This window comes from Verrucomicrobiia bacterium, from assembly GCA_036405135.1.
GTDB lineage: Bacteria > Verrucomicrobiota > Verrucomicrobiia > Limisphaerales > JAEYXS01 > JAEYXS01.
The window spans coordinates 57672-115342 of sequence record DASWYF010000047.1 but is presented as its reverse complement, the minus strand read 5'-3'; the positions used below and the strand labels follow the sequence as shown (position 1 = coordinate 115342).

Annotated in this window: 47 protein-coding genes (2 of these 47 cut by a window edge); 13 read left to right on the top strand and 34 right to left on the bottom strand. The window is 56.5% G+C overall.

All coding sequences use genetic code 11. The features are described 5' to 3' along the window. Positions 1-2058, top strand: partial view of a 3-hydroxyacyl-CoA dehydrogenase NAD-binding domain-containing protein gene (locus tag VGH19_21495; protein HEY1173954.1) — the 3' portion only. 204 nt of this gene lie to the left of the window's left edge; the window shows 2058 of its 2262 coding nt (coding positions 205-2262); the start codon falls outside the window, past its left edge; it ends in the stop codon at positions 2056-2058. Then, complete coding sequence (locus VGH19_21490) at positions 2055-3965, top strand: acyl-CoA dehydrogenase family protein (protein ID HEY1173953.1); 1911 nt, start codon at positions 2055-2057, stop codon at positions 3963-3965. The genes VGH19_21495 and VGH19_21490 overlap by 4 nt, the downstream gene beginning before the upstream one ends. A 162-nt stretch (positions 3966-4127) precedes the next feature. On the opposite strand, the gene VGH19_21485 is transcribed toward VGH19_21490, so the two are convergent. Beyond that, the gene (locus tag VGH19_21485; protein ID HEY1173952.1) at positions 4128-5096 is read right to left on the bottom strand and encodes a hypothetical protein; all 969 of its coding nucleotides are present in this window, start codon (positions 5094-5096) and stop codon (positions 4128-4130) included. A 305-nt stretch (positions 5097-5401) separates the two neighbouring features. Here VGH19_21485 and VGH19_21480 point away from each other — a divergent pair, with 305 nt between their 5' ends. The 3 genes from VGH19_21480 to rsfS are packed head-to-tail and all read left to right on the top strand — an operon-like array spanning position 5402 to position 8904. Beyond that, positions 5402-7798: a carbon starvation CstA family protein gene (locus VGH19_21480; GenBank protein HEY1173951.1), complete on the top strand. Its 2397-nt coding sequence runs from the start codon at positions 5402-5404 to the stop codon at positions 7796-7798. A 19-nt stretch (positions 7799-7817) separates the two neighbouring features. Then, complete coding sequence (gene nadD, locus VGH19_21475) at positions 7818-8393, top strand: nicotinate-nucleotide adenylyltransferase (GenBank protein ID HEY1173950.1); 576 nt, start codon at positions 7818-7820, stop codon at positions 8391-8393. Positions 8394-8421: 28 nt separating this feature from the next. After that, the gene (rsfS, locus tag VGH19_21470) at positions 8422-8904 is read left to right on the top strand and encodes a ribosome silencing factor (protein HEY1173949.1); all 483 of its coding nucleotides are present in this window, start codon (positions 8422-8424) and stop codon (positions 8902-8904) included. Positions 8905-9116: 212 nt separating this feature from the next. Here the strand turns inward: rsfS and VGH19_21465 are convergent, their stop codons facing one another. From VGH19_21465 to VGH19_21435, 7 genes are all read right to left on the bottom strand, one after another. Further along, entirely contained in the window at positions 9117-11147 is a 2031-nt protein-coding gene (locus tag VGH19_21465; protein ID HEY1173948.1) for a response regulator, read from the bottom strand. A 71-nt stretch (positions 11148-11218) separates the two neighbouring features. Further along, positions 11219-12841 (bottom strand): CheR family methyltransferase, encoded by a 1623-nt coding sequence (locus VGH19_21460; protein ID HEY1173947.1) that lies wholly within the window; start codon positions 12839-12841, stop codon positions 11219-11221. Between the two features lie 192 nt (positions 12842-13033). Further along, positions 13034-13636 carry a bifunctional nicotinamidase/pyrazinamidase gene (pncA, locus tag VGH19_21455; GenBank protein HEY1173946.1) on the bottom strand — a complete coding sequence of 201 codons (603 nt, stop codon included), beginning with the start codon at positions 13634-13636 and terminating at the stop codon, positions 13034-13036. Beyond that, entirely contained in the window at positions 13633-14382 is a 750-nt protein-coding gene (locus VGH19_21450) for an NUDIX domain-containing protein (GenBank protein HEY1173945.1), read from the bottom strand. Before VGH19_21450 ends, pncA begins: the two co-directional genes overlap by 4 nt. 136 nt (positions 14383-14518) lie before the next feature. Then, positions 14519-16003, bottom strand: a complete 1485-nt coding sequence (locus VGH19_21445) for a nicotinate phosphoribosyltransferase (GenBank protein ID HEY1173944.1) — start codon at positions 16001-16003, stop codon at positions 14519-14521. 179 nt (positions 16004-16182) lie between these two features. Beyond that, a complete protein-coding gene (locus VGH19_21440; protein HEY1173943.1) occupies positions 16183-19200 on the bottom strand; it encodes a hypothetical protein in 3018 nt (1005 codons plus the stop codon). Positions 19201-19213: 13 nt separating this feature from the next. Then, positions 19214-19591, bottom strand: a complete 378-nt coding sequence (locus tag VGH19_21435) for a hypothetical protein (protein ID HEY1173942.1) — start codon at positions 19589-19591, stop codon at positions 19214-19216. 134 nt (positions 19592-19725) lie between these two features. On the opposite strand from VGH19_21435, the gene VGH19_21430 reads away from it, so the two are divergent. Next, entirely contained in the window at positions 19726-20958 is a 1233-nt protein-coding gene (locus VGH19_21430; protein HEY1173941.1) for a PQQ-binding-like beta-propeller repeat protein, read from the top strand. Between the two features lie 469 nt (positions 20959-21427). On the opposite strand, the gene VGH19_21425 is transcribed toward VGH19_21430, so the two are convergent. Then, positions 21428-22453: a sigma-70 family RNA polymerase sigma factor gene (locus VGH19_21425; protein HEY1173940.1), complete on the bottom strand. Its 1026-nt coding sequence runs from the start codon at positions 22451-22453 to the stop codon at positions 21428-21430. Between the two features lie 260 nt (positions 22454-22713). Here VGH19_21425 and VGH19_21420 point away from each other — a divergent pair, with 260 nt between their 5' ends. Both VGH19_21420 and VGH19_21415 read left to right on the top strand, forming a co-directional pair. After that, positions 22714-23688 (top strand): MerR family transcriptional regulator, encoded by a 975-nt coding sequence (locus VGH19_21420; protein ID HEY1173939.1) that lies wholly within the window; start codon positions 22714-22716, stop codon positions 23686-23688. Between the two features lie 137 nt (positions 23689-23825). Further along, positions 23826-24299 (top strand): SRPBCC family protein, encoded by a 474-nt coding sequence (locus VGH19_21415; GenBank protein ID HEY1173938.1) that lies wholly within the window; start codon positions 23826-23828, stop codon positions 24297-24299. Here the strand turns inward: VGH19_21415 and VGH19_21410 are convergent. The 5 genes from VGH19_21410 to VGH19_21390 all read right to left on the bottom strand — a co-directional run bounded on the left by VGH19_21410 (position 24259) and on the right by VGH19_21390 (position 29720). Continuing rightward, positions 24259-25620 carry a hypothetical protein gene (locus VGH19_21410; protein ID HEY1173937.1) on the bottom strand — a complete coding sequence of 454 codons (1362 nt, stop codon included), beginning with the start codon at positions 25618-25620 and terminating at the stop codon, positions 24259-24261. The genes VGH19_21415 and VGH19_21410 overlap by 41 nt on opposite strands. Positions 25621-25682: 62 nt before the next feature. After that, positions 25683-26849, bottom strand: coding sequence for an NAD(P)/FAD-dependent oxidoreductase (locus tag VGH19_21405; protein HEY1173936.1), 1167 nt, complete (start codon positions 26847-26849; stop codon positions 25683-25685). Positions 26850-26924: 75 nt separating this feature from the next. Then, positions 26925-28304, bottom strand: coding sequence for an MBL fold metallo-hydrolase (locus tag VGH19_21400; protein HEY1173935.1), 1380 nt, complete (start codon positions 28302-28304; stop codon positions 26925-26927). Positions 28305-28331: 27 nt separating this feature from the next. Beyond that, complete coding sequence (locus VGH19_21395) at positions 28332-29069, bottom strand: sulfite exporter TauE/SafE family protein (GenBank protein ID HEY1173934.1); 738 nt, start codon at positions 29067-29069, stop codon at positions 28332-28334. Positions 29070-29156: 87 nt separating this feature from the next. Then, positions 29157-29720, bottom strand: a complete 564-nt coding sequence (locus tag VGH19_21390; GenBank protein HEY1173933.1) for a rhodanese-like domain-containing protein — start codon at positions 29718-29720, stop codon at positions 29157-29159. A gap of 71 nt (positions 29721-29791) precedes the next feature. On the opposite strand from VGH19_21390, the gene VGH19_21385 reads away from it, so the two are divergent. Genes VGH19_21385 through VGH19_21375 form a run of 3 tightly spaced genes read left to right on the top strand, consistent with a single transcriptional unit; the run spans position 29792 to position 31546 of the window. Continuing rightward, the gene (locus VGH19_21385; protein ID HEY1173932.1) at positions 29792-30136 is read left to right on the top strand and encodes a metalloregulator ArsR/SmtB family transcription factor; all 345 of its coding nucleotides are present in this window, start codon (positions 29792-29794) and stop codon (positions 30134-30136) included. Positions 30137-30178: 42 nt separating this feature from the next. Then, positions 30179-30364 (top strand): hypothetical protein, encoded by a 186-nt coding sequence (locus VGH19_21380; GenBank protein ID HEY1173931.1) that lies wholly within the window; start codon positions 30179-30181, stop codon positions 30362-30364. Between the two features lie 3 nt (positions 30365-30367). Continuing rightward, positions 30368-31546: a HEAT repeat domain-containing protein gene (locus VGH19_21375; protein ID HEY1173930.1), complete on the top strand. Its 1179-nt coding sequence runs from the start codon at positions 30368-30370 to the stop codon at positions 31544-31546. 7 nt (positions 31547-31553) lie between these two features. On the opposite strand, the gene VGH19_21370 is transcribed toward VGH19_21375, so the two are convergent. From VGH19_21370 to VGH19_21355, 4 genes are all read right to left on the bottom strand, one after another. Beyond that, positions 31554-32348: a metallophosphoesterase gene (locus tag VGH19_21370; protein HEY1173929.1), complete on the bottom strand. Its 795-nt coding sequence runs from the start codon at positions 32346-32348 to the stop codon at positions 31554-31556. Between the two features lie 53 nt (positions 32349-32401). Then, positions 32402-34801, bottom strand: coding sequence for a family 16 glycoside hydrolase (locus tag VGH19_21365; protein HEY1173928.1), 2400 nt, complete (start codon positions 34799-34801; stop codon positions 32402-32404). A gap of 296 nt (positions 34802-35097) precedes the next feature. Further along, positions 35098-36948, bottom strand: coding sequence for a translational GTPase TypA (gene typA, locus VGH19_21360; GenBank protein HEY1173927.1), 1851 nt, complete (start codon positions 36946-36948; stop codon positions 35098-35100). A gap of 116 nt (positions 36949-37064) precedes the next feature. Further along, on the bottom strand, positions 37065-37925 hold the full coding sequence (locus VGH19_21355; protein ID HEY1173926.1) for a DUF5666 domain-containing protein: 861 nt from the start codon (positions 37923-37925) through the stop codon (positions 37065-37067). 246 nt (positions 37926-38171) lie between these two features. Here VGH19_21355 and VGH19_21350 point away from each other — a divergent pair, with 246 nt between their 5' ends. Further along, a complete protein-coding gene (locus tag VGH19_21350) occupies positions 38172-38432 on the top strand; it encodes a hypothetical protein (GenBank protein ID HEY1173925.1) in 261 nt (86 codons plus the stop codon). Between the two features lie 6 nt (positions 38433-38438). Here the strand turns inward: VGH19_21350 and pgl are convergent, their stop codons facing one another. The 16 genes from pgl to VGH19_21270 form a co-directional block, all read right to left on the bottom strand. After that, positions 38439-39152 carry a 6-phosphogluconolactonase gene (pgl, locus tag VGH19_21345; GenBank protein HEY1173924.1) on the bottom strand — a complete coding sequence of 238 codons (714 nt, stop codon included), beginning with the start codon at positions 39150-39152 and terminating at the stop codon, positions 38439-38441. A 9-nt stretch (positions 39153-39161) separates the two neighbouring features. Then, entirely contained in the window at positions 39162-40802 is a 1641-nt protein-coding gene (gene zwf, locus VGH19_21340) for a glucose-6-phosphate dehydrogenase (protein ID HEY1173923.1), read from the bottom strand. A 736-nt stretch (positions 40803-41538) separates the two neighbouring features. Further along, positions 41539-42390, bottom strand: a complete 852-nt coding sequence (gene mutM / locus VGH19_21335; protein HEY1173922.1) for a bifunctional DNA-formamidopyrimidine glycosylase/DNA-(apurinic or apyrimidinic site) lyase — start codon at positions 42388-42390, stop codon at positions 41539-41541. 315 nt (positions 42391-42705) lie between these two features. After that, positions 42706-43845 carry a glycosyltransferase family 4 protein gene (locus VGH19_21330; protein ID HEY1173921.1) on the bottom strand — a complete coding sequence of 380 codons (1140 nt, stop codon included), beginning with the start codon at positions 43843-43845 and terminating at the stop codon, positions 42706-42708. A 3-nt stretch (positions 43846-43848) separates the two neighbouring features. Beyond that, positions 43849-44982, bottom strand: coding sequence for a glycosyltransferase family 4 protein (locus VGH19_21325; protein HEY1173920.1), 1134 nt, complete (start codon positions 44980-44982; stop codon positions 43849-43851). Further along, positions 44979-45884: a glycosyltransferase family 2 protein gene (locus tag VGH19_21320; GenBank protein ID HEY1173919.1), complete on the bottom strand. Its 906-nt coding sequence runs from the start codon at positions 45882-45884 to the stop codon at positions 44979-44981. The genes VGH19_21325 and VGH19_21320 overlap by 4 nt, the downstream gene beginning before the upstream one ends. Next, positions 45885-46412 carry a methyltransferase domain-containing protein gene (locus VGH19_21315; GenBank protein HEY1173918.1) on the bottom strand — a complete coding sequence of 176 codons (528 nt, stop codon included), beginning with the start codon at positions 46410-46412 and terminating at the stop codon, positions 45885-45887. A gap of 10 nt (positions 46413-46422) precedes the next feature. After that, positions 46423-47544: a glycosyltransferase family 4 protein gene (locus VGH19_21310; protein HEY1173917.1), complete on the bottom strand. Its 1122-nt coding sequence runs from the start codon at positions 47542-47544 to the stop codon at positions 46423-46425. After that, positions 47541-48476, bottom strand: a complete 936-nt coding sequence (locus VGH19_21305) for a glycosyltransferase family 2 protein (protein ID HEY1173916.1) — start codon at positions 48474-48476, stop codon at positions 47541-47543. Before VGH19_21305 ends, VGH19_21310 begins: the two co-directional genes overlap by 4 nt. A gap of 12 nt (positions 48477-48488) precedes the next feature. After that, the gene (locus VGH19_21300; protein ID HEY1173915.1) at positions 48489-49532 is read right to left on the bottom strand and encodes a glycosyltransferase; all 1044 of its coding nucleotides are present in this window, start codon (positions 49530-49532) and stop codon (positions 48489-48491) included. A 20-nt stretch (positions 49533-49552) separates the two neighbouring features. After that, positions 49553-50512 (bottom strand): glycosyltransferase, encoded by a 960-nt coding sequence (locus VGH19_21295; protein ID HEY1173914.1) that lies wholly within the window; start codon positions 50510-50512, stop codon positions 49553-49555. Positions 50513-50543: 31 nt separating this feature from the next. Further along, a complete protein-coding gene (locus tag VGH19_21290; GenBank protein ID HEY1173913.1) occupies positions 50544-51575 on the bottom strand; it encodes a hypothetical protein in 1032 nt (343 codons plus the stop codon). After that, entirely contained in the window at positions 51568-52269 is a 702-nt protein-coding gene (locus VGH19_21285; protein HEY1173912.1) for a hypothetical protein, read from the bottom strand. Before VGH19_21285 ends, VGH19_21290 begins: the two co-directional genes overlap by 8 nt. A 13-nt stretch (positions 52270-52282) precedes the next feature. Continuing rightward, positions 52283-54115, bottom strand: coding sequence for an ABC transporter ATP-binding protein (locus tag VGH19_21280; protein ID HEY1173911.1), 1833 nt, complete (start codon positions 54113-54115; stop codon positions 52283-52285). Between the two features lie 8 nt (positions 54116-54123). Further along, positions 54124-55098: a glycosyltransferase family 2 protein gene (locus tag VGH19_21275; GenBank protein HEY1173910.1), complete on the bottom strand. Its 975-nt coding sequence runs from the start codon at positions 55096-55098 to the stop codon at positions 54124-54126. Beyond that, positions 55095-56240 carry a glycosyltransferase family 4 protein gene (locus tag VGH19_21270; GenBank protein ID HEY1173909.1) on the bottom strand — a complete coding sequence of 382 codons (1146 nt, stop codon included), beginning with the start codon at positions 56238-56240 and terminating at the stop codon, positions 55095-55097. Before VGH19_21270 ends, VGH19_21275 begins: the two co-directional genes overlap by 4 nt. 276 nt (positions 56241-56516) lie before the next feature. Between VGH19_21270 and VGH19_21265 the strand changes: the two genes are divergently transcribed. Next, positions 56517-57671: the 5' portion of an MFS transporter gene (locus VGH19_21265; GenBank protein HEY1173908.1), read on the top strand. 78 nt of this gene lie beyond the right edge of the window; the window shows 1155 of its 1233 coding nt (coding positions 1-1155); it begins with the start codon at positions 56517-56519; its stop codon lies off the right edge, out of view.

The following is a 57671-nucleotide window of genomic DNA, read 5'->3' as shown; positions in this document are numbered from 1 at the left end:
ATCGGCATCATCGGAAGTGATGCTCGTGTGAAGGGGCTCGTGCTGCGCAGTGCCAAGGAATCTATTTTTATCGCGGGCGCAGATTTACACGCGCTGTCCGCTTCGCTGGAATCGTCAGCCGAGCCGTCACCCGGTCTGGCGGAGTTCATCGAACTCGGGCAGCGCGTCTTCACTCATCTGGCCGCACTGAAAGTGCCGACCGTGGCAGCTATCCACGGTGCCTGTGTCGGTGGTGGCATGGAGCTGGCACTGGCTTGCGATTACCGCATCGCCTCACCGGACAAGGTGACGAAGCTGGGCTTTCCCGAAACACAGCTTGGGATACTACCGGCATGGGGTGGCTGCACGCGCTTGCCGAAACTTGTCGGTTTACCTACGGCGTTGGATCTCATCCTGAAAGGGAAAATGCTTCCGGCTCGTAAGGCACAGAAGGTCGGGCTGGTGGATGCCACGGCACCAAAGGAACGGTTGCTCGATCTGGCGCGGCAATGGTTACGGAAGGGTAAACGTCCGGCTTCTCGCAAGCTGAACGTATTGCTTACAAATAATTCGCCCGTGGCGCGGTTAACCTTGCCTTATGTGCGCACGAAGGTGATGAAGGAGACGTATGGCCACTATCCGGCAGCGCTCAAGGCGTTGGAAGTGACCTGTCTTGGTGTAGGTGCGAAAGAGGAAGAGTCATTGAAGCGTGAACGTGATGCGATTCTCGCGCTGGCAGGTACAGAAGCTTCGCGGAACTTGATGCGGCTTTTCTTCCTGCAAGAGCGGGCGAAGAAAATCCAAGCGGAAACGGGCTTCAGCCTGCGGCCGGTGGCGGGGAGGAAAGTTGCGAAGTCTTTCGATAATCTGCCGCTGATCAAGCGACCTGCGGTCATTGGTGCGGGTGTGATGGGGGCAGGCATCGCGCACTGGCTCAGTTCTCGCAAGCTGCCGGTGTTGATGCGTGATATCAATCCGGATGCGGTGGCGAGGGGCATGACGGCGATCCATAAAAATTATGATGAGGCTGTGAAGCGGCACATTCTCACGCGCACCGAAGCGCGTGCAGGCTATGACCGCATCTATCCCGGCACAGGTGATGTCTCCTTGCGGAACATGGACATCGTCATCGAAGCAGCAGTGGAGAAGATGGATCTGAAAAAGGAATTGTTCCGCAAGCTCGCGGCGCAAACAGGGCCGGAAACGATTCTGGCGACGAACACGTCGGCACTTTCCGTCTCGGAGATCGCCGACTCCACACCTTCACCGGATCGTGTGGTAGGCATCCATTTCTTCAATCCCGTGCATCGCATGCAGCTGGTGGAAGTGGTGGTCGGTCATCACACAGACCCGATGGTGCTGGAACGGGCGGTGCGATTTGTACAGCAGATCGGCAAGCTGCCTGTGGTGGTAAGCGACAGTCCGGGCTTCCTCGTGAACCGCATTTTGATGCCATATCTGATGGAAGCAGCCACGTTGTTCACTGCAGGGGCGCGAATTGAAGATATTGATGCGGCGATGTTGGAGTTCGGGATGCCGATGGGGCCATTGCGGCTGGTAGATGAAGTGGGACTGGACGTCGCACATCATGTAGCCGAGACGCTGACGCTGCATTTCAATGACCGGATGAACACACCTGCGGTGCTGAAAAGCATGTTAGGTGCGGGCTTGTTGGGGAAGAAGAGCGGTCAAGGCTTCTACCGGCATGAGCAGAAGAAACCGCTGCCGAACGAGGCGGTAAGGATGTATCAGCAACCAAGCTGGGCGGATAAACTGTCCCGTGCTGATCTGCAACGGCGCATGGTGTTGCTGATGGTCAATGAAGCAGCACGGTGCTTGGAAGAAGAGGTTGTGACTGCGCCGGAGGATGTGGACTTCGCGATGGTCATGGGCACGGGCTTCGCACCATTCCGGGGCGGGCCCTTGCGCTATGCGGATTCGCTCGGCCTCGCACGCGTGGTGAAGGAGATGCAGCACGAGGCGGACATGGGTGATCCTTATTTTACGCCTTGCTCGTTGCTACAACGCAAAGCTTTGCGCAATGAAACGTTCTATCCCCAGAAAGGAGTAATCGTATGAAAACCCTGGAGACTCACGAGCCTGAGACGAAAACGTCAGAAAACACGCCGTTGATCGATACCTCGAAGATGTCGGATGGACAACGTGCGGCCTTGGAGATGACGGAGGCAGCGCGTGAACCAGAGCGCAATCGTGCGACCTATGCGAGCGGGCTGTTCATGGGCGAGACGAAGTTCGATGAAGCGTTTCCGTTCCCCGAGCAAACCCATGAAGATCGAGACCAAGGCGATGCCTTCTTGCTGCATCTGGGTGATTTTTTGCGCCACTACGTGAACCCGGATGAGATTGATCGCACGGGTGAGATTCCACAGCACGTCATCCTTGGGCTTAAAGAAATGGGAGCATTCGGCATCAAGATATCACATCGCTACGGCGGTTTGGGTTTGTCGCAAACAAATTACTGTCGTGCAGCGGAGATGTTGGGCAGTTATTGCGGGAACCTCACGGCACTCATATCGGCGCATCAATCTATCGGCGTGCCGCAACCGCTCATTCTTTTCGGCACGGAAGAGCAAAAGAAACGGTTTCTGCCGCGTATCGCGAAAGGGGAAATCTCGGCTTTTGCGCTGACGGAAACAGGTGTTGGCTCCGATCCGGCGCGGATGCAAACCCGCGCGGAACCGACGGAGGATGGTCGTTATTTTGTTATCAACGGCGAAAAACTTTGGTGCACGAACGGAACGAAAGCGGGATTGATCGTGGTGATGGCGAAGACGCCAGCGGCCGATGGTAAAGGGCGCGATCAGGTCACGGCCTTCATCGTAGACATGCGTTCGGTGGGCATCGAAGTGGTGCGGCGCTGTCACTTCATGGGGTTGCGGGCGCTATATAATGGCGTCATCCGCTTCACGAATGTGAAGGTGCCACGGGAAAACATTTTGCTCGGGGAGGGCAAGGGTTTGAAAGTGGCGCTTTCCACTTTGAACACAGGACGCCTGACATTGCCTGCGGCTTGCACGGGTTTGGCGAAACGGTGTCTGCAAATCTCGCGCGAATGGGCGAAGGAACGCGAGCAATGGGGCGCGCCCATCGGCAAGCATGCAGCCATTGCGGACAAGATCGCACGTATGGCGGCGGATGTATTCGCCATGGAAGCGATGACATTGATGACCGCGAGCAAGGTGGATAAGGACAAGCATGCGGACATCCGCGTGGAAGCGGCGATGTGCAAGCTCTGGGGGACTGAGCGCGCGTGGGAGATGGTGAATGATACCATGCAGATCCGCGGCGGACGCGGCTTTGAGACAGCGGCATCCCTGCAAGCGCGTGGAGAAAAACCGGTCGCGGTAGAGCGCATGCTACGGGACAGCCGGATCAATACGATCTTTGAAGGTTCCAGCGAGATCATGCGGCTCTTCATCGCGCGTGAGGCGCTGGATCCGCATCTGCGTGCGGGTGGAGCGGTGTTGAACACGCGTCTCTCAATGAAGGAACGCGTAAAAGCGGCGATGAAGGCGGGAGTCTTCTACGCGAAGTGGTATCCGAAGCAATGGCTGCCATTGGGTAATGGCAACACCCCGAAGCTGTTGTCACCGCTAGATGCGCACCTGAGTTATGTGCGGCGCACAGGGCGCAAGCTGGGACGGGCGCTCTTCCACGCGATGGTGCGGTTCGGTCCAAAGCTGGAGAAGCAACAAGTGTTGCTGGGCCGGTTCGTGGATATCGGCACGGAACTCTTTGCGATGACGGCGACGTTATCGCGTGCACAAAGCGTGTGGGAAACGGAGCATCGCGAGGAAGTGTTGGAGCTGGCGGATTGCTTCTGCCGGAATGCGCGGCTGCGGATCGCGAGATTGTTCACGGCGTTGCATGAGAATGCGGACCGGGGAAATCACAAGTTGGCGCAGGGGGTGACGGAGGGAAAGTATGAGTGGTTGGAACAAGGCATATTGAAGAATGACAAATGACTGTATGGATATATGGCGCGCTCATCCCTCACCTATCTGGGAGACGGCTCATTGAGAAGCGCCTTTTTCCTTGTGTCGTCGGTGTAAGAATTTCACAGACCCGTCTTGTAAAGCAAACGCTACGATCATCGCACCCGATAGCAAGGAGATCGCTGACCAGAATCACACGCCCTGCTTCTTCGGCACCAGCGGGGTTCCGCGCTTGCTGGAAGGCACACGCCAACCCGTGCCCATGAGCGCATCAAGGTAAGGATACAAGGTCACTTTGCGGGTGGTCAGGTTGTAATGATAAAAGGTGTAGCTGTTGTTGCGCAAAGGAAACTTGAGTGGCTCTCGCCACATAGGACGAAAATCGTTCAGCGCGAGGAGGTAGGATTGTCCTTGTGAATCATCATCAGAGGTCTGGACAATCACCTGATCACCCCACAGATCGACGGCATAATGCGGTTCGGAGAGAAGATAGAAACTCCGCTTCCAGGTGATGCCCAAACTGTCCTTGCCATCCACACCAGGCCTGGTCGTTAGGCGATGAGTGAAACCGTCCCGATCCTTGAATCCCTCGCTGTTCGCACTTTTTACCACACCATAGGTGGAAAGTGTGAAAGTCTTGAAAACCGCCTGAGCCCCCGGCACGAAATAAACGCCATGAACCTCCCGATCGTTCTGACCAGGCACAAGATGCAAACGGGCCTTGCCTGCCGGCGCAGGAATCTCAAAGCCCTTGGGAAACACCAATGGTAAATCCTGCAGAAGCGGACCGGCAAAATTGAACTTCACCAGACGCCAACCGGTCTCGTCTTTGCGGGTCAATGCCCACAACGCGCCGTCATCCAGCACATGCAGTGCGTAGATCGTCTGGCCGGGCGGCAAGAGGTATTCCTGCTGGGGGGCGCCATCGGTGTCGAAGGCTTGCACGACGCTTTGCCCCTTGCCGGGAACCACGCCGCCCACATAGAACCAGTTGAACCCTGCAAGGGTGAACGCGCTCTCCCGGCTTGGTTGCAATGCTGCCGATAACGACACCACGCGCTCCGTCAATTGGACCGGTTTGGTCTGCGCCTGAACCTGCCATCCACCGATCAGCAAACCAAAAAACAGGAGCCACCTTAACCGCCACAACAACCTTTTCATAAATTCTTCCGTTACGAAATTCATACAAACCTATTTTATCGGACGTCTAAAGCCGAGAAAATACTCAGTATTACCCATGGCCTCACTTCGTGAGAATGGCTGATGACGAAGCTCAAATGACCGAGGAAATGGCAGAAAAGCTCCAAGTCAAAGATTATTACCGCTTTCATTGGTCCTTGGTCATTCGGATTTAGGCATTGGTCATTCTGCAAAAAGGTGAGTCCAAGATTGCCTCAGATGGACTTAAAACCGTAAGCTGGCTTTTATCCCTTGGGCATCTGCCTTGGCGGAAGCCTTGTTTATCCATGAAGAACGCACTTAAGTTATTCGGTTGGCTGGCCGTTGTGTTGCTGGGTGTCTTTGCCTACGCCACCATCGCTTTCAAACGAGGTGAGCCGATCAATTCGGCCTACATCCTCATCGCCGCCGTCTGTTCCTACGCCATCGGCTACCGCTTTTACTCCAAATGGATCGCGGCCAAGGTGCTCATGCTCAATGACCGCCGTGCGACTCCATGCGAGGTTCAGGACGATGGCAAAGACTTCGTGAAGACGAATAAGTGGATCGTCTTCGGCCACCACTTCGCGGCCATCTCCGGCCCGGGGCCACTGGTCGGTCCGGTGTTGGCGGCACAATTCGGCTATCTGCCGGGTGCTTTGTGGATCTTGATCGGTGTGGTCTTGGGCGGCGCGGTGCAGGATTTTGTTATCTTGTTCAGCTCTATGCGACGGAATGGTAAGTCGCTGGGCCAGATGGTGAAGGAGGAGTTGAACACCACGGCGGGTTACATCGCGATGTTCGCGATTCTGGCCATCATGGTGATTCTCCTCGCCGTGTTGGCGCTCATCGTGGTGAAAGCGCTCGCAGAGAGCCCATGGGGCGTGTTCACGGTGGGAGCCACGATTCCGATCGCCATGTTTATGGGATGCTACTTGCGTTTCATCCGCGCGGGCAAGGTGATGGAGGTCACTGTCATCGGTATCATCTTGCTCTTCTTCGCGGTGTGGGGCGGCAAGTTTGTACATGAACATCCCACTTGGGCGAAGGCACTGACATTCACGGCGGAACCGCTGGCGTGGTCAGTGATCGTTTACGGCTTGGCGGCGAGTGTGTTGCCGGTGTGGCTGTTGCTTGCACCGCGCGATTACCTCAGCACGTTCATGAAGCTGGGCACGATTTTCTCGCTGGCCGTCGGCATTCTCATCGTGCTGCCGGTCTTGCATATGCCGGCCGTCACACCGTTTGCAGACAATGGTGAGGGTTTGGTTTTCGCGGGCAAATTGTTCCCGTTCTGTTTTATCACCATTGCGTGTGGCGCTATCTCGGGTTTCCACACGCTCATCTCCAGCGGCACGACACCGAAGATCATCACGCGTGAAGGTTATGCACGGCCTATCGGTTACGGCGCGATGTGCTTGGAATCTCTCGTGGCTATCATGGCGCTTATCGCTGCATGCACACTGGATCCTGGGGTTTACTTCGCCATGAACATGAAGGGCACGCCGGAAGCGACTGCGGCTACGGTCACAGCGGCGGGCTATCCCGTTACGGTGGAGCAAATGGAGAAAGAGGCGAAGGACATCGGTGAACACACGCTCTTTGGCCGCACTGGTGGTGCCGCCACTCTCGCCGTCGGCATGGCGCACATCTTCGCAAAAGTCGTCGGCCATAAGTGGCTCGATCTCTGGTATCACTTCGCGATCATGTTTGAGGCGCTCTTCATTCTTACCACCATCGATGCCGGTACGCGTGTAGGACGATATTTGTTACAAGACCTGTTAGGACACGTGTGGAAACCCTTGGGAGACACCAAGAGCACCTTCTCCAATTTCTTTGCCAGCGTGTTGCTCGTGATCGGTTGGGGGTACTTCCTGATCCAAGGTGTGCGTGATCCTTTGGGCGGCATCAACTCGCTCTGGCCGCTGTTCGGTATCGCGAACCAGTTGCTGGCGGGTATCGCTCTGTGTCTGGCCACAACGGTGATCCTGAAGATGCAGTTGAATCCTCCCGCTGCCGGACCGGATAATCCGAAACCCGCTCCGGGCAAGCCTATCTACGCACTCGTCACTATCATTCCATTGATCTGGTTGATGACGGTGACGATGACGGCGGGTTATCAGAAGATGTTCCACGAAAGCCCGAAGATCGGTTTCCTCTCCCAAGCCAGATCGTTGGATGAAAAGTTGCCGAAACTGCAAGAAGCCTTGGAAGGGGCTAAGACCTTGGGTGAAGCCAAGGCCATCGCCGCCGCCGAGAAAGCGGTGAAGGAAAACCGCATCCTGCACTTCAACCAGATGCTGGATACGGTTGTGACCGGTGCTTTCCTCGTGATGGTGGCTATCATCATCATCATGTGCGTGCGTGAGTGGACGCTGCTGTTCGCACGGAAGAAGATCGCGCAGCTGCAGGAGAACCCTCCGGTGTGGTTGCCGGAGTATGCTGTGGTGGAAGGCAAGCCGTTCAACTGGTTTGGCCTAGCCTCGCTCATTTTCCTGATGATCCGGGAACTTTCCACGGAAGCGGCGATTGAGCGCGAACAACAACGCGTCGTTTACGAATGCGCTCCAACGGAAGGCAGCAAAGTCGCTGTCAGCCTGAGCGGTGGCAGCAACCTGCCGCAAGTGGCCGAACCGCTGACGGCTGGCGAAGCCTACGAGAAAGTGACGGAACGCCGTTACGAAGGCGTGACCCGCTGCTGCTGACCTGTTAGCGTCTCCGCACATGAAGCGTATCGGCCTCTTTGGCGGTTCGTTTGATCCCGTGCATTGCGGGCATCTGCTCATGGCCCGTGCCGCCATGGAAGAGGCGCATTTGGAGCGGATGATCTTCATCCCCGCCGCCAAGTCGCCCTTCAAGCCGGACAGTGTTTATACACAGACGGAATTGCGGGCGGCGATGTTGCGGCTGGCCCTGGCCGGGCAACCTGAATTCGAGGTGGATGAGTTTGAGATGAACCGTGGCGGGGTGTCTTACACCATCGATACGGTGCAGGAGTTTCAGCGGCGTTATCCCGGCACCCAGTTCTCCTACCTTATAGGGGCTGATCATGTGCCGTTGCTGCCTAAGTGGCGAAATGCACCGGAACTGGCCAAATTGGTGGAGTTTCTGGTCATCCCACGACCGGGAGAACCTCCGGCACCCCTGCCTGAACCGTTCCGCGGACAGGTCTTGAAAGGGTTCCCATTCGGCGTTTCTTCCACGAAAATCCGGGAACGTGTGAAGGCCGGTTTGCCGATTGACCATTTGGTGCCCGCCGTGGTCGCCGAAAGCATCCGTAATAATCGGCTTTATCTTTAAGCCCGGATTGCTCATTCTCCGCAGCAACATGGAATCGAAGAAGCTGGCGCTCGCTTGCCGCGAGTATGCTGACAACCGCAAAGCGGAGAACATGGTGATCCTGGACATGCGTCCGGTATCCACCATCGCGGACTATTTTGTCATCGTCACGGGTACCAGCGAGCCGCACCTGCGCGCCATCTCCGACGAGATCGAGACGAAGGTGCAGGAAAATTTCGGTGTCCGCCCCCGCGCTGTCGATGGCACCATCCAAGGTGCTTGGATGGTCTTGGACTACTTCGATGTCATCGTGCACATCATGCGCAACGACGCGCGTGAGCGTTACGACATCGAGAGTCTGTGGAACGATGCGCCCCGTCTGGATGTCGCCAAGGAATTGGCAGCTACAGCTGAACCCGTTCCGACAGCTGAAGAAACGTCGTCATCCAAGCCGAAGAAAAAAGCTGCCGCCAAAAAGACGACGGTGAAGAAGGCGGCGAAAAAAGCGGCCAAGAAAAAGAGCGCGGAGTAAGTGCTTTCCCCTGTGCCGATCGGCACGAAAGATTCATAGCGGCGGCTTTTCAAGCCGCCGTTTGTGTTTCGATCGGAACATCGTCACGTAGTGACGGAAGAATCTCAGATCGGTAGAAGTCTTGCGTCGCTATGCGACGCTGAAACGGGAAAAGCCAGGCACGGGTTAAAACCCGTGCTATGAATCTTACTTCGCTAACGTGAGGAATGAACTTACCGCTTCTGCTTCCCCCAACGCCTTAACGCTGCCTCGATTTCCTTCGGGCGGACGGGTTTGCTGATGTAATCATCCATCCCCGCTTCGAGGCATTTCTCGCGGTCGCCTTCCATTGCGTTGCCGGTGATGGCGATGATCTTCGGACGTTTATCATCCGAATAGCGCTTACGGATCTCACGTGCGGCGGTGAACCCGTCCATCTCGGGCATTTGCACGTCAAGGATCACGAGATCAAACGGATGCTGCTCCAGTGCAGCGAGCACTTCGAAACCATTCGCGGCCAGTTCAGGACGATAACCCATCTTGTGCAGATAAGACTGCCCCACCTTCAAGTTCACCGGATTGTCATCCGCCAGCAAGATGCGCAAAGGCATTTGCGCAGCCAAAGTCGTATCCAGATCTGTACTGGCGAGCGGCTTGGGCGCAGCATCTGCCACGGAAACAGCTCGGGTCAACGATTCGTAAAGCGCGGAACGGCGGGCGGGTTTCAGAACACTTTGCGTGATGCCAAACCCGCGCAAAACATCATCTGAACTTCGCAGGCGTTGAACGGACAACAACACGACAGGCAATGTCACGCCGACCTCATGAGCGCGGATCTGTGTGACCAGTTTCTCCACTTGCGTATTGGGCAATTCGCGATCGATCAACAGCAGATGCGGTGCTGGTGCCTGCCCGAGACGGGCGAGCAAAGTCTCAGCATCCGAGGCAAAATCCACATCCATGCCCCACGGAATGACCATCTGGCGCAGTGACTGGCAAGATGGCGCATGGTCTTCCAGCACGAGCAGTTTCTTGCGACGCAATGCCGAGCCCGTGCCCGTCACAGTATCGTAAGGTTGATCAGCATGCTCTGCGCGAACAGTGAAATGAAACAAGGAGCCTTTGCCACCCTCGCTCTCCACCCAAATCTTTCCGCCCATCAATTCTGTGAGGCGTTTGCAGATGGCAAGCCCCAGTCCGGTGCCGCCGAACTGGCGTGTAGTGGAACCATCCACCTGGCTGAAAGATTTAAAGAGACGATCCTGCTTCTCTTTCGGAATACCGATGCCCGTGTCTTGCACGCAGAAATGCAGCCCGTCCGGGTCATTCTTCACATAAATGACCACTTCTCCCTTCGCCGTGAACTTCACCGCGTTGCTGACGAGGTTGACGAGAATCTGACGCAGACGTGTGACATCACCATAAACCATCAACGGGACTTCATCATCTGTGACACAGGCGAGATCGAGATTCTTCTCCGCTGCTTTGGATGCGACGAGCTCCAAAGCCTCCTCCACGCATGTACGTATCTCGAACGGATGATTCTCGATCTCCAGGCGTCCAGATTCGATCTTCGAAAAGTCAAGAATGTCGTTGATGATTGTCAGCAGCGCTTCCGCGCTGGTGCGGATCGTTTCAACATAATCGCGCTGCTCGGCGTGCAATTCCGTCTCCGCGAGCAAGGCCGTCATGCCGATGACACCGTTCATCGGCGTGCGCACCTCGTGGCTCATGTTCGCGAGGAACTCGGACTTGGCCTTGGTGGCGTCTTCGAGCTTTTGATTCAGCGAGATGAGCGTGGTGTTGCTGTCCACCAGTTGCTGCTGGCTTTCACGCAAGGCGCGATACGCTTCATCACGTTGCAACTGCCCCACATAACCGCGCGTGTGATAGCGGATGCGTGCGACGAGTTCGATGCGATTGGGCAGTTTGACCAGATAATCATCCGCACCGGCTGCGAACGCATCACTCTTGGTCGTCGGCTCGTCTTGAATAGAAAGAACGATGATGGGGACGCCTTGCGTGACAGGATCATCGCGAAAACGTTGCAACAAAGTAAGGCCATCGAGTTCCGGCATCACCAAATCCAGCAAGATCACCGTGGGACGGATCTGATGGGAAAGCGCAATGGCATCCAGTGGATTGGAGCAGTAGTGGAAATTGATGTCCGGCTCGTTGGCGAGACTGCGGCGTACAGCCTCAGCTATGATGGATTGATCGTCCACCAATAGCACCATAGTAGGATAGTCCGCAGGTCCCCTCATGGATAAGGAGACATTAAAGAGTGCCTCAAAAAGTTACGACTGGATTTTGATGCCTGATGACAAAATCCGTACTATGACGGATTTGTTTCCGGTTTGTTTGCCAGACGACGCGGCTGGTTGCGTTGCAAGATGCGGTTCATCTTGGCATGCAATTTCTCCAATTCCGCCGTATCCCCCTGCATTTCGGCCAGTTCGATCAACATTTTGACCGCTTCCTGATGATTGCCATCAAGCTGGACGACACGCCGGTAAGTGGCGATCGCCTTAACCGCGTCTCCTTGGGCATCTTGGAGAAGACCCATGAGAAAGTGAGCATCGGCATCCGAGGAACCGCCGGCAAGCAGTCCGCGCAACTTGGCTTCCGCTTCCACCAAGTTCCCGGCTTCGGCCAGTTCCTTGACGTCTTCGATGATGTCCACCGTGTCTTCTGGCGACGCCGCACGACGTGTTTCTTTAGGCTGCTGTTGCTGCTTTGGCTGCCGTTCGGACTTCTCCTGTTTCTCCGGCTTGTCGGATTTCTCCTGCCGTTCAGGACGCTCTCCCTTATCTGTACGCTCGCCCCTCTCAGGACGTTCTGCGCGTTCGGGACGTTCTTGTCCTTGCCGCTCGGGGCGCTCTGGACGTTCGCCACGTTCCTGGCGCTCAGGTCTTTCCTGACGCTGGCGTGGTTGCCGTTCAGGACGTTGCGGCTTGGGCTGTTGTTGCGCAGCGGCTGGCTGCTCTCCTTCCGCAGTTGTGGCAGGAGCTCCTTCAGGATTCTCTGATCCAGCAGGATCTGCACTTCCATCCCCAGAGGCTTCACTTGCAGGTGCCGAGGCATCCACACCCTCTGCTTTTGCAGCTTCGTCTGCTTTACCTTCTGCACCTTCGGCAGCAGGCTGGACTTTCGGCCGCTCCTGGCGCGGCGGCGCCTGACGGAATGCGAACGCATGCGGGATGCGCAACGTGCGGAAACCATTCGCCAAGAAAATGCCGCCTTCACCTGCGGCCACAAAGATCACACCCTCGGGCTTGAGGAGCTGGCGTAAATGCGCGAGTGCTTTGGCTTGATCTGGCCGTGCGAAGTAGATGAGGAGATTGCGGTTGAAAACGAAATCGTATGGTTCACCACTTGCCACCGTCTCCAGCTGCAAGAGATTGCCCTGGCGGAATTTCACCAAGCTCTTCCATTCGGCAGTGAGGCGCAACGTATCCTCCGAAACGCTTGCGAAATGTTTCTGACGAAATTCTTCCGGGCACTTGCGGAAAGCGGCGGTCTTATATTCGCCAGCTTCAGCGAGTTTCAGCGCACTGCCGTTGATATCCACGGCATCTACAGTGAATTGCTCGGGTGTCAGCCCAGCCTCGATCAGCGCCGCTGCAATGTTGTAAGCCTCCTCACCCGTGGAGCAGGGGAGGCAGAGGATGCGCAAGGGCGCGGGATTCTTCTTCAGGCGGTCTTTCGCGAGCTTGGCCAATGTCTCAAAGGCCACAACATCGCGATGGAACCAAGTCTCCAAGACAGCAACCGCTTCGATGAAACGCTGCTTTTCTTCTACATCCTGTTCGAGACGTTGCTGGTAATCCTCAGGCGTATTGAGGCCGAGAGAACGCTGGCGTTCTTCGATGAAATTGGTGGCTGCGACACCCGCTGCATTGCGGAGCGTCAGTCCGCTGGCTTTTTGTAAAATGAGTGAAAATGGTTCGAGATTCATGCGACCTCCATGAGGTTGTCAGCCAAGGCAGGGAATCGTGTCGATGGCTGGTTTGCCGCAAATAAAATGGATGAAAAAAGTGTCATGTGTCGTGATCGCGCTCAGACGGCAGGCTGCACTGAAGGACAGACAGGTGCAGGGCCGGTGTGAACGGCTTCGCTTGTGGTGGTTGACCGGGAGAAAGGCCGGCGGCTATTCGATGTGGATGCCGGCTTTGCGCATTTCCTCGATGGCATTTTTAGAATCGTCCGGTTTGAGATTTACGCCCCGGCATCCTGCGGTCACGAGGTAGACGTTGAAACCAACTTGCCGGGCATCCAACGCTGTGAACTTCACACAGTAGTCGGTCGCCAGCCCGGCGATGTAAACGTCAGTGACCCCGAGACCTTTCAGGTAGTCCGCCAACCCGGTGGACTTGCGGTGGCCGTTGTCATAAAGGGCGCTATAACTGTCGATCTCTGGATCAGTGCCCTTGTGAAAAATTCGTTTGATACGGAAGGTGTTCAGGCCCTTGACGAACTCCGCGCCTTTGGTGCCTTGCACACAGTGGTCTGGCCAGAGGATCTGTTCCAGACCGTTTAAATCGATGAGATCACCCGGTTTCCGGTCCGAGTGATTGGAAGCGAAGCTGCCGTGGTTCTTGGGATGCCAGTCTTGCGTGGCGACGATGATATCGAACTCCGTCTGGAGCCGGTTGATCACGTCCACCACTTCGTCGCCGCCGCGTACTGCCAGGGCGCCTCCTGGCACAAAGTCATTCTGAACGTCTACTATGATCAGCGCCTTGTTGCTCATGCCTTGGGTGCGGGCTTTTTGGGTGCGTCCGGCTTGATCTCGAACGTGAAGCCCTCTTCCAGCATCTTCTGGTAGCGCTTTTTGTCGAACCGGTAGAGGCGGGCAGGCGGGCCGCTCTCAGTGCTGTCAAATTCGTTCAGCGGAGTCAGCATGCCGGTGGCCAGAATCTTCTTCCGGAACCCTTCGGCATCGATCGGCTTTTCCAAAATGATTTCGTAAACCTTGCGGAGCTGGTTCAAGCGGAACTTACCGGGCAACAGATCAAAAATGATCGGCGCGTAGATGACCTTGCCCTGCAACCGCTTGATGGCCATGGCCATGACCTGGCTATGATCAAACGCCAGCGGCGGCAACTGACGGATGGGATACCAGCAAGTATTCAACGCGTCCGAGCCTGCGACCGGACGGTGCTCCTTCAAACGGACGAGAGAGTAATACGCCACGCTGATGACGCGCTCACGGGGATCGCGTTTCGGTTCACCAAACGTGTAAAGCTGCTCGAGGAAAATCTTTTCCATGCCCGTCTCTTCCGCGAGCTCGCGCTCAGCAGCGACGTCCACGCTCTCATTGATCTCCACGAAACCGCCAGGCAGAGCCCAGTGATTCTTATAGGGATCAGCACCGCGCTGGATGAGCAGGACTTTGAGATCGTTCTCGTGGATGGCGAAGATGATGCAATCCACCGTCACCGCTGGATGCGGGTAACGGTAGCAATACATGTTCTTCTTGTCTTTTTCCGCGCTCATAGGATGTCACCCGGCTTTCTCCACCACACTGCCCGCGAAGACACCTCGGGCCCACCGAACGATGACCTTGGCTTAAACCAAATGCTGTAGGTCTGGCGCGAGTATTGCCATATGCCAGAGCAATTTCCACAACATTTTAGCCTTTAACGGGTTCTTCCAGGCCCCGGGCCTGAAGTATCAGGTGAGTCTTCAAATCGTGCAATTTGGGCTCCAGACCGACCGGATAACCGTGGGGGTTCACAAAGCGACGGATGGTCGGGTGGACCAGCGACAGTTGCTTTTGCGCATAAGCCCGGATCTCGTTCACTGGGGGACTCTGGTAAACGGCCTTGCCGTCACGGTAAATGGGTACGAGTAGGTCCTGATACGGCGTCCCGCTCTTGATGACCTTACGCCGGGTCATATCGGCTGGGTCTACTATCACCGGTTTGTCTGATACACCAAACTGCTCGTCGTAGATCATGTCGCCCACCAAGGCGTCTTCATTATAAAAACGTCTAACCTGTTGAATACCAGGTGTTGACACCTTGATCGTCTGTTCAGAGAGCTTGACCTTGTATTGCCATTCTTGGCCGGGTTTACGAATAGCCGCGAGCTTGTAAACACCACCTAATGCCGGTTGATCATAGGCCGTCACCAAGCGCGTGCCGACACCCCAAACAGAGATCTGCGCGCCCTGCTTCTTCAAGCTCTCGATGATGTATTCATCAAGGTCGTTGCTGGCCACGATGACGGTTTCTTTGAAACCGGCCTCGTCCAAAAGCTTGCGTGCCTCGATGCTCAGATAGGCCAAGTCACCGGAATCCAAGCGGATGCCGACCATCTTATAGCCCTTCGCCCGCAAGGTCTTGCCGACCTCCACCGCACGCTTCACGCCGGTCAAGGTGTCGTAGGTATCCACTAGGAAGACGCAATTATTCGGCATCGCTTCTGCATAAATCTTGAATGCCTCCTCCTCCGTCTCGAAGGACATGATCCAGCTATGCGCATGGGTGCCTTTGACGGGAATGCCAAAGAGTTTTCCGGCAAGGACATTGGACGTGGCAGAAGCACCACCGATGTATGCCGCCCAACTCGCCGCGAGCGCGCCATCCAAGCCTTGCGCCCGACGCAGACCGAATTCCAAGACCGGTTCACCTTGCGTGGCTTGACAGATACGCGCTGATTTCGTGGCGATCAGCGTCTGGAAATTCATGATGTTCAGCAGCGGCGTCTCCAGAATCTGGCACTGGATGATCGGACCGCGAACACGCACCAACGGCTCATGCGGAAAGATCACCGTGCCCTCAGGAACGGCATCGATATCGCAGCAGAACTTCAGATCGCGCAGGTAATCGAGAAAGCCTTGCTCGAAGAGCGGCTTGCCGTCATTGCCCGTCAAGGTGGCGAGATAAGCGACATCTTCCGCGTCGAACTGATAGTTCTTCAGGTAATCGAGCAGATACGTCAGACCGCAAGCCACGCTGTAACCGCCTTGGAAAGGATTACGCCGGAAGAAAAGATTGAAGACCGCTTCCTTGTCCGCCACGCCCGCCTTCCAATATCCATAGGACATCGTGAGCTGATACAGGTCCGTGGCGAGGCTGAGCCGGTCGCGATAAAGTTGCTTGAGAATTTCCATACCTGAGCGGATGCCGCAGCACCCATGGCCCTGACAGCCGGATTTCGTGTGCGCAAGGCTGTCTTGGGAAAGGCTTCTAGCTCAAAATCAACAAGTTGTCGAAAAGATTCGCCGGGACATCCCGGGACAAAAAAGCCGGACTCGCGATTCCTCGCAAGTCCGGCTGTGCTATTTACCGCTTAATCCAACTTGTCATAGAGCGCACTCCGCTGACCATGGTTCAGCTCAAGAATCGCCGTGATCAGGTTTTGGACCTGCTGCTGCAACGTCGCACCCGGAATCACAAACGTCGGGTCATTGAACTCGTTCTGGAACGCCGCCATCAGGCTGTTCACCTGGTTCTGCGTGCCAGTCAGTTCCGCTTGCAACTGCGTGTTCTGCGCCTGCAAGGACACGATCAACGCCGCCTGTTGTGCTACTTGTGCGGTGAGCGTGGCATTCTGCGCCTGCTCAGCAGTGAGTGCGGTTTGCAACTGCGTGTTCTGTTGCGTAAGTGTCGCGACCTGATTCGTCAACGCGTTGTTCTGCGTTTGCAACGAACCGATCGTGGTCTGCAACTGCGCCACTTGATTCGTTAGCGCACTGTTTTGCGCGGTCAACGTGTTGATCGTGCTCTGTTGTTGCGCGACTTGGTTCGTCAACGAATTCACCTGGCCCACCAGCGAATTGATCGTCGCCTGCTGTTGTGCCACCTGATTTGTCAGCGCGTTGTTCTGCGCCGTCAGTGTCGTGATCGTGTTTTGCAACTGCGCGATCTGGTTCGTCAACGTGTTGATCTGTGTGAGCAACGCCGCCTTCTCTGCCTGACACGCCTCCAGATCCGCTTGCAACTGCGCATTCGTCACCACCAGACCCGCGATGGTCGTATTCGCATTCGCGAGCGCCGCTTGCAGGCTGGCGTTCGTGATCGTCAGGCCGGTGATCGTGTTCGTCGCGATGTTGAGCTGCAACTGCACGCTGGCCAGTTGCGTGACGAGATCATCATTCTCTGCTTCGAGATCATCGATGAGCAAGTTCAGGTTGCCATACTGCGATGTCAGGACATGCGTTGTCGGATCATAGAGTTGCGCTTTGAACAATAACGAGGTCGTTGTTCCCGGCATACCTCCCGTCAAGAGCACCGCACCGTTGCGCAGCAAAACACCATTATGGAAATACTGGTTTGTTGCCATCACCCCGGCAGCGGTGAATGTTCCGGTTACCGGATTGAATATTTCCGCTTTTGCAGAAGCCAGCAGATTTGGAGCCGTATTAGTCTGGCCGCCCGCTATGAGCACCGTGCCATCCAGCAAGGCCGTAGAGGAAAAACTTTGCCGCGCAGTCAGCATGTCTGGTCCGGCACTGAATGTGCCTGTCGACGGATTGAATATCTCGGTCGTCTTAAGGATCAGTCCTGCCACCACGGTACGACCACCGCTGATCAGCACTCTTCCATCCGCCAGCAAAGACGCTTGGTGCCCGATTCTTCCGGTTGCCAGTCCACTCACAGAGGTGAATGTTTCCGTGGCTGGATCGAACACCTGGATGGCCGGCACATCATTAGTGCTGCTGCCATAGATGAGCACTCGACCATCTTGTAACAACGTGACCGTTGGCAAGTTCACCAATGCAGGCATAACGCCGGAAAGGCGGAAAGAGTTGCTTGATGGTTCATAGATTTCGCTCTGGGCCACAAAAGCAGTGGTGTCATTGCGTCCCGCAAACACCAACACACGGCCATCTGCCAAATTAACTGATCCGGCAGAAATACGGGCGTTGGCCATGCTCGGGCCCGCCACCGAATTCGTGGTGCTGAGCGTGTATATCTCCGTCGTGTTGGTCACGATGACCGGGGAAAACGGAGTAGTCCGGACACTGCCGCCAGCCACTAGAATCTGGTCACCTGCAAGCAAATTGGCCGTATGCCCTGCGCGGATAGAATTGATGCCACCGGCAGTTGTCATCGTTTCCGTCATTGGATCGAAGACGCTGACACTTTTTGTGGCCGCTACATCTGTAGTTATTCCGCTTAGCATCAATACTCTTCCGTCGGATGTGGTGAACGTATGGATGCGCGGTCTCGGTGGCAGGTCTTGCGGCAACATGCGGAACGGATTCGGTTGCAGCACATTGATCTGCGCCTGCAACTGTGCATTCGTAGTCGTCAATCCGTCGATCGTATCATGGGCGTAATTCAGCTCCGCCTGCAGATTGTTGTTCGTGATGGTCAGACCACTGATCTGATTCAATGCGTTGGTCAGTTGCAATTGCACGCCAGTCAACGTGGCGGTGAGATTCTCGATCGTGTCCAAGAGTGCATACCAATCGGCCGAACGCACGACTACCTCTGTATCAAACAGCTCTGCTGTCGTGATCAGGCCGGGTGTCCGCCCTCCCGTGATCAGAACCTGGCCGGTGAGCAGCGTCACAGCCCGGGCATTCTCCCGCACAGTCAGCATAGCTGGCCCAGCAGAAAATGTCTGCGTGACCGGATCGAATATTTCAGTAGAAGCAGTGACGAAAAAGCCGCCATCACCAGCATCATAGGCTCCGCCCGCGATCAACACCCGGCCATCAGGCAGCAAGGAGGCAGTATGCCCCCTTCGAGCCAGGGCCAGACTCCCCACAGCAGTGGATGTCATAGTGGCGGGATCATACACCTCCGCTTTCCCGGTGATCGTCGGCACCGTGATTCCGCCGCCCACGATCAAGACCTTGCCGTTCTGCAACAGCGTGACAGTATGAGCACCACTGCGCGCATCGATCAACGTTCCCGCTGTCGAAACCGTGTTGCTGGCAGGATTGAATATCTCCACCACCGATCCGGCCAGTCCGGAACCGCCAACCAGCAAAACGCGGCCGTCAGCCAGCAAAGTGGCTGTAGAAGTGCTGACGCGCGGATACGTCAGGTTTCCCCCCAGAGCAAACGAATTGCTCACCGGATCATATATCTCGGTACGCAGCACGCTGAGGTTGGATACTGTCGTTCCACCGCTGACCAATACTCGCCCGTCCAGCAATGTCGTCGCTTTGGCCAGACCGCGCGGGATCTGCAGATGCGCGGCGGGTGACACTATGTTGGATATTGGGTCATATACCTCGCTCAATGAGGCCACTGAATCAACAGGTGAATTCGTACGCCCACCGATAATGATGACCCGCCCATCCGACAGGACAGCCGAAGCATTCTGCCATCGCGGCAACGCCAGTGAAGCCACACGGCTGAATCGGTTAGAGACAGTATTGTATATGTCTATGGATGCCGATGTGGTTGGCGATGAGGGCGGTGGCAAATCTCCCTGCAAAAAAACCCGACCGTCGTGCAGCAATTGTATCTGATGCAAATTTCGCGGCGCAGTCATGTTGTTTGCCGTGGGCAAAAACACCTCCTGCGCGCGGGCCTGTTGCGTGACTGTTCCAAGCGCCAGACATAAGCCCAGCATTCTCCCCATTTTTATTATGCTTTTCACTATTTCCTCCTACTTGTTCCTGTGCCTTTTGAAGCCCAAGAAAGAGGTTTTGAAAAGCCATCACATCGGGTGACGACAACACTTCCTTGGAAAGGTCTGACAGGTGTAAATAGATTACCCATCTCACAAAAAAAGCCAAGCCGTTTCCACTCAAAAAACCCGACTATTTGTTATCTAAAAGCGACATTTTTAACGCTTTTCCCATCGAACATTTTACCACGCAAAGTCTTCCGTCGATTGACGCCGCTTCACGCATGAATTAGATATCTCTCCATGATGCCTATTGCCTCCCGGCTTTCCTTGGTCGTCTCCACTTTCACCAGCCTGCTTTCCTTTAATGCTCTCGCAGAAGATGGCGATTGGAATCGCTGGCGCGGACCAAATCACAACGGCATCGCCGCCACGAACAAACTCACCGCCGCCTTTCCCGTCACTGCGCCGAAAGAATTGTGGAAGGCACAGATCGGTGTGGGCTTCTCCTCCGTCGCCATCAGTGACGGAAAAGTGTACGCCTCAGGCAACGCTGCGAACAAAGACACCATCTGGTGCCTGAACGCCACCGATGGCAAAGTCGCTTGGTCGCACAGTTACGACGCCCCCATCGATCCGAATCTCTACGAAGGCGGCCCGAACTCCACGCCCACCGTGGATGGTGATAAAGTCTACACCCTCGGCCGACGCGGTCAGGTCTTCTGCTTCGATAAAACCAGCGGCAAAGTCATTTGGTCTGATAACCTCGCGCAAAAGACCGGTGCACAATTGCCAGACTGGGGCTTCTCCGGCTCACCACTCGTGGAAGGCAACGTCGTCATTTACAACATCGGTTTGGCCGGCGTGGGTGTGGACAAGACCACAGGCAAGATTCTCTGGCGGAGCGGAGCGGGCAAAGCTGGTTACGGCTCACCTGTCCCTTTCACCTTGAATGGTCAACGCGGTGTCGCCCTCTTCGCTGCGAAAGAACTCGTCGCCCTGAACCCCACCACCGGTCAGCGTCTCTGGGCCTTCCCATGGCAGACCAGCTACGATGTGAACGCCGCCGATCCCATGGTGATGAATGACCACTTCTTCATCTCCTCCGGTTACAATCGTGGCTGCGCCCTCATCCGTGTGCAAGGCAACCAGCCGCAACTCGTCTGGGAAAACAAGAACATGCGCAATCAGTTCAATCCCAGCATCGTCCTCGGCGGCCTGCTCGTAGGCATCGATGGCAACACCACCGAACGCGCCACCCTGAAAGCCATCGATCCTAAGACCGGTCAAAACCGCTGGACCTTTCAGCAACCCGTCGGCAACGGCGGCGTCATCGCCGCTGGTAATCAACTCATCGTCCTCGGCGGCAACGGTCAGTTGCTGGCCGGCCCTGTCACTGGAACTGGCTTCCAACCCAAAGCCCGCGCCCAAATCCTCGGCGGCAAAACATGGACCGCCCCTGCCTTCGCCCATGGCAAACTCTACGCCCGCAACGCCAAAGGCGACCTCGTCTGCATCGCCCTGGATGGGCAATAGCTCGGCGGCGCTTGCCAAGCATTCCACCACAGGGTATTGGTATGAATAGCGATGAAGACCGCTCAACAAGATCAGCCCGTGAAACCTCTGCTCACTCCCGAGCAGATGGAGCGGGTCTTATCATCGAGGCACTCAGTTACTGCCGAGGAATTTCGCAGACAGGTGGTGCAACATCTGGGACGCCCTCTACAGCCAGCCAGAAAGAAAACCTTTGTGAATGGGCAAGAAGTTTGGGTCTGCTGCTGATCCATTCCAAATCCGTGTGATCCGTGTTCAATTTCACCCCGGCTTTAGTCGAGGCTGTGGCTTAAAAACTCCGAGCCCTCCGTGTCTCCGTGGTGAAATCTCCCCCCTCATTGGACATTGCTCATTCCTTCGTCATTAGAGCTTCGTCATTCGTCATTAAAAAAACAAACTCGCCGGTGCCATCCCAAGGACAGCACCGGCGATGACAATTTCAGACTGAGCCTTACGCCGCCGCCTGCATCATGTCCGCCTGCTCCATCATCTTGCGGAGCTTCAGCAGCGCGGAATTCTGCAACTGGCGGATGCGCTCACGCGTCACGCCGAATTTCTTACCCACTTCTTCCAGCGTACGTTCCTTGCCGCCTTCCAGTCCGAAACGATAACGCAGGATGCTCGCCTCGCGCGGATCGAGATGCTTCACCAGGTCCGCGATCTGCGCCGTGAGCGTCTTCTTTTCCAGATCTTCATACGCGTTCACCGCGCGTTCGTCCTGAACAAGATCGCCCATCACATTGCTGTCATCTTCGCCAATCGGTTGATCCAGCGAGGCCGGGCGCATCGCTGAGAGGCGCATGAGCCGCACACGACGCGTCTTGATGCCCATCTCCTCGCCCACTTCCTCATCCGATGGCTCGCGACCCAACTCTTCCGTGAGCTTTGTCACCGCCCGGCGCATCTTCGCGATCTTGTCTACCATATGCACTGGCAGGCGGATGGTCTTCGACTGGTTCGCCAAAGCGCGTTTGATGGATTGCTTGATCCACCAGGCGCTGTAGGTGGAGAACTTCGCACCCTTCGCCGGGTCGAAACGTTCCACGGCCTTCATCAGGCCAATGTTGCCCTCATTGATCAAGTCCAGCAGCGGCAGGCCGAAATCTTCGTAATCACGGGCGATCTTCACCACGAGGCGAAGGTTCGCGCGGATCATCCGTTCGCGAGCCGCTTCATCGCCTTTCTTGATACGCGCCGCCAATTCGATCTCCTCTTGGGCGGAGAGCAACTTCGTCTCACCCACTTCGCGCAGATAGAGGCTGTAAGCAGTGCGCGGCTCGTATTCCACCGGCACTGGCTGGGAAAAATTCTCGACGACTATGGTCTTTTTGTCCGCCTCTTCTGCCTGGGCCAAGACAGGCACAGGCGCAATCTTGATGGAGACGGGCAAAGCAGGATTAACAGCCGGAGCGGCGATTGAAACCGCTTTACGACGCGGAGCGGTCGGGACAGAACGGGAGGAGATGGCGAGTTTCATGTGTTCTTTTTCAGTTGGAGGTTCAGCCTGTGTGTTTTATTGAGAGATTGATGAGTTCATCACCAAGTCCTTTGTCTAAAAATATATACCAGTCGTTCAAATTATCTAAAATTTATCTGTTTATACTGCCAATTTAAACTCGTAACATCCTTTATTTGAACAACTAAAGAACGTTAGACAGATTTCATTTCTCTTTCTTTTTCTACACTTTTTTCACTGTCAGAACTTGCCTTCGTCTAAAAATCGTCTAAATTGGTTTAATGGAATCGCGTCATCCTATCAAGGTAGCTGCCCGTAAGACCGGGTTGACACCCCACGTCATCCGGGTCTGGGAGAGACGTTATGGTGCCGTTCAACCGTCCCGCTCTGGCACTAACCGCCGTCTTTACTCCGACGCCGACATAGAGCATTTGCAGCTATTGTGCCAGTTGACCAAGGCGGGCTATTCTATCGGCGGCATCGCCTCCCTCCCAGCGGGCGAATTGCGTGAACTTTCAGGCAAAATCGCAGGTTCTTGCACCGTCACATCGCCGGAAAATACCACGACAAGCACCCTGACTTTGGCTCCGGAAAACCTAGCTATCGTGCAATTTGTAGAAGAAGCACTGAATGCGATTTGCAAAATGAACGATTCCAAGCTGGAGGAAATGCTCATTCACGCCGGGAAACAATTTGGACGTGATAACCTTCTCCAAAAACTAGTCCCCCCGCTCATTCAGATGGTTGGAGACCGCTGGGAAAGCGGTCAGGTCAAGGTGGCTCAAGAACACTTCGCCTCCGCCATCCTCCGCACCTTTCTCAGTAACACCATCAAAGCGTGCCCGCCCGTTGAATCTGCTCCCGTCCTGGTAGTTTCCACTCCGCCTGGTCAGTTGCATGAATTAGGAGCCATCCTCATCGCCGCCTTGGCCGCGAACCAAGGTTGGCGCGTGACCTATCTCGGCCCCAATCTGCCTGCTGAAGAGGTCGGTGCTGCCGCTCTCCTTTGTGGCGCTCGTGCGGTCGCTCTCAGCATCGTTTATCCAGTAGACGATCCGCGCCTCAGTGAAGAACTCCTGACTTTGCGCGAATCATTACCCACAGACATGGCCATCCTCATCGGTGGCCGCGCTGCTCCGGCCTACGCCCCCACGGTGACCAGCACTGGCATCCAACACTTGGACTGCCTCCTCCAGTTCACCATTAAGCTCGATGAACTGCGCGCCACCCGCCCCGCCTGCCGCTGTGTGGATTGATTTATAGCTCTCGCATGAACTTCTATGTTCAGAATGTCGGTAGCGCCATTACCCTCGCCCGGACTCGCGACTCTGTCGGAGCTCGGAGGGGTGAGGGGTGCCGGAACTTTTTGAATCCATAGAATTCACACTCCGAAATGACCCACGTCTTTACCACGCAGCTCTGGCTGCCCCTGCCGCGCGAAAAGATTTTCCCCTTCTTCGCAGATGCTGCGAATCTGGAAGCGATCACCCCCTCGTGGCTGAACTTCCAGACACTCACGCCTTCCCCCATCGAGATGCGTCCAGGCACGCTCATCGACTATAAATTGAAGATCCGCGGCATCCCCGTGAAATGGCGCACGCACATCAAGGCCTGGGAACCTCCCTATCGCTTCGTAGATGAACAAGTGATCGGCCCCTATCACAAATGGGTCCACGAACACACCTTCGAAGAAAAAGACGGCGGCACCCTCTGCAAAGATCGCGTGGAATACCAAGTCCCCGGCGGCTGGCTCATCGATAAGCTGTTCGTGCGCGCCGATGTCGAACGCATCTTTGCTTATCGGCGGGAGCGGTTAGAGGAACTGCTTATACGACACGACTCAAGCACAGTGTCCCTTCCGTTGTGACGGACAAAAATTCTTTGGTTCCGTAGTGATAGGCCATCGGAGTATAATCACTTACTTCAAGCAACCGCGCTCCATCCTCTACATCCCACACGGAGAAAGGCTTCTTCGGCATCCAGGAGAATAGATATTTATCAAAGACCATGGTGCCCGCCGCATTGTAAATAGACGACTCCGTCTCGCTGGCTTCTATCATCTCATACTTGGAATCTCCCAATGGACCAGCAAAACGCTTCAATTCCTGGCCTGTCGTGACATCAAATAACATCACCCCTGGAACGAGGGTATAATCATCATCGCCCAATCCCCAAACCGCCAGCACCTCACTGCCCACCCAACACATCGGCCCATCCCAATAGTAAGCCCGGTCGCAAACATACTTTTTGGAAGTCCCGTCCTCAGATTCCCAAGGGTTTTCCTGCAACCATTTTTTGAGACTCCAAGTGCTCACAACGCCAAACGGATGCCAGACCCAGCCATTGTCTGCGAGCCACTCACCATTCGGCGAAACCGCCAATCCGCAGTGAAAATAATCCAGATAATGCGCGGGACGATCATCATTCACGTCCTTATAGATCTCCCACGCCCTTTCAGCTACTGGCTTGCCTGTTTCCAGATCTAGCACATCCAATCGGTTCCAATCCGTTGCGTAAATCACGAGGGTCTTGCCTTCATGCTTTGTGAAGGCCACAGGATACCGGCAATGCTCGTTGTAGTAATCTTTACGGTCAAAACTCAACACCACAGACCGCTTTTCCATGTCCCACACACAACCTTTGGAATCATACGTGTTGACGATGGCCACGTAGCGTCCGTCATCAGATGCCACGAGCGAGATTTGCAACTCCGGGTTGATGGGCAACACTGCCAGTTCAGCCACCTCTTCCCACTTTCCCGCAGTTGGAACAATTCTCACCAGACGACGTTCCGAAGTAACCGTGATCCATGCTCCTTCTGATGTTGTGCCCAACGGAGCTATGGCACTGAATCCAGCCATTTCAGCACGCACTTCATGCTGCTCATGCTTGAGCCTGAGGCCGGTGTCAGAGATTGAAATTTCAGGACTGCCTAAGTCGCATATCTTCTGGCTGCCACTGATGTTCAGCACACAATTGTGGCAAATCGTTCGCCAATGAGTGACACCATGATGCACCCCATCTTCTGCGCAAGCAGGGCAGATGAGTACGAATTTCGCAGCTTTGCCGGTAAAATAACGGTGATACTTCTGGCTACCTTTGAAATATTCACTGCCTTCTCTTTTCTCCAGAAGATGTTCGCACACCAGCCCGGTTTCCCTCGCGTCCTTATGATTGCAAAAAATCATGCACCTTACTCTCCTTCATGTGCCTTAGAAATTACACGCGCGACACTCAAAGTCCAGACTCCTCACACCACTTCCCCCGCCGCATGACCTGACGCCCACGCCCACTGAAAATTATACCCGCCCAGCCATCCCGTCACATCCACCACCTCGCCGATGAAATAAAGCCCCGGCACCTTGCGCGACTCCATCGTCTTGGAGGAGAGCTCATCCGTATCAATGCCCCCCAGCGTCACCTCCGCCTTCACGTAACCTTCCGTGCCACTCGGCTTGATCGTCCAGTTCTGCAACCGCGTGCCAATGTCCTCCAGTTCCGCCGGCTTGAAATGCTTCACCGGCTTCACCAGTTGATTCTGTGCACACCATGCATGCGCAAAACGTCGCGGCACATATTGGCTCAAAAAATTCGGCAGCTCCCGCGCATCCGTCTTGTTCGCCAGCAACAACTCCTTTGCTGACTGATCCGGCAACATGTTGATCGTGATTGGATCATTCTCTCCGCGATACGACGACACCTGCAAGATCGCAGGTCCCGTGATGCCACGATGCGTGAACAGGATATTTTCACGAAACGATTTTCCATTCGCCGTCGCGATCGTATCCACCGAAAGCCCGCTCAACTCCGCATACGCGCGCAAATCCTGTTCATTGAATTTCAGCGGCACCAATCCCGGCCGACGCGGCAGCACCTTCAACCCAAACTGCTCGGCCAGACGATACCCGAAATCCGACACCCCCAGATTCGGAAAAGAAAGCGCGCCACACGAGACCACCAGCGAATCCGCCTCATACACCCCCTGATTCGTCTGCACCTGATAGCACGTGGTCTTCTGCACCGCCGTCACCTTGCAGTTCAGGCTGATCGCCACGCCCGCCCACTCACACTCCGTGAGCAGCATGTCCACGATCTCCTTTGAACTCGTATCACAGAATTGCTGCCCGAGCTTCTTCTCGTGATACGCGATGCCGTGCCGCTCCACCAGCGCGATGAAATCCTTCGGCTTATACCGCGCCAACGCCGACTTCACAAAATGCGGATTGTTCGAGATGTAGTTATCCGGCCCCACTCCCAAGTTCGTGAAATTGCAACGCCCACCACCGGAGATGAGTATCTTCTTCCCCACACGCTCATTATGCTCCAGCACCCGCACCGACCGGCCACGCTGGCCCGCCGTGATGGCGCACATCAATCCCGCCGCACCAGCCCCGATGACCAGCACGTCCGTCTTCATATTGTCCCGATTGCTCACGTGCCGCTGATGAAAGCGGCTCACGTGATTGATTTCACGAACAATCTGCCAGCAACTTCACTTCGCGAAGACCAGATCCGCCGCCTGCCAGCTCGCGCACTTCGTCTCCTGATACGCACCCATGCCGCCCATCACATTCTGCACCCGCGTGAATCCGGCCCCCATCAAAATGCTGGCCGCGATGGTGCTGCGATAGCCACTGCCGCAGATGACCGCGAGCGATTCGTCTTTCGGGCATTCTTCCATGCGCTTCATCAGGTCGGGCAGGGGAATATGCTCGGCACCTTCGATATGTCCCGAGTTCCATTCGCCCGGCGTGCGCACATCCAGCACGATGGGCGCATCGCCACGCTTCAAGCCTGACTTGAGATCGCAGACACTGAGCTGCGAAAGCTGCCGGGTCTCATGTAGCGAATCCGCTTCCACATAACCCACCACATTGTCGAATCCGATGCGGGCCAGTTCCAGCCGGGCTTTCGCTGCGTTGGCCGCTGCGCCGACCACCAGCACGATCGGTTTACCACCCGGCACAAAGAAACCGGTCCAGGTGGAGAACATGGCACTGCCCATCCCGATATTCAGACTGTTCGGAAAATGACCTGCGCCGAAGAACGGCCCGGTGCGTGTATCAATGACGTATGCCCCGGCACTAGCCGCCGCCTTCACTTGCTCTTCCGTCAGTTGTTTGAGCGCTGGCAATTCACTATAGGGCGAGGCCCCTTGCACATTGATGCCCACATCGTAGCTGAAGTAGGCCGGGCGCGCCGGGAGATTCGCCGTCATCTGCTTCACGAATTCCTTCCGGTCCTTGATCTGTGCCGCCCAATTGTTCTGCTGTTCTTGTGCCACGGTGGTGAATGGGGCCGAACCCAAGGCCCGTCCGCAAAGCGAACCGGCCCCGTGCGCGGGATACACCTTCACCGCGCCCGGCAGGCTGAGGATCTTGTTGAACAGGGAATCATACAATTGATCCGCCAGCACGACCGGGTCGGCATCGGCATCACGCAGATCCGGACGACCTACATCGTTCACGAACAACAGGTCGCCTGTGAAGACCACTTCCGGTTTCCCATCTTTGCTCACCAGAAAGCTTAGACTGTCCGGTGAATGGCCCGGTGTTTCGAGCATCTCGATCTCCAGGTCACCCACTGTGATGCGGTCGCCATCTTTCGCCGGCCGATGCTGATAGATCACCGGCGCGAGATGCGAGGTGTAGATGGTCGCGCCGCTGCGTTGCGCCAACTCGATGAAACCGCTCGCGAAATCCGCATGCGGGTGCGTATTCAAAATGGCGGTGATGCGCAACCCCTCGACTGCGGCGTCCGCGAGATAATCTTCCACGTCGCGTTTGGGATCGATCACCACTGCCTCGCCCTTGCTGCCCACCAGATAGGAAGCGTGGGCGAGCCCTTCGACAAAATAACGTTTTAGTATCATAAGCCTGTGGATCTTGAGTGTTCGTTTTTAAGTTAAATTCTTCAGGAGCAGGAACGCGGCAACAGCCATTACGAATCCCGCGAAAGCCTTTTGCAGCCGCGCTACCGGAAAGTCATTCGCCAATCGGCTCCCGGCGATCATCCCGATGACGGCCACCAGCAAGAACGCACCCGTGAGCGACCAATCGAGGCGGGCATTGAGTCCATGACCGATGAGTCCGGCAAACGAGTTGAAAGCGATGACGACCAACGAAGTGCCCACCGCCATCTTCATCGGCAACCGGCCAAAGATGACCATCGCAGGCACCAGCAAGAAACCGCCGCCTACGCCCAGAAACCCAGTGAGCACCCCGACACCTAACCCGGACAAGAGGCAACGAAATGGTCGGCACTCCGGCTTTGGCGTCAGTTCGGATTCCTTACGCAGTAACATGATGGTCGCAATGCTCACCATCAGCAGCGCAAAGAGCACCAGTAACGTCTTGGGTGTGACCAGTGGCGTGAGATGCGCACCCGCCCATGCGCCTAGCATGCCGATGCCGCCAAACATCATCGTGGCCTGCTTATGCACCTGCTGCTCCCGATGCTTGAGCCACGCGCCGACCAAGCTCGTGCCACCAACCACCGCCAGCGACATGGCGACCGCATCCGCTGGACTCACTCCCGCCGCATAGACCAGCACCGGAACGGTGATCACTGACCCGCCGCCTCCCAAGAGGCCCAAGGCGAGGCCGATTCCCGCTCCGAGTGTGAGTGCCAGCAGCATAATCCTTTGTCTTCCTATATCAGCTTGGACTTGTGGAATTGCCCTCGCTGTCCGTGCTTTGTCTTACCCCACGCATTCTTTGCCGATTCAGCGGCAACTGGTCTGGCAGCGATTCCACGGCGCCTTGGCCAGCAGCATGCCCATGCCGCACCAATCCGTGATGCCCGCGAAGATGAGTCCCGCACCGACAAACCCGCTCAATCCGTAGAACGCGGGATGAACAAACGTGCCCAGCAGCACACCCACCAAGACCAAGGCCCCGGCGGCGATGCGTACTTGGCGTTCAAGCGAGATGGGCGCTTTGGCATCGCGTTCCAACGGCAGGCCCGCCGCTTCCCACGCCATCAGACCGCCCTCCAAGGAGCGGACCTGTTTGAACCCCTTGCCTTGCAACAGACTGGCTGCCTGCCCGCTCCGCTTCCCGGAACGGCACACCACGACCAGAGGCTGATCGGTCGGGATCTCGACCAATCGCTTCTCCAAGTCGCCCAAGGGGATCAGCCGGGCGCAGGCCAGGTGTCCGCCTGCGAACTCCATCGGTTCACGGACATCGATGACGGTGCAGACTTCTTTGCGCTCTAGCTGCTCTTGCAGTTGCTGCGGGGTGAGGCCGCGGTGGTTTCGGCTGGCAATGTCACAGGTCGCATTCATATTGTTCTTAACTTTGATGTTAATTGACTATATAACTAACTAGTTATATATGTCAAGGGACGATTTTGCGTATGGTCAAAACCAAAACCACTGCCGCCGGTTTGCCGCCTGAAGCCTTGGAACTCGTGGCGGCCCGTTTCAAGGTGCTTGCCGAGCCCATGCGGCTGCGCCTGCTCCAGTTGCTGGAGAGCGGCGAACGCACTGTCGGCGAACTGGTGAGCGAAACAGGCGCCGGCCAGGCGAATGTTTCCAAGCATCTCACCCTCTTGGCCGATGCCGGCATGGTGGGCCGCCGCAAGGAAGGCTTGAACGTCTACTACTTCATCGCTGACCCGATGGTCTTCGACCTCTGCAAGCTCGTCTGCGGCAGTCTCCAGAAACAGCTCGCCCAAAAGGCCAAAGCCTTCGGCGGTTAAGCGGACGCTTGCCACACAAGCTGCGGTGGTTACCGTTCTTACATGACAAAGGATGACCAGCCCGCGTCTGACCCTGCACCCTCCAGCGAGGCATCGCCCGATGTCTGTGATGTCACCGGTGAATACTGGCGCTGGTGCCCGCGTTGCGGCACGGAACTCCACAACGAGAAATGCAAACTCCGCTGCCCCAAGTGCCACTACTTCATGAGCTGCTCAGACTTCGACTGAGGCATGACCAGCAAACCGTCATTTCAGAAATACAAATGGACATTCGCCATCATAGCGACGGTCATCGTTGTGTTGGCGATCATCATCCATCGCTCGGCTGAACCCGAGTACGACGGAAAGAAGCTAAGCGAGTATCTGGACGCACTAGATGCGCGCCACCCCTCCTATCACCTCATAACTGCAGATCAGGTGGATCATGCCCTTCGCCAGATGGGCGACGATGCCCTGTCTCATTTCGTAGAGATGCTTCATGCCGAAGATACCATCCCAAGAGGCCTACACATTTACCTGTACAGAAATGCTTCTTGGTTGAACCTCAATCAACCACTCACCTTGGGAGAGATTCATTGGCGGGGAGGTGTCGGACTGGCCAGACTCGGGCATGCTGGCCACAGCGCGATTCCACAACTTATACCGCTGCTCGACCACCCGGATGCTGAGATGCGCAAGCGTGCCATTTGGCTTTTGGACACTGTCGGCATGGAAGATGCCGCCTTGATTCCTATCTTGCAGAAAGCTTTCCACGACCCTTCACCACCGGTCGTTGAAGAAGCTTTGGATATTGTTGCGCGCCGAAAAACTGCCGCCTCATCAATCCTCCCTTTAAACACTCCTCTGTTGCAACATCCAGATGCGCGTGTCCGTGACTCCTGCACCAGAGCGCTGATCGCAGCCCATCCTCAGGCTACAAATGAGATCAAACCTGTCTTGCACAAAGTCTCCAGCGATACGGACTCCGTTGTCCGTGGAAATGCTCTAATGCAATTCATCGAACGGGAATCGGATGAATCCATCCGTCAACAGGTACTCACCCGCTTCCTCTCCGATCCTGATGTCTCCATCCGTTTCAAAGTCACCAATCTGCTGCGTTCCATCTCATTCACCAATTCAGTCCCTGCCCCTGTCTGGCCCCAATCCTTCGCCATGAATGACATTCCTTTGGGCGATTTTCTCTATGTTCTTCAGCATAACTTCGGTGTGCCGCTGCAAGTATCACCCGGGCTGAACACTAGCACCCCCATCCGCATAGATACCTATGGTTTCCTCCCCAAAGCTGAAAGCATCGAACTCCTAAGACTGGTTCTGAAAGAACAAGCCGGACTGGATCTCCATATCCACACCAACGGCGTGATTTCCCTCACCCCAATTCCACTGCCTGGTCCGCGTAAACCTGTTCCGTGAAATACTGTCACACCTCGAACACCGCGATCTCTGGACGGCAATTGAATCGCAGCTTCCACATGAACCACCCGATGCCCGAACTCACATACAGCGGCCCTGCAGCCGTTTGGAATAATCCCAAATCATATCTCCCCACCTGAAACGGCACGATGAGCGGACCATACCCCGGTATCCGCACCTGGCCGCCGTGCGAATGCCCCGCCAACATCAAGTCATACTTCTGCCCGCCCAGCTTCTCCACCCATTGCGGATAGTGAAACAGCGCGATGCGTCGTTCCGCCGTCGGCATCACCGGCATCGCCTTCTTGATGGTTGATCCCACGATTGCCAGCCGCCCATTCTCCAGTGTCACACTGCCATCCTCCAGCCAGTCGCCGCCGTTTTTCTGAAACGATTTCTTCACCTCAGTGAAATTGATCCCCGACCAGTCATCATGATTTCCCGGCACACCGAAAATCGGTGCTTTGATCCCGCTCAATATCTCGAGCGTCTCTGCCAGATGAGAACTCTCCTCCACCAGATCACCCGTAAAGCAAACGATCTTCGGCTCCTGCGTATTGACGGCTTTCACCACCTTTTCCAACCATGCCCGATCTCCTTTGTGATGAAGGTCCGTTAGATGCACGATGCGCGTCCTCGCATTCGGCAGGGAAAGTTTTGGGCGCGACACCTTCAGCCAAGTCGGCTCCCACCAGAGCGCATTAAGCGCACCCAGGATCGGTGCGGCCAGCAATGTGCCAATGATCCAACGCCTGCGCGTCAGCTTGCGGCCTTCGTTTTGCGCTGGATCCGTTTGGGGCATCAAAAGTTAGACCGGAGGCGCCACTGTTCGTTCTGAAAGAAACAGGAAATCTCTCACAGCCTTCTCACCCGCATCGCGCGTATCCGCATATCACCACCATAATGCTGGATGACGATGTGCCCTTCCTTCAGCCGCATGAACTGTGGGTGCTTAAAATTGCGGCTTTGCTGGATCTTCTGCCGAAGCTCAGGGCTGTTCCAGTCATAGCTCAGCACTAAATTTTTGTTCAGAAAATGCTGCACTTGTCCTTTTTCCACCCAAACCTCGACGAAATTGACCCCATATGAACCCATGCCGGGAGCACCTGTTGGGGGCAGCAAACCATACAAAGCACCATGACTTTGCTCCGGCTGGTTTACAGTGACATCTGCACCCAACAATTGCAGTTCAGCCCCGGTCTCGAACGAATTGCGCCCACCGGCTGCAGCCCGGTAAATGACACCGCTGTTATCGGAGCCACCCAGCGTATACATCATCTCAAAGGCAAAATCGCCATAAGTCCGCTTGGTGAAAAGATCTACGCGCGGCGAACCCGGGATCGTTTTTAAGATGCCATTCTCCACCGTCCAACTTCCAGAGGGAAACGCCTCTTGGTCAATACTGCGGAACTCATCTGTGTTTCCCAGTCTTTCCATGTAAAGGTTTTCCCACTCAACCGCGCCGTCAACTCGACCACGGAAACCAGAATTACTCTGCGGATGGCCCAACGGCTGCAATACGATGTTCCGTATCTGGATAGAGCGCTCACCACCGGTCCCGGTAGTCCAGATCTCGAACATGATTTGATCGCCGGGCGGCGAAGCGAACAAGTCTGTACGGTCTGCCTCGTAAGTCGTGACGCCGTTGATTGCCTGGGTGATCCGTGTACCTTCCACACGCACGCGGATCTGGTTCCAGTCGTCCGTCTTCAAAGGCTCCGCGCGAGTGATAGGTTGATCGATGAAACCCGTGCCATCTCCCACCAGCAGACGACCGTTGTTTGGTCCGGGCTCCAACGGCATGGCCAGTCCTCTGCCTATTCTTCCCGGTGCTGGAGCAGTGGCGCGGTAAAAAAGTCCGTGATGACCATTCCCTTCCTTCTGACGTGCCGGGTTATACTCAAACGTCAGTTCAAAATTTTGCGCCCGTCGGTTTGAGATCAGATACGCCCTCTCCGGCAGGCGCATCGTGCCCTTGATCACACCGTCTTCCACGCGCCAGGCATCAGGAGAACCCATCCTGCTCCAACCATCCAGATTGCGTCCGTTGAACAACTCCACCCTGCCGAGAGAAACCATGGGCGCGGTATTTGCAGAGGCAGTATTCACCGGAACTGGTGTCGGCGGATTGGAGTCATCTCCCTCAGTTACCGTCTCAGGCCGCATCATGAAACCGATCACGCCCAACACCAACAAACCCGCCACCACTGCCAAGACCAGTTTACCACGCGCTGCCTTTGGCTTCTCCACCGGCAACGGCTCGGGCTCCTCCGCAGCCATATGCGGCATGGGAATTCCCGATGGTGCGGCAACTGATTCTGATAAAGGCGTCCGCGATACAGAAGGGACAGACGAAGCACTGCCAGAAACCGAAGACTGCGTGCTACCCAGCGCCAGCGTGCTCATCACCGATTGCCCGCCGAGCTGCAACATCTCCGCCACAACGGCAGCATTTTGTGGACGTTGCGCCGGTTCTTTTGCCAGACACGCCAGAATGATTTCACTCACATAAGCAGGCACCACATTCGTCAATTCCAGTTCCGACAAGCGTTGCTCGATAGGGTCCGGTGGCAAGTTGCGCACCTGATGCGAGATGTCTCCGTGATAAAAAGGCGGCTTGCTCGTCAGCAGTTCGTAGAACGTGGCACCCAGCGCGTAGATGTCATCCGTCACCCGCGGCGTGCGGCCATCCATCTGTTGCGGACTCATGTAGGCAGGCGTGCCGCTCGTGTTCGCTTTGAGGGAGACACGGCTGGTCAGCTCCGTCACCACCGCCGCCAGTCCGAAATCCGCCAGCTTCAACCGCCCCCGCCGGTCCACCATCATGTTCGCCGGTTTCAGATCGCGATGCACCACCTTCTCGCCATGCGCATAATCCAGCGCATCGCAAAGCTGCTTCGCCATCGGACGCAACTGCTCCCAGGTGAAAAGTCGGTTCGGCTGCTTCGCCTTCAAAGCGGCGACGTTCTGCCCATCCACGAATTCCATGGAGATGAACGGCGGTTCACCGGGAAATTCATTCAGATCATGCAGACGGATGATGTTCGGATGCGACAGGCGGCGGCTCCGCAACGTTTCCCGTCTTAAGTCCTCCAACGCTCCGGCATCCGTGCGGATCTCCGGTGGCACCAGCTTCAACGCCACGTCCTCATCCAGCCGCTGGTCATGCGCCAGCCACACGACGCCCATACCACCCTGCCCCAATGGCTCGATCAGGAGAAAACGATCCGCCCCCAGCACAGTGCCGGGTTTCATCTCCCAGGATGGATTGCCACCATTGGTCATTCGTCAGAAAGGAAGTAGCAGAACATAGGCCCTTCTCGCAACGATTCAAATCTCCCTCCGATCTCTCCTGCTCGTTGTCGCCCTCGAATCCATCCCTAAATATCCGGCTCTGACTCCAATGAATGGCATCGTTCATCGAGTTACGCCATTTCCCTTATGCGCCTTTTTTCCCTTCGGGGTTCGTCTTTCATCATGAACCATATCACCACAAATAAAAAAGCGGCGACCAAAAGGTCGCCGCTCTCATGCAAATATTCCTGAACCGCTTAGGCTTGAGCTGCGCCTTCTTCCACGAACTTGATGGAACGGCCTTGGGCGGCGCGCTTGCGGGCGTTTTCGTCGAGCACCTTCTTACGGAGGCGCAGGTTCAGCGGCGTGGCTTCCACGTATTCGTCGGAGCCGATGTATTCCAGCGCACGTTCCAAGCTGAGCTTGAACGGAGCGTTGAGCTGAATGCCTTTACCATCACCCTGCGAACGCATGTTCGTGAGCTTCTTTTCCTTCACCGGATTCACAGGAAGGTCGTTCTCACGGGCATTTTCACCCACGATCATACCCACGTAGATGGCATCACCCGGTTGCACCATGAGGCGACCGCGTTCCTGCACCATGTTCAGCGCGTAGGAGGTGGCTTCACCGGCGTCCATGGACACCAGGGAACCATTCTTACGGGCGGCGATCTCACCCCGGTCTTCGCCGTATTCGTGGAAGAGATGGCTCATCACGCCCATGCCCTTCGTCGAGTTGACGAGGTCGGTCTCGAAACCGATCAGACCGCGCATCGGGACGATGGCTTCCACGGAGACAGAATTTCCCACGTGATTCATGTTCGTGATCTGCGCCTTGCGGAAGGACAGGTTCTCCATGATCGTGCCGAGGTTTTCGCTCGGGATTTCTACGAAGACCTTCTCCAACGGTTCCAGCAACTTGCCGTCCGCCGTTTTCTTCCAAAGCACTTCCGGGCGGGACACGAGCACTTCGTGACCTTCACGGCGCATCTGCTCCACGAGGATCGCGATCTGCATCTCGCCACGACCGGCGACCTCGAACACCTTCGGATCGCTCGTCTGCTTGATGCGCAATGCGACGTTCGTGCGGATCTCCTTCACCAGGCGGTCCCAGATGTGACGCGCGGTGACGAGCTTGCCGTCCTGACCGGCCAAAGGCCCGTCATTCACGGCGAATTCCATCTGGATCGTCGGCGGATCGATCGGGATGTAAGGCAGCGCGGGACGGGCTTCAGAATCGCAAATCGTTTCACCGATGAACACTTCTTCGAAACCGGCGAGACCCACGATGTCACCAGCGTGTGCTTCTTCGATCTCGATACGCTTCATGCCTTCGAAGTGGAAGACAGACGTGATCTTGCCCTTCGAGATGCGGCCGTCACCGTGGCGGCAGATGGCGGCATCACCCTTCTTCACTTTGCCTTCGTAGATCTTGCCGAACGCGATACGGCCGACGTAATCGTTGTAATCGAGGTTCGCCACGAGCAACTGGAAACCCGTGCCTGCATGAGCGCGCGGCGGCGGGATGTGCTTCACGATGCCTTCGAACAACGGCTCCATCGTGTCGGACGCGTCCGTCAGTTCCAGCTTGGCGTAGCCTTGCTTGGCGGAGCAATAGATGAACGGGAAGTCGAGCTGTTCATCGGTGGCGTTCAGGGACATGAAGAGTTCGAACACCTGGTCGAGCACTTTCTTCGGGTTCGCGTTGTCGCGGTCGATCTTGTTGATGACTACGATCGGCTTGGCACCGGCTTCGAGCGCTTTGCGGAGCACGAAACGCGTCTGCGCCTGCGGACCTTCTGCGGAATCGACGACGAGCAGCACGCCATCGATCATGTTCATGATACGCTCCACTTCACCGCCGAAGTCGGCGTGACCTGGAGTGTCCACGATGTTGATGTGGAAATTCTTGTATTTGAAGGCGGCATTCTTCGCACGGATCGTGATGCCCTTTTCCTTTTCCAGGTCCATGGAGTCCATGAGGCGCTCCACTTGAGTTTCTGCCTGGTTGGCACGGAAGGTACCAGACTGCTTCAAAAGGCAGTCCACCAACGTGGTTTTGCCGTGATCCACGTGTGCGATGATCGCAATGTTACGAATATGTTCCATAAGCCGCTCGACTATCCCCGGTTGATTACCGGAGCCGCGCAGTCTGCCGTTTCGCGGAAAAAGGTCAAGTACTAGGGTAAACGAAAATGATACGCCTGCGACAGTGGAAGTGATGGTCAACCTCCCCCTTGGGGCACCGATGTCTTCGGAGTGTCATTCTCATTTCCTATATGTTCGATCCGTGTGGCCGCCAATACACCTTTCATCTCTTCATAATGGATCTGCACCTGCCGGCCGATGCGCAGATCGCGCAGACGTGAGCGGTCGTCGCCATTGATGATGATCTTGCAGCCATCGCCGAGGTTAAACTTTCGTGTGGCGATCATGCTTTTAACCTTCAATGTGGCCGCGCCTTCATCGATCGCTTCAATCGTTCCAGAGAAAGTTTCTGAAGTATCTTCAATCTTTTGCGCGAGCCAGACATCACCTTCCTTGGTATAAACAAGTGTGATCTTCTGGCCGCTTTTAAGTTCGTTCAAATCTGCCTCTTTGCCGTGAAGTGATAGTTGGGTGTTGTCGCTCACCTTAAAGGTGCGAGTGAGCCCAATCCGGTCCATGATGATCTCGCGCTTGGCGGGAGTAACAGCTTTCACGTAGCCGGTATGGTTATATTGGCGTTGGGCGATGTGTGTGGCCACGAGAATGCCGTTCACCTCCTCGTAATTCACCACCACTTCCATGCCGGGTTTCATGTCCTCAGCAGCCACTTTTTTCTCCAATCCGGTGACGAACGCACAGTCTTGCGCTAGGTTGAAGGTCTTGTTCCATAGGAACTTGTCGATTTTCACGATCCCTTCCTCTTTATCGATGCTCTGAAGCGTGCCGGTGTATTCTTTGATGGGCGCCTCGGCTTTGGTCGTGGCGGGAGGAGCTTTCTTATCTTTGTCTTTTCCCGTATCAGCCGCCCAAGTGTAGCTGGCCAAGCAAAATAGCAGGACGAACAAGGCCACCAGTTTTTGCGGCAACGTAGCTTTCATACTAAACCTTTCAGTTAGTAACGGAAGCCGTGCGGGTCATCGGTGTAAAACGCAGCCCACCGTGCAAACCGTCATGCCATTTCATTGAGCATAAGACGGGCCAGCGCGAGGGAATAGAGGGTTCGCCGCTTGCACAATCGTTGTAAGGCTTTGTAGAAGCTGGATTTGCGTGTTTCCTGATGGCGGATATAAGTAAAACCACTGCTTGCTCAATGCGTGGGCAGGGGTTATGCTCTTAACATACTCATGAATCCGGCCTCATATGCAATCGGCCAAGCGGTCTTTATACGGACCGATACGCCCGATTATGTGGAGGAAACCATTCCCTTCAAATCGTTGGAGGAAATGGTGAAGGTCAGCATTGAACCACGTGAGAACATGACCCTCGAAAAGGTCGTGATATTCAGCATGGTAAATCACGAGGCCACATCGGTGACCTTGGGCTTCATCTCCGCTTCACGTGGGACAGAACCCAGCCAGTCCGAAGCCAAAGAATACTGGCAGTGACCTGATTTAAGCGACGGTGATGTCGCTCAAGATGGTCGTTTGCTTCCGTGCCGCCAGCACTTTGCCCAAGGGCGTCTTATCCGGTCCGCTCAATGAATCTTTCAACGCCTGCTCCTTCGCTTTGCCCGAAGCGAGCACCCAGACTTCCTTCGCGTTCGCGATCAAGCCATAACCCATCGTGAGGCGTTGTGGTGGCGGCTTCGGTCCGATGACTGGGCGCACCCAAGCAGGGTTGCTGGGATCTTTATCACCCGGGAAGAGCGAGGCCACGTGACCATCTTCGCCCATGCCGAGGAACACCAGATCAAGCTGAGGCAAACTTCCTGTGGCATTTCCCGCGATCTCTTGCAGCTCGCGAATGGCGTGATTTGCTCCCGCCACCGGCTCCATCTCCCCGCGCAAGCGATGGATCTGGAACGCCGGTATCTTCAAGGGCTGGAACAAGTCCGCCTCGGCCACGCGATAATTGCTATCCGCATGATCCGGCGCCACGCACCGTTCATCCGCCCAAAAGAAATGGACGTTGATGAACCACTCGAGGTTCGCTTTGCCCTTCGCGGCGACGGCCGCAAAGAACTTCTGCGCCACGCGTCCGCCGGATAACGCCACTGTGTAGGGCGTCACTCGGTCTTGCCGCTTGGCCAGCGCCTTCAACCATTGTTCCGCAGCCGCGATGGCTAGTGCGTCATCGCTCGGGTAAGAGATCAGTTCGTACGCCACGATGTTCGCTTACTTGATCGGTTGCGGGTTGTGCCACACGTGACCGCCCAGCGCGAGCAAGTCATCGGACGCCACCGGACCCCACGTACCTGCGGAGTAGAACTCGCGATTCGTGAGCGGCTTGTTGCCCCACGCCGCGCGGATCGGATCCACAATGCCCCATGCCGTCTCCACTTCATCACGACGGATGAACAGTGTCGCATCACCCGCAATCGCTTCCAGCAACAGACGTTCGTAAGCCTCCGGCGTGTAAGCGCCGAATTCGGAATCGTAACTGAAATGCATGCGCACTGGACGCAACTGCATGCTCGTGCCCGGCACCTTGCCGTTGAAGCGCAGGTAAATGCCTTCGTTCGGTTGCAAGCGCAGCGTGATCGCGTTCGCATCGAGCTTTTGTCCGCATTGCTTCGCGAAGAGGACGTGCGGCGTCGGCTTGAATTGCACGCGCACTTCGCTCGCGCTGAGCGGCAGCGATTTGCCCGTGCGCAGGTAGAACGGCACGCCAGACCAGCGCCAGTTATCGATCAGCAACTTCATCGCCACGAACGTCTCCACGTTCGAGTCCGACTTCACCTTCTCCTCCTGGCGATAACCCGGACGCAACGCGCCATCCAGCATGCCCGCAAAATATTGGCCGCGAACCACATTCTTCTCCATCAATGCGGGCGGAATCTCCCGGATGGATTTTAGCAACTTCACCTTCTCATCGCGGATCGGCTCGGCATCCAGCGATACGGGCGGCTCCATCGCCACGAGCGAGAGCACCTGCAGCAAATGGTTCTGCAACATGTCGCGGATCGCGCCTGCTTCCTCGTAGTAACCACCACGACCGCCGACGCCCAATTTCTCGGACACCGTGATCTGCACGGATTCCACCGATTGACGATTCCAGAGCTGCTCGAAGATCGAGTTCGAGAAGCGGAACATCAAAATGTTCTGCACCGTTTCTTTGCCGAGATAATGGTCGATGCGATAGATCTGTTTTTCATTCGCGAACTGCGTCAGCTCGTCATTCAAGACGTGCGCTGAGCCGAGATCCGTTCCGAACGGCTTCTCCACCACCACGCGCTGCCAGTGACCGCCCTCCATGCCCTTGTGTAAGAGACCGACATTGTTGCACTGCTCAACAACGGTGGCGAACTGGCTCGGCGAAATGGCAAGGTAGAACAGCAAGTTATGCCGCAACTCCGGCACGCCGAAACCGCTCAGCGTCGCTTCCAGCTTCTCGTAACCGGCCTTCTCATTCAGATCGCCCACGCAGTAATGCACGTTCGCGGCGAACTCCGCCCACTTCGCCTCATCCACGGCCTTCGTGCGGGAGAATTTCGCCATGCCCGCCTTCAACTCTTCGCGCCAGGAAGCATCTGTCTTGTCGCGACGCGCATAGCCCACGACCTTGAACGGCTTGGGCAGCGCCCCTTCGATATACAGGTGATAGAGCGCGGGGATCAGCTTGCGCACGGTGAGGTCACCGCTCGCGCCGAAGATAACGATGGAGCACGGCTGCACCACCTTGCGACCGCTGTCGAGGCGGCAGGTGAGCAATTCGTCAAACTGCTGGAGGTCATCCATAAGGGGAGCAACATCAACATGCCCCGCCGGTATTTTCAATCCTTCTTCCGCAACGTTTTGATAAATCAAATTCATCATTTCCCCTAATTCTTTTCAAACCTTCCCAATCGTCCTTCGTGCTCGTCGTCGTCCTCGTCCTCGAAATCCCCTCTCGATGTTCGAGGTTGGGCGTTGGATGTTCGATGTTTCCCAGATCCTTTCACTTAAATCGCCAACAAGATCATCAAGAACACAAACCCCGCCCCACATCCCATCACCGTCACCCACACCGGCTCTTGTTCCCCGCCCGTCAGCAGCATCGAATTCTTATTTTTCATGCCACCAGCTTAAGGAGGGGGGTAGGACATTGGCTGTCCATGTGACGATTTTCTCTAAAATTTCTTCCGTGTCTTAAGTACTTGAAAATTAGGTGTTAACGAATGGATTTTGCCTCGCGTAAGCGAGGGCGGATTCATAGCCACGGGTTTTAGAGCGTTTTTAGAAATTATGTAGCGGTGAGGAGCGAGGATTTTTGGGTTATGGCGAGGCTTTGGCGAAGGAGCAGGTTCCAAAGACCCTGTGACTGAGCCGAAACGAAGCCAGAACCCAAAAAGACCGCTTTCCTTTTTCTCGCCACCACATCGCTACATAATTTCTAAAACCGCTCTAACCCGTGGTTTTGAATCTCAGAATCCCAGCGTCGCGTAGCGACGCAAGATTTGCTCCTTACGATTCTTGAGATTTTTCGTCACTACGTAACGATTTTTCCAGACATCCATGAATCTTTCGTGCCTGATGGCACTGGGACGGAATTCCGATTGGTGACTGCGCTCCCCTACTTCTGACACTTCGCACAAAAATACGTGCTTCGCGCCGCCTGCACGAAGCGCTTGATCGGCGTCTGACACTTCACACACGGCTTGCCCGCGCGGTCATACACCAGCAGTCGCTCTTCGTAGTGATCCTCGATTTCCTCGCGCTTGCCGTAATAGAAAAGCCCGTCGCTCTTCCCGGTCCCAGCGTAGTCCAGCGGGATAGTGCTGCCGAAGTGGATGGCCTCGGCGAGCACTTGCTGGATCGCTTTCACCAGCGTGATAATCTCATTCGCTTTCACGCGATCACTGCGGCGCTTCGGCGAGATGCCGGCGCGGAAGAGTGCCTCGCTCGCGTAGATGTTTCCCACACCGGCAATGAGCGTTTGATCCAGTAGCTTTACTTTGATCGGTTGGGTGGAACGTTTCAGCGCGTTGGCGAAGGCACTGACATCGAACTCATCCACGAGCGGCTCCGGGCCAAGCTCGGCGAGTGAAGCTGTGTCCAACGTGAAGCGACCGAAGTAACGCGTGTCCTCAAAGACCATCACATTCTTCCCCAGGTCCAGCACCACCGCTGCGTGCTTGGGCAGAACAGCCTCTTTGGCTTGCAGGAAGATGCGTCCCGTCATGCCCAGATGCGCAACGAGGGGGAATGTCTCGCGGGCACCTTTGGCTTTCAGTTGAAAGAGCAGAAACTTCGCGCGGCGCGTGACGCCTTGCAGCGTCGCTCCGGTCAATGCTTCGGACAGTTGCTCGACTGTTGTGGGGCGGATGACTTTTTCCCGTCGCACGGAGACACCTTGAATCCGTTGGCCTTTCACCAAGGGATTCAGATGACGCACGAGCACTTCTACTTCGGGCAGTTCAGGCATGTTAAAAAACGGGCGAACGTTATCCGAATTGGACCAGATCATAGTCCGTATTGGTGTCTGGCCACAGTACCCTTCCACCATGAGTCACGTAGGCGTGCAGGATAGATCGCACCAGATCGACGGCTATTAAGAGAGACTGCAAGGCATCACGACCCTCTATATCAGGAGGAGAATCTCCCCATCCTTCAAATCGGACCGGGCAATAGTAATGAGCATTTTTCTCGTACGCCGGCCCTAAGCGAACTATGAAGCGGACACGCTCACCGGTTGGCTTGAGGAGATCCCAAGATCGTTCTATGTGCGGCCACGCGTTCATTACGAAATCTGTCGCTTGCTGCTCAACTGTCGCAATGTGGTGGCCAGCACGCCAGCATTCACGGTGAGATTATGCCGCTGCTCCACCCACGCGCGCGCCGCTTCTGCGCGCCTTAACGCTGAAGGATATATCTCCAGCACGGAATCCAGCGCCTTCTTCAAGGTGGTTGTCTCGTAGTCGTCCAGCAACAGCCCGCGTTCATTATTCCCGATCAGTTCGCGTGCTGCGCCAACCGGTGCGGCGATGAGCGGCACGCCGAACGCCATCGCTTCCAGCAGCACGAGGCCGAACGTCTCCAATGTGGAAGGGAATACGAAGGCATCCGCTTTTGACCACAGTGCGTGCCACTCTGGTGAATACGCTTTCACGTTGCGATGCACCTTCACGTTCTGTTCTTCATTGATCGGCGATTGCGTGACGATGTGCAGTTCCGCTCGAGTCGAGAGATGTTGCCGGAAGACTTCCAGCAGGAGCGGCCCGCCTTTCCGCGCGAAATCACCGCCGATGAACAGCAAACGTGGTTTGCTGCCCAAAGGCCCGCAGGATCGGAAAGGCAGTTGCATCAAATCAAGCGATGGAGGGAGAGGCTGAACTTTTTCAGCAGGCTCGCCGTAATCTTTCCGTAAGCTGTCCGCCACCTCATCGCACCACGGGAAAAGTTTGGCAGACGAATGGAACAGGGCGCGTTCCGGCGAAGCAATCGGGGCCATGGTGAGCGGCACAAGAAGTGAGGCGACCTTGTTCGGAGCGAACCAGCGGGAATGAGCGAGCTGATGGAAGGTGGCATCCAGGCACACGCACACAGGCATTTCTCCCGCTACATCCTCAAGCTGAAGGGCCACACTCTGTGTATTCACCACCACGGCATCGATTGGGTGGTTGGATCGCAATTTATCCAGTTGATTGCGGACGTGTTGACTGCTGATAAGACGCCAGCGTGCGCTGTGGAAATCAAGGCCCACCTTGCGCAAACCGCGGATGGTCATGTCGGCAGAGCGTTGCAGATGCGCAGGCAAAGGAGCGGCATCAATGACGTGCGGCTGGATGCCCGCTTCCGGATGCGCCTCGAACCAACGGACGAAAGGCATCAGGTAGGAGCTATGTCCCAGCATGTTCTCATTGATAAACGCGACGTGCATCCGTCAGGAATTTACACCGGTTTTGGTGATTTGCTGATACATTTGCTCGTAGAGCGGCACAATGCGATCTGTTGCAAAATGGTTCATTGCTCGTGCGCGGGCTTGCTGGGAGAAGCGCTTTCGTTCATCCGGCTGTTGCACCCATTTTTGGATATGTGCTGCCAGCACACCTTCCGCTCCCATGTCGAAACATTCGCCGCCATCACCCACGATCCATTGGGTCACTTCATAATTGTGAGCCAGCACGGGCAGGCCACTCGCCATGGCCTCGAGGAACACGATGCCGAAAGGCTCGCGTTGCGCGGCGTGAGCGTAGATGTCCGACGTCTGATAATAAGCAGGCATGTCCGTCGGCTTCACATTCGTCAGCACGATGGCGCGTTCACGCAAAAGACCAGCGGCCAATTCTTGAAAAGCCTTGGCATCCGCCGGACTCGCCTGACCGATGGTGACCACGTAAGGGCGAACATTCTCCGGCAGGGACGCCGCTTCACGCATCACCCAATCCAGCCGCTTGTTGCTGTTCGGTGAAAGATCACCCACCGCCAGAACCACACAGGCATGCGCAGGAATTTTATCACCGAACAATTGCTTGCGAACCAACGTGCGATCGGCGGGCGGTTGAAAATGTGTGGTGTCTACCAGATGCGGCACGATGAACCATTTGCTCACATCTACATTAGCAGCCCGTGCGGCTTCGAGATAAGCGGGCGCCAGCACTTGTACGACATCGAACTGGCGGCACCACGACGGACCGAGTAGCAAGCCGTCTTTGTATACGAGCTGCGTGTTTAGTTCGCGGGCAGAGCGTTGCAGGCGCTGGCCGAGCGAAGGGTCTGCTGCATGGATAAGTGGATGCGGATTACGGGCAAGATGACGTTTGATGGCGGTAGCAAAGCTCAACTGCTCCAGCATGTAGCGGTGGTGCCAGCTCATACCGAAGCGGGAGAGGAACGATTCCCTCGGCCAGTTGCGGATCTGCACGTAAGGACATTTCGTTTCCAATGGGCCGCCCCCGAACAATGTCACCGGCCAACCTGCCCCATGCAGCGCCTCGGCGACGGTATGCGCCCACGTCTCATTGCCCCGGCGCACGTGGCCGAGTCCCGAGCAGACCATGGCGACGCGCGGCTTCATGCGATCTCCTTCGCTTTGCGCGTGCGCAAGAATCCCTTCCATGCCCCGACCTTGATCGGCCAATGCTTCAGGCTTTGCAGATAACGTTCCTTCGCCTTGGCAGGACGGCCAAGCTCTTCATCCACCGAAGCGGCCAATCCCAGAAAGTAAGCTTGGGCACGTGCGCGAAGCAGCCAATACTTCGGTGTCTTCGGGAGCCGGTCCTGCATCACCTTTTGCGCGGAGAGATAGATGCGCTGTTGGAACTCACGATTCTTGTAAGTGTTCGCCGGATGATTGCGTGTGCGATAGGTGATGATGGGCAGAAAGACAAAAGGGAACTTCACCGCCAGGCGTACAGCGAAATCAATATCTTCGCTCACGCAATCCGTCTTCTCCGGAAAAAATCCACCCACAGCTTCCAGTGCCTGTGCTGGAAAGAGCGCGGTGAAAATGGTTCCTCCGCTGTAGAAGCAAAGGTCCTCCAGCACGTCCCCGCTTTTCTGGGAGAAGCTCAGCACATGCGCCGGCGGTATGTTCAGATGTTCTTCATGGATGCTCGTGCGCGCGTAAACGATGGAGCTGGGATGTGCTTTCGCCGCGACCAGTTGCTTCTCCACGCAGCCGGGTTCCAGAGCATCGTCAGAATCCAGAAAGAGAACCCACGCACCATGACACTCTTTCCAACCAGTTTGCCGGGCTGCAGCTGCGCCCTGGTTCACCTGAGAGATAACTTTGAGCCGTGGATCTTTGATCGCTTGCAGACTCTCCACAGTTCCGTCCGTAGATCCGTCATCTACCACGATGATCTCGCCGATGCACGGGCCTTGGGAAAAAACCGAAGCAAGCGCCTCATGGATATAGTGCGCGCGATTATACGCAGGTATGACCACGCTGACGTAATCTTGAGTCGCAGCACTCATCTATTTGATCACCGTCAGTTCGAAATAGAGAAACCAAGCCGGAAAACTCCATGCCCATCGCTGTTCATAACTGTGAGGATGGCGATTGGCCAGACGGCTGACGATACGGTTCAACAATGATGGCGTGAAAATCAATGAACGTGTCCTGATCTGAAACCCGGAGCTTCCGTAAAAATTCCACGGATGCCCGGGCGTGAAATAATCCAGGGAATAATAGCTCAAACGGTGTTTATGGGTCGGGTCCACATAAGCGTTCGCGCAGGAAAAGTGGGGTGTCGTCAACCGGATCACGGCTCCCGGCCGGGCCACACGGTGGATCTCCTTCATGAACGCCACCACGTCATCGATATGTTCTATGACATCCTTGGCCACAACCTCATTGAAGGATGAATCGGGCCATGGATAGGGATAGCAGTCCAGATCATGGACGCAGTCCGGCTCGACACTAGCGGCGAGGTCCACGTTCAAGTGGCCCTCCATCTTGCGGCGGCCGCAACCGAGATTAAGTTTGTCCGGGAGTGCTGCCATCGGTTTCATGCTAGAGCCGCTTACGAGCACGGACAAGCTCCTGATAGAACTCCAAACCGCGCGTCGCCACCAGGGGCCAGGTGAAATTTCTTTCGATGTGTGCCCGGGCAGCCGCTCCCATACGGCCGGCGAGACCGGCATCCTTCAGCAATAGTTCAATCTTCTCCCGCAACGCGGTTTGATCGCCGGGAGGCACAATGAATCCCGTTTCACCATTCCGCACCAGTTCCGGAAGACTGCAGGTGCGTGTCACGATCACCGGCCTGCCGCTGGCCATGGCTTCCAGATTCACCAGACCCAGCAGTTCCGATTTGTCTCCGCCCGGATCGTCCGAGGGCAGCGATGGCTGGAGCACTACGGCGGAGCCGGCCAGTTCAGCACGCAGTCGCGCATCGTCGGCATCCATGACGAACGTCACCTTCTTGCCTTCCGCCGCTTTCTGTAATCGGGCCAGGTAATCCTTGTCATACGCCCTGCCCACGATGTGCAGAGGCGTGTCGGCAGACACACATTCGATCAGGGGCAGCACACCTTTGTGCGATAACAGACGCCCGATGAAGAGAGCATATCCACCCTCTGGGACCGGCGTGGCCGGGAACGTTTCCAGATTCACTCCGCCAAAGAGAATCTTTTTAGGGTGCGGCCATTCCGTGAAGAAGCTGGCCGCATGCTCTGAGAGCAAGGCCAGCCCATGAGCCAGCCGGTTCAGGCTGAGGCGCGGATGCAACTTCTGCAGATAAGTGCTCCAGCACGAACCGCCGCCGCCCACATCCGTCAATACCAGCGTCTGCCCACGCAGACGACCTTCGAGCATCAACAGGTCCGTCAACGGCGTGGGGAAGACCATGGCGTGGATGACGTCATATTCTTTCAGTTCGTTCCATGATTGCCGCGTAAGAGGGAAACCGCGTCGCTGGTTGAAATGACGGACGGCGAAAGCCTTCACTGTCAGACTCCCTTGCTGCTCACACGAGGCAGTGGTGTCAAACAGCGCCAATGTCGTTGGCGTGAAAGCGGACAGCGCACGGGCATATTCCAAGGCATATCGCTCGCCGCCCCCCACAGTTCTCTCCCGGGCGAAATAGGATGGCGGGACCACCAATACCCTTGGTTGAAAGCGGTCTCCTTTCATGCTGCAGGAGATTTTGGCGCTGCGCGGAACAGACGCCGCAAGCACCCCATCCCCACCCGGGTGCCCAACGCCGCAGGGTTCCCCTTAACGGCCTTCGTGAAACAGTCCCACGCCTCGGAGCTTTTCCCGGCGCTCTTCAACTCCACCGCTTTCGCGAACAGGGCGAACGTCTTGCCGTTGCGCTCCATGAGCTCGAAGCTCCGGACCTCTTCCGGCTTCATTTTGGCAAGGTAATGATCGCGGAACGCCTTGTCTTCCCCGGCGAAATGCGTGCCTTCGGCCACTGTCTTGCTCTGCGGATGCAGCCGGAAACCGGCCAGCGGAAAATCGACCGTCTCGCACCGTTCCCCGCCATGCACCAGCCGCACCCAATACTCGTAGTCAAAGCTGTACCGGAACTTCTCCTCGAACAGGCCGTGCTTCTGCATCACGCTACGCCGCCAGAAGGTGCTTTGCTGCGGCAACCGGTTGAAGTGCAGCCAAGAGGCGATATCCGCTGCGGGCGTGGGATATTTCACACACGCTTCCGCCGCGTTGCCGAACAGGATGCAGTTCCCCGCAAGCCAGTTGATGTGCGGCCGCTCCATGAAGATCTTGGCCACCATGTCAAAGGCTCCGGGCAGGAAAACATCGTCACTGTTCAGATACGCGACGATATCGCCCGTCACGCGTTCGAGTCCTTTGTTGATGGCGTGGGCCTGGCCGCGATCCTTCTCGCTCACCCACCACGCGAGCTTGCTCTCGTAGCGCTTGATGACCTCCACGCTGCTGTCTGTGCTGCCACCATCCACGATGATATACTCGGTGTGCGGGTAGCGCTGGTTCAGGACGGAAAGGATCGTCTCCTCAAGGAAGTGCCCTTGATTATACGAAGGCGTCACGATGCTGAATTTTGGAAGCTCGCCCATCGGCATTGCTATTTGATGGTTCATTGCCAGTGAAAGTCAACGCCGCCAGCGCATTTTAAACAGGCGCAACCGGATCTTCGATGCCCCCAGATGTCCGCGCTCTTCAGCTTCGAACCGTAACAGGCCGCTCTCCTCGGCCTTGGTGAAACGCGCTTCGTTCAGACGCAGCGCCAGTGTCTGCTCCCAAATGCGTGCAACGGAGGAGCGCGCATCTGGCCGCTTTCTTAAATAGGCCCCAGCCAGAAGACCCTGCAACCTGATCACATCTTTACAATCCGCAAGGGTGAGCACGGCCGGTTCCTGCCGCCAGAAACGCAGCAATCGGTCTGCCTCCGCCACCGACAGTTCCACTCCATAGCGCCGCCAGGTCCGTCGGATGACTTCCAGCGTGTGATCGATGACCGTGCGCTCCGCCAAAGTGGAACGGTTGCTCCCATGCTTGCGGACCCGCACACCGATGTCCTCGATCTGCGCCATCTCACACTGCTCCAGCAGACGTAGTGTGTAGTCATAGTCCTCGGCGTAATGTACAGAACGGTCCGCGCTGAATCCGCCGCTGGTGTGGTAAATGTCCCGCCTGACCAGTATGGCGGCGAAGTTGAACACCGCGTGGAACTGGTGTCGCCACAAGTTAAGATGCTTGTCATGTGCCAGCAACGCGCGATGATCGATCTTGCCATCCTCGCTGAACCATTCAGTGGCGCCGGCAACCGCCTTGCAGTGCGGATTGTCGCGTGCCACCGCCAGATCGCGACTGAGCCGTCCCACAGGCAGGAGATCGTCGGAATCCAGAAACAGTATCCAATCTCCCTTTGCCTGTCGCATGCCAAGATCACGGGCGACTGCCGGACCAGCATTGGCCTGCTTGTATAGATGGATGCGCGGATCGCGCGCGCCCTCGGCTGCAACCATTGCCGGACCGTTGTCAGAAGACCCGTCATCCACCACGACGATCTCCCAACCGGTGAAAGTCTGGCCGCGGACACTGGCAAGCGTTTCCAGAATCCAACGTTCCGCATTATATAGCGGGATGATGATGGAAACGGCTGGTGTTTCAGCGGCCATGACGGAGGGAAACATCGATTGCTCGTTGATGATGACTAAAGCTTCGGCAGATTAAAACACAAACTGAACATGGCCCGCGACTGCGTCAAAAATTGCACGCACCTCATCTGGCTGGCCAGCCGGGTCCTTTCATCCGTGTCTCGGGCCGCCTTTCTTTTCAAGGCCAGCCCCTGCCGTCCGAAATAGATGGCACGCCGTAGCACTAGCAACCGGCTGCGCCGGTCATCGGGCATCCGGTAAAGATCCAGGATGGCCTGGGATTCGCCGATGCCCTTGGCCAGTCTCAGCAGGTAGGCAGGATCATAGCGCCACGCAGGCATATAGTGATCCAGGACCAGCTCGGGAAGATACCAGAGCTGATGACCCGAGCGGCAGATACGATAGCAGATCTCGGTATCGCCACCTGAAGAGAGCGACTTGCCGCGGCGATCCGTCAACAACATGGGCTTGGTAAACGCTTCCAACGCAACTGCACGACGGACTGCCATGCCCGCCCCCACTGGCGCCCACCATGAGGGTTCCGCTACGTGAAACCGCTTCTCACCATCATCCGTCACCGCCAGATAACCTGCGATGGATTCAAACCAAGCCGGAGGCGTGGTTTCGCACTTGCCGCGGCACTTCCCCCCCGCAGCCCCGGCTTTTGGATGCCGGCTAAAAAAATCTGCCGCTACCGCGAGATGATCCGGACGCAAAAAGTTGTCATCATCAACAAAAACCACCACCTCACTCCGGGCCTCGCGCAAGGCCCGTTCCCGCGCATGCGTGAGTCCAAGCCGGTCCTCCCGCACGATGCGGACAGAGGAGAAACCCGGAAAATCACCTCCGCCCGGAAGCTCTGCCAATGGCGGTTGGGATCCGTTATCGATCACCAGCAGATCCGTCTGTACCGGCACATGCTGTTGTGCCCGCAAAGCTGCAAGACATCTTTGAAACACAGCCCTGTCAGGATTGTGCGTGCAGATGGCGGCGGTGATGCTGGAGGTGCCGTACACAATGGAAGCGTCGCAGGCGGACGGCTGCGCTTCAAGCCGGAGAACGGCGAAACATTGACCACATCGTAGCCAGCACCGTCACCGGCAGGCCGCGCAACGCATGATTGCCCAGCCCCAAGACACGAAGCACGATACCCGGGGCAGTGTGATAATCCAGCCACGGACAAGGTTCTTGCACAGCCTCACGATACTTGCGTACGGCAGCCACATACGGTGATAGCTCCTGCATCAGCCGTCGCAGCATGCCGAACCAGCCTTTGTCTGGACATCCAGGGCCGAGCATCACCCACGGCTTGCCGCCAATGGCGTGCAGGACCATCGGTGAAGGTCCGAAGATGCCGCGCAACCGTTCCCCCAAGCCATAGCCCAAAGCGCCGCCGCAGTGGATGATATCACGCCCCGTATGCAGCAGCCTGACCGGGTGATGTGCGAACTCCGCGGAACCTAACAGGGCATTGAGCACATCTTGATCACTACGCGCATGCGGCGGCCGCTCCATCAGCGGACATCCATCATAGCGATGGTACTCTTCGCTTTCGAGACACTCCTGCCAGCGGCTAAGCAGCGGTTCATGCCTCGCTGTGACTCGCAGGAAGGAAGAGTTCAATGTGCAAGGAATACTCCGGCCCACGGCAAAGTTCCAGCCGCGCGTGCGGAGTTCCGTACCTTTGTCCGGCTGGCTGGCAGCCTCCTCCGCCACGACGATCTCGTCATCCTTCAATGAATCCAGCAACGCCGAGACGGAGGCAGAAAGGATTGCGTCCGAATCCAGCCAGACAACTTCGCGCCAGCCCTCCCGCAAGATGGGCAGCAACGTGTGCGGCTTGCAGTTCCATCCTTGTGCACCAGCGGGCCAGTGGTCGATGAGCGTCACCATCTCCGAATGCGGCCTGAGCCATTCACGAAATTCCGGAATGGGATTGGGCCGGTAAAGAAAGACATGCGCCTCTGGACAATGCTCGCGCAAGCTGAGGATGGCGAACTTGATGCCGATCTCCGCTCCGCCCCGGTCTTCAGCGAGACAAAAGGCGCGATGTTTGCCCAAGGCTTGAGGGTCAGCCATGGGTGGCCTCCAGACGGGTGGCGATAAGGTTCAGCCGGGCCGACGGTGTGTTCGAGCCCAGCGGCTGAAACTTCCCTTCGGCAGAAAGCATTTGCACGGTGAACCCGCATTGCCGCAACACAGCAACCGCGTCTGAGAGGGCGGCCGGCGGCACATCATCCAGCAAAATTTCACGGATGCGGCCAGCTTTGAGCAGGGCCGGGGCGCTCGTTTTCAGGCAAGCCAGAAGCGCTGGCTCTTTCAGGCGCAGATGATCCACCGCCGTCCAGCTCCAACTAGCGGCAAATTCGTCCAGCGTCGCTGAGGCCGGGGCGGCTGCCGAGCCCAACACGTTCCGGCCTATCACACGAACGGTAGCAGTAAGCCGGTTCAGCGCCACGTTGTTCACCAGTTGTCGATACGTATCAGCGTCAGAGGCGAACGCAAAAACGGCACCGGACTCCTTCATCTTTTGCGCCACCAGCATCGTGACACCACCGATGACCGGGCTGAGATCCACAAACGTTTGGCCGGGCTTCACCACCTCCTGCAGATAGGCGAGAAATGAAGGATTATCAATGACGGCGCTGCGGTCGCAATAATGGGCTATGTCATCCTGCGGTGTGAACAGATAGCGCAGCCCGAACCGGTCGCGGAAAACCCAGGGTTTCCGGTCCAGATGGCGATGCCACAGTTCTTTAAGTTTCCCGCGCATGAATGATGTATGGCTATGCGGTCGCTTCGGCGAGATGGGTCATGCCGCTGTGGCTGACCAATTTTTCAAAGAGTCCTTTTCGCGCCACGAGTTGTTCCCACGTGCCCTGCTCGGCGACCTGCCCGTTCTGCATCACCACGATATGGTCAGCATTACGGATCGTGGAGAGGCGGTGAGCGATGACGACCACTGTGCGGCCCTGACGGGCGCGTTCCAGCGCGGCCTGCACCTGCCGTTCGGCGATGTTGTCCAAGGCCGAGGTGGCTTCGTCCAAAACCATCACTGTAGGATGCCGGACAAGTGTTCTTGCTATGGCCAGGCGTTGACGTTGGCCGCCGGAGAGGAGCATGCCGCGCTCACCCACGATCGTGTCCAAACCTTCCGGCAGCTCTTGGATCACGTCTTCCAGCGCCACATCAGTGATGGCCTGCTTGATATCCGCTTCAGTACTTTTCTCGTGCCCGTACGTGATGTTGGCCCGGAGCGTGTCGTGGAAAAGAAATGCCTCTTGTTCCACCACGGAAACGCGCTGATGCCATGATGCCGCGGAAAACTCCCAATAATCCGTGCCATCCACACTGATCCTGCCCTGCGTAGGCTGGCGGAGGCGGAGCAAAAGGGAGGCAAGCGTGGATTTTCCTGATCCCGACGGGCCGACCAGAGCGACCGTTTTGCCCGCTGGCACGACGAAGCTCACATTCTTGATGGCTTCCGTGCCGTTCTCGTAGGTGAAGCCCAGATTCTCAAAGCATATCTCCTTTTTGACGTCGGTGAACTTGCTGTCACCAAAGGACTTTTGAGGAAAGTCCGGTGCTGTCAGCCACGTTTCCACTTCCCGCACACCAGGCGCCAGAAATACAAGCGTGCCTAAAAGGCCATAGATCTGGTTCACCAGCGGCAGCAATCGCAACAGGATGAAACCATATGCCATCAAGTGTGGTGCACGCATCTTGCCGGTGCTGACAAAGAACCAGTAAGCCAGCCCCACGATGGCCATCGCACCCATCACTGCGATGACTTCGCCCAAGGGGGACATCATGGCGTTGTAACGGCTCACTTTTTCGTCCGTGGCGGCCTGCTTAAGGTTGACCTCGTGAAAACGATCGGTCTCACGTTGCTGGGAGTTCGTGGCCCGCACCACGCGGATGCCGCTGAATGCATCATGCAGGCAACTGAGGACTTCCTGGTTGTTGTCACTGACCTCCTTGCCGCGCTGACTGAGCTTGCGCTGCATCGAACTGACCGACAGGCCGATAAGGAAGCCGAGGCAGACGGTGAGAATGCTCAGCGGCCAGGAGATGTAAACCAGCATGGCCATATAGAGCAATGCCATGCTGACTCGCTGCCCCCCGAGCAACAGATAATCGATGGCGCAATTGGCCCGGCCCGTCTCGTTGTAGCAGATGTTGGTAAGCTCGCCGGAAGTCCGTTGCTCAAAGAGGCTCAATGGTGCGCTTTGCAACTTGCGGAAAAGCGCATCACGCAAATTCACCGAAGTGCGTTTCTTCAGCCGGGCAGCCAGCACTTGGCTTAGATACAGCACTACATTCTTGCCGATGATGGCCGTCAGCACGAGCAGACAGAATCCGCCCACATAAAAGGAGGTGGACTTGCCGGGGATCCAATCCTGCATCACCAAAATGGGCCGCATGGGCGCGGCCCCTTCACCCTCCAGCAACAAGGAAAGCAAGGGAACCAAGAGCCCCACCCCGATGCTCTCCAGCATCGTGGCCAGAAAAGCCGCGATGACCACCGCAAGGATCAGATGGCGTCCACCCCTCAAATAAGGGCGCAAACGCCACAATATGCGGATGACTTCGGCTGTGCTCTTGAGCGCGGTACGCATCGTTTCGTTCAGGATACGCGAGGGACCGGGGGCCTCGCCAGCACCTTGTGGCGCAACGAGAATAGCATACGATACAGTGTACAACCACCCGGAAGCCACGCGCAAAGGCGTTGTGTGCACCGGGCGGCACCACCCGCGCCCTTATCGGGATAGTAGGGGCTGTCGAGATATTTGCGCGCGCGTCCACTTTCCCCCAACAACAGGGCGCGGGTCACGGCACCCGGCAGGAGACCATTCATGAACTGGCGTTTCCACGGCTCAGCTTCCGCACTCACCGGCAAGGGTAACAAGTAATCCGCCAGCCGTTCGCCCCACAGTCCCGCCGTCGTGGCGGATTGGGAATGCGTGCGATACTCCATGAGATACTCCGGATGGAACACAAAACCACCTCCGGCACAGGCCAGACGCAAGAAAAACTCGATTTCGGGCGTGTTCAAGTCCGCCTTGAAACGTAACTTCCGGGCATCCTCAGTTCGTACGATAGCACTGCACATGGGCAGGGCATTGCGCCAGACCCAGCACTCCTTATTGACCAGCCGGCCAGCCGGGATCTGGTCCCTTGAGTAGTCGATCGTATGCTGGCGGCTGGCTTCAAGCAGCCTGTGACCATCTTCATCGATCAGATAATGATTGGCAAAAACTACGGAAACATCCGGCTGCCCCAGAGGCACCAGCTTTTCCAGAAAGTCAGGACACAGCCGGTCATCATCCCCCATCAGCACCAGCCATTCCCCGCGCGCAGCCTCCACAACAGCATTCCAGTTCCCGGCCAAACCGAGATTGTGCGCATTTTTTTGATAGCGGACGCGAGGATCTTGCTCCGCCAGCGACCGGGACCACGGGCCTATCTCCGTTCCGGGCCCGTCATCACTGATGAGCACCTCGATAGGCGCATACGTTTGCGCCAACGCGGCAGCGACCGCTTCCTGCAGGTAAGCGAAGCGTTTGTAAGTGGGCAGACCGATGGTGACTAGCGGATTCAATTGGGATGAACCTCCCGGCGGAGTTGTTGCAACAAGTGTGCGGTCACAGCAGGCCAGTCATAATACTTCCGATAATGAGCGCGGCCACGTTCACCCAAGTCCCGGCGCGTCTCAGATTGGAGCAGCAACTCCGCCACTTGTTTAAGAAACGTAGTGGGATCTTTGGCGTCCGCCAGGGAACAAATACCGGCCCGGCGCAGGGTGTCACCAGTATTGTGGCCGCGCGTCGTCGCGACTGGCGTGCCATGGGCAAGCCCGGCCATGAACGAGGTACGCCGCTCCGAAACTCCGTCGATGAAAGGAAGCAAAAGCAGATCGATGCTCTGCAGAACATGCGAGACATCGGCGGCATCCACATACCCCGTGCTCTGGATCAAAGGCGAGTTTTGCGTTCGGGCCACATCCTCGGCCTTACCGATCAGGATGAGGGCGACGGGGCGACCGGTGGATTGACCGAACTTCTGGGCGGCGAGCACCCAGTCCAGTTGCTTGGCTGCACTCGCCGTTCCGAACCAGCCGAGCACCAGCATGTCCTCCTCCCATCCACGCCGCTTGCGCCAATCACGACGCAAGTCTTTCACCGAAGAAACAGATGCCACCGGAATGGTGCTGGGTGAAGCGGCATAGCTGAACTTCAGCTTGTGCTGCGGCAATTTGGTCTGCCATTCGTCACACCACGCTTGCGTGGAAGTGACTACCGCATCTGCCCAGCGGACGATTTCCTGCCATTGCTGACGATGTGCCCGTGCATACCACGCGCGATTCGGCAGCAAAGACCAGGGGGCCGCGATCTCATGAGCCACAACTATTTGCCTCCCTCGCCGGGCAGTCGAAAGCTGTTTGACCAGTCGTGGAACCATCGGGGCCACACCACCCCGGCCATACATGTGCGGGACATATTGCCAGAGCAACGATGTCTCCGGCGGCAATGCATTCAACTGCGTGAAAAGCGCTGCTTCGTCACGCCAGTCGGCAATATGCTGAACCGTGACGGAGGATGGTGGTGCCTGTGTGTCCGTGGAGGTGATAAGATGAACGGATGTGTGGCGGACAAGTTTCGCAACCAGCAGCGCAGTATAATCAGAGACGCCACCGGGACGAGGTGGATAGTCGGGGCAGATGATGGCAACGGGCGGATTCAACGTGCGGAAAGAAAGTAACAGGCCAGGGCTCGAAGCACAAATCAAACCCGGCTTGCAAAGAATGCCCAACCCGAGATTCAAATACCGGGTCTGCCGGTCCGATAGACCATACTCGACCTGATCTGATGTTTTTAGCAGCCATTTCTACGGCGCATTCAGCACCTCCTTAATCAGTCATTCTCCGGCACGATGTCATTCAAAAGCTGCGAAAACCTGTTCCCCTCCTCGGCAACCTAACCCTTGCCTGCCTGTAAAACCGCTTCTAGTGTCCGCGCCGTGCAACGTGCAACCGGATGGGCCGAGTATGCCGAACTCGCCGCCCTGTTTTTCCTCAACGCCATGGCCATGGGCATGTGGTTCGTGCCCCTCGGCATGGTGCTGGACGCTCATGGTTTGCACAGCATCCGCGCTTACGCCTTCGCCACGTCTGCAGTAGCCGCCTTCATCTCTCCCCTGATCTTCGGTGCCATGGCCGACCGGCGCGGTTCACCCGTCGTCGTCCTGCGTTGGCTCGCCGTGGCCACCGCCATCGCGATGGCCCTGGCCAGCAGTGCGATCCACTTGGGGTGGAACCGCTGGATCGTGCTCGCCACGATTCAACTGCACGCCCTCTGCTCCTCCCCCGGCTGGAGCCTCTCCACCACCATCGTCTTCTCACGCCTGCAAAACTCCAAACGTCAGTTCGGTCCCGTCCGCGCTGTCGCCACCCTTGGCTGGATGGCTGGCTGCTGGGTGGTAAGCCTGCTGAATGCGGATGCCTCTGTGATGTCAGGTTTTGCTGGGGCGATCGTATGGTTGCTCGTATCCGCTTTCACCTTTATACTCCCCTCAGTGCCCCCACCGAAAACGGCCCGTCACCTCACTCTTAAAGAACGGCTGGGACTGGACGCGCTCTCACTGCTCAAAAATCACGATCATCGCGTCGTCTTCATCATGGCCGCACTGTTCAGCATCCCCCTCGCGGCCTTCTACCCTTACTCCCCCACACACATGCGGGATCTGGGCCTGGAACACACCAGTGCCTGGATGTCGCTCGGCCAGGTGACAGAGATCATCGCCATGCTGGGGCTGGCCTGTTTGCTCACCGCATTCCGTTTGAAGTGGCTTTTCGCCGCTGGTCTGTCCATCGGCATGCTGCGCTACATCCTCTGTGCGCTGGATACCAGGATGTCTTTGCTCGCTGGCGTGACCTTGCACGGTTTTGCCTTCACCCTCGTCTTCATCACCACCCAGATATATCTGGATCAACGTATCGATCCGGCATGGAAGGCACGGGCACAGGCACTCATGGCGTTCATGACCGGCGGGGTTGGCAACCTCATCGGCTACCTTGGCACCGGCTGGTGGTTCAACGTCTGCGACCGCCAAAGCGGCACGAACTGGCCACTTTTTTGGAGCGCATTGGCAGGTGTGATCGGCCTGGTCCTCGCT

Coding starts and splice junctions, on each gene's coding strand:
- VGH19_21460 (HEY1173947.1), bottom strand. CDS start 12,841: ATGAATCTCGAACCATTTTCACTCATTTTACAAAAAGCCAGCGGACTG.
- VGH19_21370 (HEY1173929.1), bottom strand. CDS start 32,348: ATGCCCCAAACGGATCCAGCGCAAAACGAAGGCCGCAAGCTGACGCGC.
- VGH19_21420 (HEY1173939.1), top strand. CDS start 22,714: ATGGAATCGCGTCATCCTATCAAGGTAGCTGCCCGTAAGACCGGGTTG.
- VGH19_21450 (HEY1173945.1), bottom strand. CDS start 14,382: ATGAGCGCGGAAAAAGACAAGAAGAACATGTATTGCTACCGTTACCCG.
- VGH19_21320 (HEY1173919.1), bottom strand. CDS start 45,884: ATGAGTGCTGCGACTCAAGATTACGTCAGCGTGGTCATACCTGCGTAT.
- mutM (HEY1173922.1), bottom strand. CDS start 42,390: ATGCCTGAACTGCCCGAAGTAGAAGTGCTCGTGCGTCATCTGAATCCC.
- VGH19_21300 (HEY1173915.1), bottom strand. CDS start 49,532: ATGTTTCCCTCCGTCATGGCCGCTGAAACACCAGCCGTTTCCATCATC.
- VGH19_21365 (HEY1173928.1), bottom strand. CDS start 34,801: ATGAAACCCGGCACTGTGCTGGGGGCGGATCGTTTTCTCCTGATCGAG.
- VGH19_21410 (HEY1173937.1), bottom strand. CDS start 25,620: ATGATTTTTTGCAATCATAAGGACGCGAGGGAAACCGGGCTGGTGTGC.
- VGH19_21490 (HEY1173953.1), top strand. CDS start 2,055: ATGAAAACCCTGGAGACTCACGAGCCTGAGACGAAAACGTCAGAAAAC.
- VGH19_21385 (HEY1173932.1), top strand. CDS start 29,792: ATGGTCAAAACCAAAACCACTGCCGCCGGTTTGCCGCCTGAAGCCTTG.
- VGH19_21280 (HEY1173911.1), bottom strand. CDS start 54,115: ATGCGTACCGCGCTCAAGAGCACAGCCGAAGTCATCCGCATATTGTGG.
- VGH19_21480 (HEY1173951.1), top strand. CDS start 5,402: ATGAAGAACGCACTTAAGTTATTCGGTTGGCTGGCCGTTGTGTTGCTG.
- VGH19_21350 (HEY1173925.1), top strand. CDS start 38,172: ATGAATCCGGCCTCATATGCAATCGGCCAAGCGGTCTTTATACGGACC.
- VGH19_21285 (HEY1173912.1), bottom strand. CDS start 52,269: ATGCGCGGGAAACTTAAAGAACTGTGGCATCGCCATCTGGACCGGAAA.
- VGH19_21325 (HEY1173920.1), bottom strand. CDS start 44,982: ATGAAGCCGCGCGTCGCCATGGTCTGCTCGGGACTCGGCCACGTGCGC.
- VGH19_21375 (HEY1173930.1), top strand. CDS start 30,368: ATGACCAGCAAACCGTCATTTCAGAAATACAAATGGACATTCGCCATC.
- VGH19_21290 (HEY1173913.1), bottom strand. CDS start 51,575: ATGGCTGACCCTCAAGCCTTGGGCAAACATCGCGCCTTTTGTCTCGCT.
- VGH19_21355 (HEY1173926.1), bottom strand. CDS start 37,925: ATGAAAGCTACGTTGCCGCAAAAACTGGTGGCCTTGTTCGTCCTGCTA.
- VGH19_21430 (HEY1173941.1), top strand. CDS start 19,726: ATGATGCCTATTGCCTCCCGGCTTTCCTTGGTCGTCTCCACTTTCACC.
- VGH19_21380 (HEY1173931.1), top strand. CDS start 30,179: ATGACAAAGGATGACCAGCCCGCGTCTGACCCTGCACCCTCCAGCGAG.
- nadD (HEY1173950.1), top strand. CDS start 7,818: ATGAAGCGTATCGGCCTCTTTGGCGGTTCGTTTGATCCCGTGCATTGC.
- VGH19_21390 (HEY1173933.1), bottom strand. CDS start 29,720: ATGAATGCGACCTGTGACATTGCCAGCCGAAACCACCGCGGCCTCACC.
- VGH19_21465 (HEY1173948.1), bottom strand. CDS start 11,147: ATGAGGGGACCTGCGGACTATCCTACTATGGTGCTATTGGTGGACGAT.
- VGH19_21315 (HEY1173918.1), bottom strand. CDS start 46,412: ATGGCAGCACTCCCGGACAAACTTAATCTCGGTTGCGGCCGCCGCAAG.
- VGH19_21445 (HEY1173944.1), bottom strand. CDS start 16,003: ATGGAAATTCTCAAGCAACTTTATCGCGACCGGCTCAGCCTCGCCACG.
- VGH19_21330 (HEY1173921.1), bottom strand. CDS start 43,845: ATGCACGTCGCGTTTATCAATGAGAACATGCTGGGACATAGCTCCTAC.
- VGH19_21400 (HEY1173935.1), bottom strand. CDS start 28,304: ATGATACTAAAACGTTATTTTGTCGAAGGGCTCGCCCACGCTTCCTAT.
- VGH19_21305 (HEY1173916.1), bottom strand. CDS start 48,476: ATGAACCATCAAATAGCAATGCCGATGGGCGAGCTTCCAAAATTCAGC.
- typA (HEY1173927.1), bottom strand. CDS start 36,948: ATGGAACATATTCGTAACATTGCGATCATCGCACACGTGGATCACGGC.
- zwf (HEY1173923.1), bottom strand. CDS start 40,802: ATGATGAATTTGATTTATCAAAACGTTGCGGAAGAAGGATTGAAAATA.
- VGH19_21425 (HEY1173940.1), bottom strand. CDS start 22,453: ATGAAACTCGCCATCTCCTCCCGTTCTGTCCCGACCGCTCCGCGTCGT.
- VGH19_21485 (HEY1173952.1), bottom strand. CDS start 5,096: ATGAAAAGGTTGTTGTGGCGGTTAAGGTGGCTCCTGTTTTTTGGTTTG.
- rsfS (HEY1173949.1), top strand. CDS start 8,422: ATGGAATCGAAGAAGCTGGCGCTCGCTTGCCGCGAGTATGCTGACAAC.
- VGH19_21310 (HEY1173917.1), bottom strand. CDS start 47,544: ATGAAAGGAGACCGCTTTCAACCAAGGGTATTGGTGGTCCCGCCATCC.
- VGH19_21415 (HEY1173938.1), top strand. CDS start 23,826: ATGACCCACGTCTTTACCACGCAGCTCTGGCTGCCCCTGCCGCGCGAA.
- VGH19_21405 (HEY1173936.1), bottom strand. CDS start 26,849: ATGAAGACGGACGTGCTGGTCATCGGGGCTGGTGCGGCGGGATTGATG.
- pncA (HEY1173946.1), bottom strand. CDS start 13,636: ATGAGCAACAAGGCGCTGATCATAGTAGACGTTCAGAATGACTTTGTG.
- VGH19_21395 (HEY1173934.1), bottom strand. CDS start 29,069: ATGCTGCTGGCACTCACACTCGGAGCGGGAATCGGCCTCGCCTTGGGC.